The following is a 56284-nucleotide window of genomic DNA, read 5'->3' on the forward strand; positions in this document are numbered from 1 at the left end:
GTAGTCAGGAGAGGCACAGATGATCAGTCGGCCCTCCGTGACCTTACGCGCAACGATATTGGGCTGGTCGGGCTGTTCGGGTTGAAACAGAATATCCAGATCGTCGGTGAAGACATCTAAAGGTTCGTCGGATACGACCAGCTCGACCTGAAGCTCGGGGTAACGCATGGCGAAGCGGGCGATTTCGGGGGCCAGGCTACGTTGTCCCCCTTGAAACATGGCACCGATTCTCAAACGGCCTTTCAGGCGCTGTGCATGGCTGCTGGCCTCGGCTTCAGCGTCCTGGATTTCGGCCAATATGCGTTGAGCCCGAACATAAAACGCTTTCCCGGCTTCGGTCAGTTGGAACCGACGGGCGTGGCGCTCTATGAGGCGCACACCCAAGCGTTTTTCAAGGGCGGTTAAGCGACAGCTCACGGCGGGTGGGGAGCTGTTCAACATGATGGCCGCCCGGGTAATGGCCCCTGCCTGGGCGATGTCTGTAAATAGACGCAAATCATTCACGTTGTCGGCCAATGTTACGCTCCGTCAAAAGGGTTGATTCCGAAAAATGGAATTGAATATTGTATTTTAGGGGGTTATTACCAAGTTTATGCCATTTTAGAATTCATTTACAGGAAGTTTGATGCCGTGCTGGGCTGTATTCGAGCCGTGCACACAACATCTTGTCAGTGCGTTATTGCACTGTCATATCTTCTACGTTGATGAAAGGAAAAATGATGAAAACTAAATTGACCGCAGTAGCTCTGTCTTTGGGCGTTCTGGCTGGCGGCGTTGTGGCACCGGCCTATGCGGATGATGCAAAAGCGGGCTCGATTGCCGAGCAAACCCGACAGGACCTTGCTGATTGGCGCCAGGCTGGCTTTGATGAGGCCAGTGCTTATGCGCTGTCGCAAGATGTATTCAGCGATGCGTACCGCGACCGTATGGCGAAATACCAGGAGTTGCGTCAACAGCGTGGTAAATAAACCGCGTGGGCGCCGAAACCCGAAGGTAGGCTAGCCCTCAGGTTTCGGTGCGGGCCGCGACTAGCCATTCGCCCAGGGCCTCGGCGGGTAGCGGCTTGCTGTACAGATAACCTTGAATTTCGTCGCACCCTTGGGTGCGTAGGTAATCAAGTTGAGCCTGGGTTTCCACACCTTCAGCAATGGTGTGAAAGCCCAGGCTGTTTGCCATTTGAATAATGGCCGAAACAATCGCGCGGTCGTCACCATCGGTGGCAATGTCGCGCACAAAAGACTGGTCTATTTTCAGTTTGTAGATGTTGAATTTTTTAAGGTAACTGAGTGACGAGTATCCAGTGCCGAAGTCGTCGATAGACAGCCTTATCCCGCGCCGGTGCAGGGTTTGCATGATGCGTATGGCGTGGTCGGGGTTAAGCATGGCCGCACTTTCGGTCAGCTCCAGCTCCAGGTATTCGGGGGGCAGCTCTGTTTTTGCCAGAATGTCGTCGACCAGGCCGATAAGGTTGGGGTGGCGAAACTGGATGGCTGACAGGTTGACCGACATGATCATGGGCGCATAACCCTGGGCCAGCCATTGTTTAAGCTGCGCTGTCGCCGTTTTTAGTACCCAGGCGCCAATGGCGATAATTTGGCCGCTGTCTTCGGCAATGGGCATGAATTCGGCAGGCGATACCTTGCCAAACTCAGGGTGATGCCAGCGCAGCAAGGCTTCGACGCCAATTACCTTGCGATCGGAAATCCGTACTTGCGGTTGGTATACCAGTTGCAGTTCGTTGTTGTCGATGGCTGACAGCAGGGCGCTTTCAAGGTTGAGCATGCGCGACGTGCGTTGTTGCATTTCTTTTGCAAAGAAATGAAAGTCGTTGCGCCCTTCCAGTTTGACCAGTTGCATGGCCATGTCGGCGCTTTTCATGAGCGTGTCGAAGTCTGCGCCGTCGTCGGGATACAGGGCGATACCGATTGATGGCGTCAGCGTCAGATGGTGTTCGCCAATTTTGTAGGGTCTCGAGATATTGGTCAGCAATAACCGCGCGAGGCGGGCAGCGTCTTCGGCGTGCGGCAGTGACGCGACAATGGCGAATTCGTCGCCGACAACGCGCGCGACCGTGGCTTCGTCGCCTGCTGTTCTGGTCAGGCGTCGGGCTACATCAACCAGGAGCTGGTCGCCTACTGTGTGACCGAGGCTTTCGTTGATGTTTTTGAAGCGATCAAGGTCTATGTAGACCAGCGCAATAAGGTTGTGACTTTGGCGTGCTGCGGTAATCAGTTGGTTGGCACGGTCTTTGAGCAGTTGGCGGTTGGGCAGGTCGGTTAACGTGTCGTAGTAAATCAGCTTTTCAATGCGTGCTTCGGCTTCGAGCCGGGACGTAATATCAACAATCGAGGCCAGTACAAAAGTGCGCCCGTCGATGGTAAGGGGCGTTAAGCCCACCTCAACCCTGAACAGTTCGCCGTCGTATCGCTTGGCATACAAGAAACGGTCTTTGCCCATGGGCCGATCGGCCGGCGCAGCTAAATAACTGTGGATATGCTTGTGGTGCGTATGTCGCATGCTGTCGGGGATGAGCATGTCGAGCTTTTTTCCAACCAGCTGGCCTGTATTGAAACGGAACATGGCATCGCTGCGGGTATTGCTCAGGACGATGGTTTGCGTATCGTCGACCATGAGCATGGCATTAGGCGCCGCCTCGACGGCTCGCCGAAAGCGGACCTCTTCTTGTTTGAGCGTTAGCTGCGCAATTTCAAGGTCTTTGTAGGGGCGTTCGATGGCTTCGACGACGAAGGCGCGGTAAATCAGTACATAGGCAATGACTTTGTAAATGTGCCCCAGTGCGTTGTAGGCCCCATGCATGGTGCTGTAAAGCGTAAAGAATAGTTCGCTCATGGCCAGCACGCAAACTGCGCCAAATAGTGCGACTACGTGAAACGGCTGGGGCGCCCGCATGCGCTGCCATAAAATTGCGGCAGCCAAAAAATTAAGCGCGATGATCAGGTATTCGGTGTTGATTTTGAGGGCGGTGAGCCCCTGCCCGGCGACAAACCATTGGGGCATGTGGGTTGGGTATTGGATGACCAGCCACTGCCAGCCGATGACCAGGACGAGCATGCCAGCCAGCACGGTGTATTTTTGGCGCTTGTTCAGTGGCGTTTTCCAGGGTCGCAGGGCGATGATCAGTAGCCCAACTGCAGCCAGCAAACGGGCCGTCATCCAGAAGTTAAGGTGTTTGTCGCCCAGGTTGGGTGAAAAATAATCGGGCATGCCTGCATACGACAGCGTATGGGCGAAATCGAGAACGGCGACGGCTAAAAAGATGGCGGCCAGTACGGTAAAGCTGGCCGAGAACCCCTGTATGCGGGTGCTCCAGGCGACGGCAAAAACCATGGCCGATACGATAATGGAGATGACCTCCATGAGCGTATGTAGTTCGAGGTAATGGGGAAGGCCGTTGAAACCGGGGGTTTCGGGCCACATCACCGAGACAAATTGCACCACCGCCAGCAGCAACAGCCAGCCCAATGCTTTGCGCATGGAGTCCTGATAGTCGACATGCAACGTGTTCAGGAAACGTTGAAATACGCCTAGCGGTAAAGGGGTGTCGGGCATCAGGGATAAGCCAGGTAAGGTGTGTTAACGCCGGTGTGTAGCATACCTTGGGTCGGCGATTGGCGTAATGCCAGTGTGTGTACCTGACTTAACCCTGATATTAGCGCGGTTTTGTTTCGTCTGGGGAGACCTCTGCGGCTGAGGGGGCATTGAGGTGCGCTTTTGCACGCGGAATGACGCTTGACAGGATATCGGGCTCGGGGTGACTGGCGACCAGCAAAATGACCAGCTTGGCCAAAAACACTTCGCGCTGCGCCGGGTCGATCTGGTCAATTGATGTGGCCAGTTGTTCGAAGTCGCGTTCGCTGAACGACGTGCCGTGGTGTGGAGTATTCATGGGGCCTCTTGAAATTGGGCTGTGCTTAAGGTGGCGTGGTCTAGTGCAGCAGCCAGCGCTTCGGGGGTAATGTGCCGCCAACGACCTGCGACGCGCTGGTCTGGGCGCAACAAGTAGACGGTGTCGGGTTTGGCGTCGAACAGGTCGGCAATTTGGCATTGTGCAGGGAGGACCTGGAACCGCGCGTCGGTATCAGTGGCGTGCACGGATCTTTCGAGCGCCAGTATTGCCGGATCGTTGGCTGTATCGGAAAACACCAGTACCGTAAAGCAGGGGCCTAACAGGTCGTAAAGCCGATCGCCGTTTTTAGTGGCGATGCCGTCGGGTGGAATGGCACCGACATCGGCCCGCGATGTAAACGCCGGGTCTTTGGCCGGAGAAGCGTTCAGTGTGCTGTCGGTGTATTCGTAAGGCGGCGAGGCGTAGGGGTCAAACAGGTTGTTCAGGAATTTCTCGGTGATGGACAAGGACAAGACCGCGTCGCGCATCAGCGAGATGCCGGGTGACGGCGTGGTAATGAACAAGGTGGTCTTGGTCAGCTCGGCTAACGTGTCCAGGATGGCGCCGCGTCTTTCCTGGGTATAGGTGTCCAGCAGTTGGGGGGCCGATTGTCCCTTTACGACACGGGCCAGTTTCCACGCCAGGTTGTGGGCGTCGGCGTAGCCGTGATTCACGCCGCGCCCCCCAAAAATGGGCACCTGGTGTGCGGCATCGCCGGCAAACAGCACGCGTTGTTTGTTATAGGTGGGCAGGCTAAGTGCGTTGGTGCGATAGATCGACGTAAGGATCAGTTCGTAGTCGATGTTTTCCAGACCCATTAATTCGAAGTGGGCCTTGATTCGGGTATGGACTTTCTCGGGTTGCATTTCTTCGTCGGCGTCCTGGCCATCGAGCAGCTGGAAATCGAGCCGCCACATATTGAAGGGGGCGCCGTGCATGAGCACGGCCTTGCCGGGCAGATAAGGCGGGTTGAAATAAAGCCGACGGCCGGCCGGGATAGGCAATTGGCAAATAATGTCGTTGATCACAAATTGCTGGGTATAAGACGTCCCTTCGTAATCAAGCCCTAGCTGGCGTCGTGTGGTGCCGCGCGGCCCGTCGGCGGCAACCAGGTAGTCGGCCGACAGCGTGTAGTTGCCCGCAGCAGTGTTGACGTCCAGCACCACCTGGGTGTCTTCGGGGGTCAGGGCGGCGACTTCGTGACCGTAACGTACCTCGACCAACGGGGTTTTGGCGATTTGCTCAAGCAGCAACTGCTCCATCCAGCATTGTTGCAGGTTGGTTTGACCATGCTTCTCGTTGGGCGGCGGCGCAATGTTCATGTAGTGCACCATTTCCTTACCGTAGTAGGTCCAACCTTCGCCCCACGGCATGGCGATATCCATAACGGCTTTGCCCACGCCTAATTGGTCAAGAATTTGCAGGCTGCGACGGGTCATGGCCAAGGCCCGGCTGCCCTTTGAAATCGTCGTGCGCCGCTCTAGAACTATGCACGGGACGTTGTGCTGCGATAACCCCAGCGCAATCGCCAGGCCGACCGGGCCTGCGCCGATAACAACTACCGGGCTACGGGTTTTGCCGGTTGCGGCAATTTGTTCAGGCGTGATTAGAGGGAATTCTTCCCAATTGAAATACATGGGGTCTCCTGGGGGGCTAGGTATGGATGTGTGTTGTTCTCACGCGGTAGGCTGTCCAAGAAACGCATCAGTGCCGCGTTGAATGCGTCGGGCTGCTCAAGGTTGCTGATATGGCCGGCACCGATGATCTCGGTGTGCAGGGCGTGAGGTATGCGTTGGCACAATGCTGTCGTAACGCCGGCAGGGTAGACGGTGTCGTGGTCGCTGGTAATGATATGTACCGGGCATGTAATGTCTTCCAGACGGTCGCCTCGATCTTGCAGCGTCGAGGCGCGCAGCGTGCTTAGGTAGTTGGGCACGCGTAGCCGGTCGACCGCCTGAGCCATGACGTTGATGGCCGATAGCGGCGCGCCTGGGGCCATCATGGCCAGTGCCTGTTGGCGCCCGAAGTCTGGGGGCAGGCCGTTTTGTGCCAAAGCGCCCGATCGCGCTTCGATGAAGGCCTCGAGCTGGGTGGCTGTCATGTGGTCGAACCCGGGGCTGGTATTGGCTAGTGTTAAAGAAGCAACCCGGTCGGGAATTTGCAACGCTGCGGTGCGACACACCCGACCTCCCATGGACAAACCCACCAGGTGCGCGCGCGGGACATTGAAGTAATCAATCACCGCCAGCAGGTCGGCGCAGAAATCTGCCTTGAACTGGATGGGCAAGGGCGGATCTTCGCTGTCACCGTAACCGCGAAGGTCGACGCTGACGGCGGTGTATTTGTGCTGCAGCGCTTCGAGTTGGTGGGCCCAGGTGCTGCGATCGCCCCCCAGACCATGTACGAGAATGACAAGCGGCCCTTTGCCCGCAACGGAAATGGCTAACCTGGGCGATGAGGCAATGGTGTGGTGATGTATAGGCATAGGCAGACGCTGACACATGGCTTTGCGGTCATTCTAAGTGCCTTGCTAACTATGGAAACCATGCAAATTCGTTTTATCAGTTAAACGAATTGCGCATAACGGACGCGAGCATTGGCGCGCCTTAGACGTGGGTAAAGGTTTCTGGCAGGTTGCTCAGGTGTTCGAAAATATGTCGTCTTAACCAGGAGTTGCCGGCGTCTTGGTGATAGCGTTCGTGCCAATATTGGCGGATTTCATAGGGCGCAATCTTGAAGGGCAGTTCCAGGGCTTGCACTTTGCCTTGCTGCGCCAGGGTGCGACCCAGGCGGCCCGGTACGATGGCCAGCAGGTCAGTGGCGGTAATAAGGGCCTCAAGGCCCAGGTAAGAGGGGACGCGTAAGGTTACATTGCGCTCAATGCCTTGTTCAAACAGCGTCTTTTCAAGTCGGGTATGACCCGTACCGGGGGCGTCGAGCGCCAGATGCGCCTCTTCCAGATATTGTGACCGCGTCAGCGAGCCGGCGATGCGCGGGTGAGCAGTGCGCACGATGCACACATAGCTTTCGGTAAACAGGCGCTGCTGATAAAACCCGGTTTGCAGGTCGGTGGCGTAGCCGATGGCCAAGTCCAGCTTGCCCGACTCCAGCAGGTTTGCCGTGAGCTCGTCCAGATCTAACGCGTCGATTTTGATTGCGGGGGCAATGTCGCGAAGCGTGCCCATGAGTTCGGGCAGCATGACCAGTTGTCCGATATGACTGAGCCCCAGCCGAAAGCGGCGGGTTGACTCTCCCGGGTCGAAGGAGCGGTATGGGTTGCCTTGGGTGTTCAGCAACAAGATGGCCTGGTCGATATGCGGCAGCAGGCTTTCCAGAAACGGGGTGGGCATCATCCCGCCCGATGTCCTGACAAACAGGGGGTCGCCAAAGTGGCGGCGCAAATGACCCAGGCGTACGCTGATGGCGGGCTGGCTTAGGCCGACCTGGTTGACGGCCGCGCTGATACTGCGTGCGGTAAAAATTTCCTTAAGCAACAACAGGTCGTGCAGGTCGAGTCGCGTCATGATTGATCTATTCGTTATTCGAATAAGTGCTGCTTAACGCCATAGTTTGGCCTGTATTATTTAATACGACAATAGTACTTATTATGGCTGAAATATTGCTTCCGCAATTGTGTTGTCGCACACTGGTTTCATCGCGTCGTCGCTTCCGATGCCGCAACGAACGAAACCGGAGACTTCAATGACAGCAGAAGCCACTTCCCGCGTCTCTAGCGAGCGCGAGCACTATTACAAACAAATCGACCGCGAAAGTATGACCCCGTTGTGGGAAGTGCTGCACAGCGTGGTGACGCCCGAGCCGATCACCCCCTGTGTGCCGCATTTGTGGAAATGGGATGTGTGTCGCCCCTGGCTGGAAAAAGCCGGCGAACTGATTACCGCCAAAGAGGCCGAACGTCGTGTGCTGGTGCTTGAAAATCCGGGTTTGCGTGGTCAGATCCGCATCACGCACAGTCTTTATGCCGGTTTGCAACTGATTTTGCCGGGCGAAGTTGCGCCTGCCCATCGCCACTCGCAGTCGGCCCTGCGGTTTATTTTGAATGGTAGTGGTGCCTATACCGCCGTTGATGGTGAGAAAGTCACCATGAACGTGGGCGACTTTGTCATTACGCCCTCATGGTCGTTCCACGATCACGGGAATCCGTCGTCTGAGCCTATGGTTTGGCTTGACGGTCTTGATGTGCCTATTGTTGAACTGTTCGATGCGCAGTTCATGGAGCGTGGTGCAGAAGACAGCCAGCATACGGGTACTGACGGTACGATTAATCTGGCCGAGTTTGGCAACACCATGAAGCCGGTTGAGTACAAATCGCGCTCAAAAACCTCGCCGCTGTTCTGGTACCCCTACGACCGTACGCGAGAAGCGCTTTACACCATGAAGCGTCAGAGCCCCATGCACGAATGCTGGGCGTTCAAGCTGCAATATACCAACCCGGTCACTGGCGACTGGGCGATGCCCACGATTGGTACCTTTATGCAATTGATGCCGGCAGGCTTCAAGGGCAAGGCTTATCGTTCAACCGATTCGACCGTGTATGCCGTTGTCGAAGGCACCGGTCGTTGTGTTGTGGGCGATCAAACCCTGACCTTTGGCCCGAAAGACGTCTTTGTTGTGCCATCGTGGATGCCTTACCATTTTGAGGTTGATGGCGACGATGCGGTCGTGTTCAGTTTCTCCGACCGTCCGGTGCAGCAGGCGCTTGATTTGTGGCGTGAAAAAATCGGCTAGTTCGGCTGCTATTGCGTCTGACTTTTTGGGTGCGCTCGTCGCGGCGCACTCCAAAGCCCTCTGTCTTGCAGGGGGCTATTTTTTTGGGCTTGCGTCGTCGCAGCTCAAGAACAGTCGGCAGAGGGTGTCAATATCTTCGTCGCGCGCAGTTTGTCCATTCTTAAGGTGGAAGTTGAGTGCATAGCCATCGAAGGCCATGATGAGCAACGTGGTGACAGTTTGGTGGGTTGCGGTTGACGCGGCAGGCAGGCATTGTGTCAGCAGCTTTTTCAAGTTGGCTTCAATGGTGTTGCGTAACCGGGGCGAATACTTGTCTTGTATCGAGCGATCCGAGAGCGCTTCGATCAGCACGCTGCAAAATCCGTTGTCGGCAGCGGGCAATTCTTGCCACATGGCAACAAAAAGGGTTCTGAGTGCAAGCTCGGAGCTTGTGCACTGGTCTATTCGGGCTTTCAGTGCCTCAAGTTGGTTGGCAAACCAAGCGTCATATACCGACAGCAGAATGTCGGCCTTACCGTCGAAATAAACATAGATGTTGGCGGCCGACATGCCGGCTGCTTTCGCAATTTGCGGGATTTTGGTGCCGGCGTATCCGTGCGTTTTGAATAATGTGCGGGCTGCTGCCGTGATGGCTTGTTCTACCTCTGTTTTTTTGACCTGTACCAAAACGCCCCCTTGCTTGAAGGCTAATTTTTAGCATGTTTGAACATAGCGGAGACCGTCTGTGATCGGGCGAGGGTAAACCACGATTTTTATGCGGACAGACTTAACCTTATTATAAAAACGAAAGACGTTCGTTTTTGATGAGGTGCCTGGCGCCGTGTTTTGGCACATTCTCATCTTTCTCCATTTTTCAGGAGCATGTCCATGATTGCTGCCGACATTCGTACCCAAACACTCAATCCGGCCAAACTGCCGGGTTTGTTCAAAAAGCAGTTTGAATTGTGCAAAGTCAGCCCGGGCCAAACCGTGGCTATTGTGAGCGACTTGGGCACGCGTACCGAATATATCGAGGCGGCATTCGCGGCGGCTGACATGCTGGGCGCCGATATTTACGAAATGAAGGTCAATATGATTCCGGGCTGGACCAATGTGGGTGTACCCACGATTGGAAAATGCAAGGGCACGCTGGAGGCACTGAAGGCATGCGACATGATTCTGATTTTTCATGTGCCGCTTTTTGCCGCATGGCTGCGTGAAGTCATGCATGCCGGTGTGCGGGTGCAGATGATTATCGATGCGCCCGACGATTTGTATGCGCTGCAGGCGCCTGCGGGGCTTAAAGACGCGGTGATGCATGCGCATCGCATGTATGAAAAGACCAGGCGCGTGCACGTCACGAGCAAGGCGGGTACAGACCTGACCTACTCGTGTGGCGAGTATCCGGTGATGAGTCAGTACGGCTACGCCGACGAGCCTGGCCGTTTCGACCATTGGGGCGTCGGGCTAATTCATACGTTTCCGAATGAGGGCAGCGCGACCGGACGAGTGGTTGTTCAGCCAGGCGATATTGTGATCTTGCCCTACTGTCGCTATGTTCAGGATCAGATCGTCATCGAAATTGAAGGGGGACATATTCGTTCGATAGAAGGCGGGCTAGATGCCACCTTGATGCGCGAGTGGCTGGCCGACGGCAAAGAACATGAGGCCGATATGGACCCCTACGCTATTTCTCACCTAGGATGGGGGATGAACCCTCAATGCCGTTGGGACGCGTTGGCTTTGTACGGTGACTCTCCAGAACGCAGTCGGGCAGCTGCGCGGTGTTTTCCGGGGAATTTCCTGTTTTCTACCGGGCCCAACACGCAAGGCGGCGGCAAGCGAAAAACGCGAGGCCACTACGATTTGCCGATGCGAGATTGCTCCATCGACCTTGACGGGGTACGCGTTGTAGACGCAGGCCGTTTGGTCGATCCGAAAATGATTGTGCAGCGTGAGGCTCGATAACGATGGACATTGCACTTTACCCGGCCCAGGAGCCCTTGAATGAAAACGCTGCGGCGTATCACGCTTATCTCATCGAGCGTGCTCAGGGGCTTACGCCTCTGGAGTTCAACTATGGGTCCGACCCGTATCAAAGTCTTGCCTTGTTTCCTGCCGAAAAGCCAGATGGGCGTGTGCTGTTGTTTTTTCATGGGGGCGGCTGGACCAACGGCTATAAAGAGTGGATGTCGTTCATGGCACCCGCCCTAAACGCCAAAGGAATTACCTTTGTTACGGCAGGTTATCGTCTAGCGCCCGTACATACTTTTCCGACGGGCTTTAATGATTGTGCCCAGGCGCTAGACTGGCTGTGGTCCAACGTGGACGCATATGGCGGCGACGCCAGCAAAATATTTGTCGGGGGACATTCTGCCGGTGGGCATTACGCCGCCATGCTAGCTGTTAGTGAGGCGACGGCGGCCGGCATCCCCTGTCGTACGCGCATACGTGGTTGTGTACCTGTTTCGGGGGTCTACTACTTTGGTGATAACTCCGGTATGGCTGTTCGGCCGCGGTTCTTGGGGCCGCTTGAGGCCGGTCTGGACCAAAGTGCCTCGCCCCTGCACCTGGTCGATCATGGCTTGCCGCCATTCTTGTTGACGTGGGGGGACAATGACTTTCCGCACTTGAAGCGACAAGCCTTGGAAATGAAAGCAGCGCTTGCGGAACAAGGCAACATTGCGGACATGCTGGAACTGCCTGGCTGCAACCACTTTACGGCAAGTTACGCTGCAGGTGATATTGACGGGATGTGGGTCAACGCTGTCGACGTATGGTCTGGGCGGCTTTTGACATAATCTGTTCCTTTCTTAAGGGGCGTAAGACGAACTCAATTCTGAGTTTGACAAAAAATGCGCATAATAAGGTAAGCTAACCTTACCAAATTATTTCACCGAGGCAGGAGACCATGCGCGATATCGACGAATTCACGATTACGACGGCTGTAAAGCAAATGACGGGCCCCAAGGCAGACCCGCGCTTGCGCGAGATCATGGACTGTCTGGTCAGTCATCTTCACGATTTTGCGCGCGAGGTGAAACTCACTGAGGCCGAGTGGTTTCAAGCGGTGCAGTTCTTGACGCAGGTGGGGCAAATTTGCGATGACAAGCGCCAGGAATTCATCTTGTTGTCGGACACCTTGGGGTTGTCGACGCTAGTCACGGCACAGAACAACCGTAAGCCCAAGGGGTGCACCGAAGCGACGGTATTTGGCCCGTTCTACGTCGAGGGGTCTCCGCTGTATAACCACGGCGACGATATCTCCAACGGGGCAAAAGGCGTACCTTGCTTTGTTTCGGGTACGGTCAAGGGCCTTGATGGTCTACCGATTGCGGGCGCAGAGCTTGCGGTCTGGCAGTCTGATGATGAGGGCTTTTACGATGTGCAGCGGCCCGAGGTGCACGAACACCAGGCCCGTGGCCGCTTGCGTACGCGTGATGACGGCAGCTTCGATTTTCGGTCGATTTTGGCGGTGCCGTATCCTATCCCGCACGACGGCCCGGTTGGAAAAATGCTCGACGCACTCGACCGCCATCCGTGGCGCCCCGCACATTTGCACTTCATGATTACCGCCCCGGGCTATGAACGCCTGATTACGCACATTTTTAACGAAACCAGCGACTACCTCGAGTCGGACGCGGTGTTTGGCGTGCGTTCAACCCTTGTGGTGGATTGGGATCGGCACGAACCCGGTACTGCACCCAATGGTACGACCATGAATGAGCCGTACTACACCGTTTCTTATGACTTTGTCCTGAATCCGCAAGCCTAAGTCGCGTTATACGGTTTTTGCATAAAAAGTATAGTCAGACAGCATTATCCGGATGCCCGCGCGGTTTGTAGACTGCATCGATAAAACTGCGTTATTGTCGTTTGCAGATAATTCGGGCCGTGCAGCGGCTTTAAAACAACAGGAGGATTCATGAGCAATAAACCCAAGATCGTGGTGACGGTCGCCCCTACGGGCGGTATGGCCAGCAAAAAACAAAACCCTGCATTGCCGACAACCCCCGAAGAGATCGCTGCCGACGTCTACGATTGCTATAACGCAGGGGCCAGTGTGGTGGCGGTTCATGCCCGTCGTGCGAGCGATCAGGAAGCCACCTGCGACCCAGCGGTTTATACCGAGATCAATCGCCGCATTCGAGACAAGTGCAACATCATCCTAAACAACTCGACCGGCGGCGGCATTAACGGCGACATGATTCACCAGCTCAATAACGGGCTCTGGGAAATCAAGTTCGAAGAGCGCCTGAAAGGTATGGAAGGTGAGGGCGTGGAAATGTGCACGCTCGACGCGCAAACCATCTGCGCCACGTTTGGCGATAAAGAAATTCTGGTTCCCACCACACCCAAACGGGTTCGCGAACTGGCCGACAAAATGAAGGCGCGCGGCATCAAGCCCGAATGGGAGGTTTTTGCGCTGTCCGACTTGCTGGAAGTTGGCAAAATTCTCAAAGAAGTCGACGAAGAGCCTTACTTTATCAATATGGTGCTGGGCGTAGCGGCGTTCCAGGGCGGCTTGCCCTACACGCCCAAAATCATGCAGTTGCTGGTCGATCACCTGCCCAAAGGTGCTATTTTCAACGTCAGCGCCATCGGCCCGGCGCAGTTGCCGGCCGCCATGCAGTCGCTATTGCTGGGTGGCCATGTGCGGGTTGGCCTTGAAGACAACCTTTATTACGAGCAGGGCAAGCTGGCGACCAACGTGCAATTGGTCGAGCGCATCGTTCGCCTGGTTCGCGAAATGGGTTACGAGCCGGCGACGCCGGACGAGGCCCGCCAGATCATGGGGCTGCCCCGTCGCAAGTAAACGGTCAATCTACTTGTTATGAGCACAGATACTTTCTGCGCCGTTGCTACCGTCCGGCAAGACTTGCCTGACGGTAGTTTTATTTTGCGCAATGCCCACCCTTTGCAGCCCTATGGTCGTTGCATTACCGATGCCTTGCTGCTTTGGGCCGAACGCACGCCCGACGAGACCTTTCTGGCGCAGCGTGCCGGTAATCTTGATGCGCCCGAACCGTGTTGGCAGCGGCAGTCTTATGCGCAAACGCTTATGCGCGCCAGGGCGGTTGGGCAGTATTTAATTAATGCTGGGTGCGGGCCAGACGCTCCATTGGCTGTGGTGGCCGAGAACAGTATCGATACAGCCAATATTTTGCTCGGGGCGCTGTATGCTGGCGTTCCGGTAGCGCCCGTGTCTCCGGCTTATGCTTCAGTCGATGCGGCATTCGACAAATTGCTGGCGTGCTTTTCTGCACTTAAGCCCGCTGTGATTTATACCGATAACCTGTCCCGGTACGGTGTTGCGTTGGTCAAGGCGTGCACCGAAGACGTTATTGTGATTGCTCCCGGGGCGCCTACGGGTGCGGTAGCGCTTGACGAGGTGCTGGCTACGCCGGCAGGCAGTGTTGACGTGCACAACGCAAGCATTGCCCCGGACGATGTCGCCAAAATTTTGTTTACCTCGGGTTCAACCGGTGTGCCAAAAGGGGTCATCAATACACAGCGTATGTTGTGCGCCAACCAGCAGCAGTTGGCGCAGATCTTCCCGTTTGTGCAGCAGCGCAAGCCTGTGCTGGTTGACTGGTTGCCCTGGCATCACACCTTTGGCGGCAACGAAGTGTTTTTTCTGGCTTTGAGCCACGGCGGCACGCTGTATATCGATGCCGGCAAACCAGCCGGTGCGCTGTTCGAGCGTACGGTCAATAATTTGCGCGACGTCTCGCCGACGATTCACTTCAATGTGCCTTTGGCCTTTCATCAACTGGTTAATCGCATGATGCACGACGAGGTGTTATGCCAAAGTTTCTTCAACCGGCTTGACCTGATTTTCTATGCCGGCGCGGGCATGCCGCAAAAAACGTGGTCTGACCTCGAAGACCTGGCTGTCAAGGTGCGTGGTCACCGCGTGCCTTTGGTTACCGCGTGGGGCGCCACTGAAACCGCGCCGCTGGCGACGGGGGTGTTTTTCGATTCCAGGCGTGCCGATAATATTGGTTTGCCGGTGCCGGGTTGCGACATCAAGTTCGCGCGTGTCGATGACCGTTACGAGCTGCGCGTCAAAGGGCCTAATGTGTTTCCAGGTTATCTGGCGCGCCCTGATTTAACGTCATCGGTTTTTGATGATGAAGGCTATTTCCGTTCGGGCGATGCGGCGCGGCTCGTGGACGACGCCGATCCGGCCCAGGGCATTATTTTTGAGGGCCGGATTGCCGAAGACTTCAAGTTGCAAAGCGGTACCTGGGTCTCGGTGGGGCGCTTGCGTGGGTTGTTATTGGGCGAATTACTGCCGGTGGTGGCCGATGTTGTTATTGCCGGGTCGGGTCGCACCGATGTCCGTGCCTTGGTTTTTATCGACCTGGCGGCGGCGCGTCGTTTGGTGGGCGATGCCACTCTAAACTACGAAGCGTTGGCCCAGCATGTCGATGTGGCGTCATTTGTGCAGGCGGGGGTGAGTCGTTACAACCAGCGCAACCCAGGCAGCGCCATGTACATTGCCGCTTATGTGCTGGCTACTCAGCCGCCCTTGGCCCAAGCCCGTGAAATCACAGATAAAGGCTCGCTGAACCAGGCGAATGTACTGGCCAATCGCGCTCAGGCCGTTGAGGCGCTATACGCCGATTAGGCGGGCTGGCAGGCCGCTGCACCCACCTCGAAGTACTGGCTGGGGTGCAAATACGGAAATGGGTTGTCATTGTGTGTGACGACAGTCGTTATATGGTGTTCCTGAATCAGATGTTCCAGCGTGGCCGGCAGCCAGGCCAGGGTGGCCGTTTCAAGCGTGGCGAAGGGTTCGTCAAGTAGCAGCACGCGCGGACGTACTACCAGTGCCCGGGCAATCGACACACGCTGTTGCTGGTCTTGCGTTAGCCGACTTGCCCGCGTGTGCATTACATTTCCTAATTGCATGCGTTGCAGGGCAATGGCGGTATCGACATGCAGTTCATCACGCGATTTATGTCTTCCGTGGGCCCGGTTCACTGCCAAAAAGACATTCTGGTAGGCGGTCAGCCAGGGCAGCAGGGCGGGCCACTGAGGCACGAGTGCCCGTTCTGGTCCAGGGCCTGTCACCTCTTTGCCGTTACAAATCACCCCGCCGCGTCCGGGCTCGATCAGACCTGCGATCAGTAATAAAAAGCCCGACTTGCCTTTGTTGGGTGGTCCATGCACTACGAGGGTAGTGCCTTGTGACACGGTGACGTCGACATTCAGCAGCGACAACCCTGCGGCTTCTGCGCTGTCGGTGCAGACCTGTTCCAGTGAAATGAACTTTGGGTTATGCATAGTGACGTGGTGTAAAGCGTGTTTCGGTTGCCTGGTGGGTGTGGCGGCGCAAGCAATGGGCTCAGCGCCGTCTTATCAGTCGAAAAGGCACGCGCAACCACGCCGGGAAAATGGCATATCGGAAGGTTTGCCATGGGTTCAGGTCAAGCATTTTTGCAGTAAAGCGGTAGTTGTTGTCCATCGGGCACCCTATACATGTCGTGGCCGCGGGCGCGGTATGTAAAGATTATTTAGCAAAAAGCGTGCCATTGTTTAGGGTCAACCCTAGGTACGATGTGCGCCATTGTGGTGCGGTTGCGTTGTGTGCTGCCCCGAAGCGGGGCAGCACGTTAAAATGGCGACTCTTCCCGGAGGTCGATTTCATGCCTATGTCGCTGGCAGAGCATCTGCGTCAGTTTCGCGCTGTACTTGCGGTGTGCAAAACAGGCAGTACGTCACAGGCGGCGACCATTCTCCCGTTGTCGCAGTCGGCCATTGCGCGCGCCATCCGTGAGCTTGAAACCGCCGTGGGCGTGCCTATTTTCGACAGAACCGCGCGTGGCATGTTGCCCACGACCGTCGGCCAATTGCTGTCGCACCGTGCCGAACGCGCTTTTTCGCAATTGCGCCAGGGTGAGCACGAGGCCTTGAGTTTGGCCGAACAAAACCCACCCCACGTCCCGGCCGGCCGGTTTGCCGGTACTTGCGGCTACCGCCATTTGCAAACCTATATTGTGTTTTGCGAGGCGCGCAGTGAGACGGCCACCGCCGGTCGTCTGCAGGTTAGTCAGCCAGCCGTTAATCAAACCTTGCGTCAGCTCGAACACATGCTGGGGGTTCGTCTGTTCCACCGTTCTGCTCGGGGCGTACGGCTAACCGAAAGCGGCGAAGTCGTTTTGCAGCGGGCCAAGCTGGCGCTCGACGAGTTCCGGCAAGCTTCTGAAGACCTGGCTGCGTTTCAGGGACGCATGCGTGGGCGTCTGGTGATCGGCTCGTTGCCGCTGTCGTCGGGGGCGCTGGTGCCGCGTGCCGTTGACCGCGTGTTGGCGCAATACAAAGATTTGAGCGTCAGTATTGTTGATGGCACGTACGACGGCCTGATGTATCAGCTGCGTCATGCTGACATCGATGTGCTGGTGGGGGCGTTACGCCCACAGGCGCCGGGGGCAGATGTTATTCAAACACCTTTGTTCGAAGACACCTTGTCGGTGGTTGTCCGCAAGGGCCACCCACTTGAGGGGCGTACCATCGCGGGCCTTGACCAACTGGTGGGCGAGTCCTGGATCGCGCCGTTGCACGGTACGCCGGCACGCGATGCCTTCGAACGCGCCTTTCACGCGGTTGGCGTCCAGCCGCCATCAACCGTGCTCGAAGTGAACAGCGCCATTGTGCTGCAGGCGTTATTGCAAGACAGCGACCGATTGGCCTTGCTGTCGCGCCGGCAAATGTTTCACGGGATATCTGCCGGCGCGTTCAGTGTCTTGCCCGTTCCGGTCAAAGAAACGACTCGTTATATTGGCTTGACCATGCGCGCCGACGCCGACCCCAATATCACCATGAAGTCGTTTATTCATGAGCTTGGCAGGTTGGCCGCCTCGTTGGTATAGCGGCTGGCGTATAACCAGAACGCCTAGGTAGGGTGCCGATTGGCATTGGTGGCGAAAACCGTGTGGTGCGATGATATTGACCATTCCAAAGTGTTTTGGAAGTCACACATATCTATAACTATATACGGAGATGCGCCATGTATTCTTTTATTGGTAAGCGTTTTAAAGTGGGCGCCGCGGCCTGTGCAGTGGCCGGCAGCCTGCTCGCAGCACCGGTTCTGGCCGACGAAATCAAGGTTGGCTTGCTGAGTCAGTATTCGGGCACTTATTCCTGGTGGGGTCAAGAATACGACCGTGGTGTCGAAATGTTCATGGCCGAAACCGGCGGTAAAGTCGGCAATCACACTATTAGCGTGGTCAAGCGTGACGAAGGCGGTGCAAACCCGCAGCGCGCCCGTCAACTGGCACAAGAGCTTATCGTTCGCGACAAAGTGCAATACCTGACCGGCGGTGTGTTTACGCCTACCGTCATGGGCACCTCCGACATCGTCGACCAAACCAAAACGCCTTACGTTTTTGTTAACGGCGCAACGTCCAGCATGACCAATAAAACGCCCTACTTTGCACGCGTGGGCTATACGTCCTGGACATACGCCGTTCCCCTGATGAAGTGGGCCTACGAACAGGGTGCTCGCGAAGCCGTTACGGTTATTGCCGACTACGCGCCGGGTACAGACATTGCCCAGGCGTTTGATACCAGCTTTACCGAGTTGGGCGGCAAAGTTACCGACCTCATCAAAGTGCCGCTCGGTACCACCGACTTCTCTACCTACCTGCAGCGCATCTCCGATTCGGGTACCAAGCACGTCTTCATGTTCATGCCTGTAGGCCCTATGTCGGCTAGCTTCATCAAGGCCTTCCAAGACCGTGGTTTAGGTAAAGCTGGCGTGCAGTTGTATGCGGGCGCCGAAACGCAAGAGTCCGACTTGCCGGCTATCGGTGATTCGGCTCAGGGTATTGTCACTTCGTTGCACTATTCGCCTTACCTCGACAACCCCGAAAACAAAGCGTTTGTAGAAAAATACAAAGCAAAATTCGGCCCCGATGCAATCCCCAGCCTGGCTTCCATGGGTGCTTACGACGCCATGCAAGTTATTGCGCACATGATCAAGGCGACCGACGGTAAAAAAGACGGTGACGCTGCCATGGCATCCATCAAGGGTTATTCCTGGAAGAGCCCTCGTGGCCCCGTCACCATCGATCCGAACACACGCGAAATTACACAAAACATCTACATTCGCAAAGTTCAGAAAGTTGACGGCGGTTTGCTGGGTAACGTTCCTGTCCACACCTACGAAGCCGTTGCCGAGCCCTGGCACGCGCGCAATCCCAAGTAAAGCCAAAATTACGTAGTACACGGCGCGGCTCCAATATCACCGGGGCCGCGCCTATCAAAATAGCCGCTGGTTTCAGGTGGCAAATCTTTCCTCAAGGGGGACATCATGGGTGTACGTTTTGCCGCGCGTATGGCGCGGGGTGCTGTGTCGTTCGCGGCGTTTTCAATGTTGGCGGTTGGTGCAGCTCAAGCAGCAGAAATCAAGGTTGGTTTGCTTAGCCAGTATTCGGGTACGTACGCTTGGTGGGGGCAAGAATTTGACCGCGGCGTTGAGCTATTTCTGTCTGAAACGGGCGGTAAAGTAGGCGATCACACGATTACTGTCGTCAAGCGTGACGAGGGCGGCACCAGCGCCCAACGTGCCCGGCAGCTTGCACAAGAGCTGGTTATCCGTGACAAGGTTCAGTATCTTTTGGGTGGGGCATTTACGCCCACCATCATGGGTACCGCAGATATCGTCAACCAGACCAAGACGCCTTATGTCATGGGTAATACAGGCACATCCAGCGTTACTGATAAATCGCCGTATTTTGTTCGCGCAGGCTTTACCCAGTGGCAGTTGAATATGCCGTTGACAAAGTGGGCGTACGAACAAGGCGCCCGTAAGGTTGTAACGATCGGCGCCGATTTTGCGCCCGGGCACGATGCGCTTGAAGCATATGCGGTTGGCTTTAAAGATATGGGGGGCGAGGTTGTTGAAGAAATTCGTGTCCCATTGGGTACGACCGACTTTTCTACCTATTTGCAACGCATTCAAGATGCCGGCGTTAAACACGTATTTATGTTCATGCCCGTTGGCCCTATGTCGGCAGGCTTTATCAAGGCATTTTATGAACGTGGCTTGAACAAGCAGGGCATTGCGCTGATGGCGACCAACGAAACCATGGAATCTGATTTGCCGGCAATTGGTGATGTTGCGATTGGCATGGTGACCGCCCAGCATTACACGCCTTATCTTGATAATGCAGCAAACAAGGCGTTTGTTCAAAAGTACAAAGCCAAGTTTGGCGCCGACGCAATACCTAGTTTGGGGTCGTTGGCTGTTTACGATGGTATGCATTTGATCGCCCAAATGATTAAAGCGACAAATGGAGAGAAAGATGGTGATAAGGCCGTGGCTGCAATTAAAGGCTATGCGTGGGAAAGTCCGCGCGGGCCAGTAAAGATCGACGCAGATACGCGTGAAATAGTGCAAAACGTCTATATGCGCCGTATCGAAAAGGTCGATGGCGTTTTGGGTAATGTGCCTTTTCAAACCTTCGAGGCTGTCGTAGAGCCTTGGCACGCCAGAAAGGCCAAGTAATTCCTGTTGTCAAAGGGGCGGCTCGTCTAGTCGCCCCACGTTTATACGAGTTGTCCCATGCCAAATGCGCTATCTACATTTCTTACCCTGACCATCGACGGGGTGTCCTACGGGATGATGCTGTTTCTCATCTCGGTCGGCCTCACGATTACGCTTGGGGTGATGCGGGTCGTTAACCTTACGCACTCCGCGTTCGCCATGATTGGCGGGTTTATTACCTTGTGGCTGATGCGCTCAGCTGACATGAATTTTTTTGTGGCGCTGCCGGTCGGCGTTCTCGCCACCATGGCACTGAGTCTGATCCTCGAGCGTACCTTGTACCAGTGGGTGTACAAGTGCGATCCGCTCGGACAGTTGCTCATGACTATTGGTATGACCTTCGTCATTACGGCGCTGGTCAAAAACCTTGCCGGCCCGCAAATTCAAAGCATTGCGCTGCCTGACGTCTTGTTGGGGCAGTGGTCGTTGGGCTCGCTCAATATTTCGGTGTATCGCTTGTTCGTGCTGGGCTTAAGTGTGGCGGTGGCTGGTGCGCTTTGGCTGTGCCTTGAATACACCACGTTCGGTGCGCGTTTGCGTGCGGCGGTCGATAACCCGCGCATGGCGCGTTGCGTGGGCATTAATGTGCCGCTGGTGTTCTCGGTAACGTTTGCGATCGGCTGCGGCTTGGCGGCGCTGGGTGGTGCTGTTGGCACACAAATGCTCCCGCTCGAGCCCTACTACGGCCTGAAATACCTGGTGTTGGTCCTGATCGTGGTTGCCGTTGGCGGCTTGGGCAGCCTGAAGGGGTCGCTGTATTCGGCGCTGTTGCTTGGCCTGATCGATACGATGGGTCGTTATTACATCCCTGCGTTGGGCGGTTTCATTATTTACCTTGCTGTATTGGCTATTTTGTTGGCCCGCCCGCAGGGTCTGGTTGGTCGTGCAGGCTAAGGGGGGCACATCATGAACAAACAATCTGATGCAAATCTGGTCGTTGGGGCATTTCGTCGGCAACGCTATAACTTGGCCGACGCCGCGCTGGTGGTGGCCGCTGCATTAACGCTGTTATTTGGCGAGTACTACCTGGCGCTGGCAGCGTTCGTGGTCATTATGGCCATCTTTGCGCTGTCGTTAGACCTGGCGCAGGGGTACGGTGGGGTCGAGTCCCTAGGGCACGCGGCCTTCTTTGGCGTGGGCGCTTACGCTGCGGGCTTGTATTCATTGCATTTCTCACCCGAACCCATCAGCGGGTTGTTGGTGGCCGCCATTGCAGCCGGTGTCGTGGGTTTGTTGTCGGGTTTTGCCGTGCTGCGTACGCAGGGCCTTACCCAGTTGATGCTTACCCTGGCCGTGGCGACCTTGCTGTACGAGCTGGCCAACGTTGCCAAAGGCATTACCAATGGCGACGATGGCCTGACGGGTTACGATGTCGCCCCGTTGCTGGGCATGTTCCAGTTCGATATTTATGGCTACACCGGTTTTGTATATGCCTTTGTTGTGCTGGTGCTGGTGTATGCGCTGCTTAAAAAACTGGTGAATTCATCCATTGGTCAAACCGCCCAAGGTATTCGCGAAAACCAGACCCGTATGCGCATGTTGGGCGTGTCCGTCGAAAAGCGCTTGTGGGTGCTGTACACCATTTCGGCAGCGGTCGCAGGTATTGCGGGCGGCTTGTCGGCACAAATCAATCGCATCGTCGGTCTCGATTCCCTGGCGTTTACGTTGTCGGCCAACGTCGTCGTGATGTTGGCGTTGGGCGGTACTGGTCGTCTTTATGGTGCGTTGTTCGGCGCCTTATTGTTTGTGGTGTTGTCCGATCGCGCAGCCGCCATCGACCCCACCAACTGGCTGGCGGTGCTGGGCGTTGTCCTGATTCTTATCGTACGTTATGCCCCCGATGGCCTGGCCGGCTTTGTGGCGCGCATGGTCGCCAAAAGGAGTGAAAAATGACAGCAGCACTTGAACTTCAAGGGCTGAGCAAGCAGTTCGGTCAACTTAAAGTTACGCAAGACGTTAGTCTCAAGCTTGAAAAAGGGGTGCGTCATGCACTCATCGGCCCTAACGGTGCGGGCAAAAGTACGCTGGTGCACCAAATTACCGGCTTGCTTCAACCGTCGAAGGGTCGGGTATTGCTTAACGGCACCGACATCACCGGCATGTCACCCGAAAAACGTGTGAAGCTGGGTCTGGCGCGTACGTTTCAAATCAATTCGTTGTTCAATCGCCTGACGGTTGCCGAGAACATCGGCTTGGCGTTGTCGGCCCGCGAGGGGCGCGATGGCCGTCTGTTCAGCAGTATCACGCAATCGCCCGAACTGATGGATGAAGCGGCTGCGCTGCTGCATTCGCTCGGTCTGCTCGAGCTGGCCGGCAAGAGCATTTCCGATCTGGCCTATGGGCAGCGCCGGCTCATCGAAATCGCGTTGGCTCTGGCGCTCAAGCCGTCCGTGCTTCTGCTCGACGAGCCCGTAGCCGGGGTGCCGTCAACTGAAGGGGCGCGTTTGTTCGATTTGCTTGAGCGTCTGCCTGACGATGTGGCTGTGCTGGTCATCGAGCATGATATGGATCTGGTCTTCCGTTTTGCCCAGCGTATTACCGTGCTGGTCGAGGGGGCGGTACTGGTCGAAGGAACTGTTAAAGAAGTGCGTAGCGACCCACGTGTACGCGCGGTATACCTGGGGGAGCGTCATCATGGCTGAACTGTTGAAAATTGATAACCTGTTTGCCGGCTATGGTGAAACCGTGGTTATCGAAGGGCTGTCGCTTGCTCTTTCCGAGGGCGAGGCTATTAGTGTGCTGGGTCGCAACGGTGTGGGTAAATCCACCTTGCTCAATACGGTGCTTGGCTTAACAACGCAGCATTCGGGCAGTTTGCAGTATTTGGGTAAAGATATTGCCAAGGTGCCCAGTCACGAGCGTGCCATTGCGGGCCTTGGCCTGGTGCCCCAGGAACGCGAAATTTTCCCTTCGCTGACCGTGCACGAAAACCTTCGGGTCGCGCAGCAACCCGGCGAATGGGATCTTGACCGCATCTACGAGCTATTCCCGCGCTTGGCCGAGCGTCGGCGCAATATGGGCAATCAGTTGTCGGGCGGTGAGCAGCAAATGCTGGCCATCGGGCGTGCACTGATCGGCAACCCGCGTGTTCTGTTGCTCGACGAGCCCTTCGAGGGCTTGGCGCCGATCATCGTCGATATGTTGGTTGATGCTTTCCAGAAGCTGCATCAGGGCTCGCGCATGGGTATTGTGCTGGTAGAACAGCATGCCGAATTGGCGCTTGAACTGACCGAACGCGCGATTGTGCTCGACCGGGGCAAGGCGCGTTGGGAAGGGGAAAGCCATGTGTTGCTTAACGATCCCGACCAGTTGGCACAGCTGATTGGCCTGGGTGCCGAAGAAGAATGATTTTTTATTTATAGCAATATAAGTAAATTGCGCCGGTGTGCGCCTTATCTCACTGGTCGTTTCCGGAGGGTTTGGGCACACTAGCCCAGATACTCAAGTTCAGGTTTGAAGGGGATTCCTAATGACAACATCTAAAGACTCCACACCACTGGCTGGCCTGGTGGTCAGCGCGCATTCGGCCGACTTTGTCTGGCGTGCGGGCGGTGCTATTGCCGCTCACGTCGAACAAGGCTATCGCATGAAAATCGTTTGCTTGTCGTTTGGCGAGCGCGGCGAATCGGCCAAATTGTGGCGCAAGGGCGAAATGACCCTTGAAAAAGTTAAAGCGGCGCGTCGTGAAGAAGCGCAGAAGGCTGCCGATATTCTTGGCGCCGAAATCGAGTTCTTCGATCTGGGTGATTACCCGTTGCGCGTCAGCGACGAGGCCCTGATGCGTTTGGTTGATATCTATCGCGAACTTCAACCCGCCTTTGTGCTCAGTCACTCGGCCAAAGACCCCTACAACTTCGACCACCCGCTGGCCATGCACGTGGCACAAGAAGCGCGTGTCATTGCCCAGGCCGAAGGCCACAACCCAGGGCAGAAAGTAGTGGGCGCACCGCCGGTTTATGCATTCGAGCCGCATCAAACAGAGCAATGCGAATGGGTGCCCAACACCTTCCTCGATATCACCCATGTATGGGACAAAAAGCGCCAGGCGATCGAGTGCATGGCAGGCCAGGAACACCTGTGGGCTTATTACACGCGCGTTGCACAGCAGCGTGGCGTACAGGCCAAGCGCAACATTGGTATTACCGCGGCACGAAACATTGAATATGCCGAAGGTTATATGCGTCTTACCCCCAGCGTCGTCGGAGACTTGTCATGAATCGTGGTGTTGTCGTTCGTAAAGTAACGCGTGCAGCGCAAGCCGATATTGACATGCTACGTGAGGCCGGATCGGCCACTGTGCACGAGGCCCAGGCTCGCCTGGGCTTGCTGGCGCCGTATATGCGCCCTATCTGGTCGGGGGCGCAAATTGCCGGTTCGGCCATTACCGTACTGGCCCCACCCGCAGACAATTGGATGATCCACGTCGCGATGGAGCAATGCCAGGCTGGCGATATTCTGGTTGTGGCCACCACTTCCGAGTGTACCGACGGCTATTTCGGTGATCTGCTTGCGACGTCGGCCATGGCGCGAGGCGTGTTGGGTCTGGTTATCGACGCCGGGTGCCGTGACGTTGCAGTGCTTAAAGAAATGGGCTTTCCTGTCTGGTCTAAAGCTATCTCGGCGGCCGGTACCGTTAAAGAAACCCTCGGGTCGGTGAATATTCCGGTTGTTTGCGCTCAGCAAGTGGTCAACCCAGGTGATGTCATTGTTGCCGATGACGATGGAATCGTTGTGGTTCCGGTTGCACAAGCCGCCAAGGTGGCCCAGGCCGCGCGTCAACGCACCGAAAAAGAAAACGCTACGCGCGATGTGCTGGCGACCGGAAAGCTGGGGCTTGACCACTACGGCATGCGCGAACGCTTGGCCGAAAAAGGTCTGCGCTACGTCGACTCACTCGACGAAATCTAAGCACGCCAGGGCAACGTATGCAAACCAGGATTCCATGCGTGCAGATGCGAGGGGGTACGTCCAAGGGGGCGTACTTCCTGGCGACCGATTTGCCAGCTGATACGGCCCTTCGAGATCGCGTTTTGCTTGCCGTCATGGGTTCGCCCGATGCGCGGCAAATCGACGGTATCGGCGGGGCCGACCCGCTGACCAGCAAGGTGGCCATTCTCGGGCCTGCTTCGCGCCCCGATGCCGATATCGACTACTTGTTTGCCCAGGTGGTCGTCAATGAAGCCCGCGTCGACCTTGGCCAGAATTGCGGCAATATTCTGGCGGGTGTTGGCCCCTACGCTATCGAAGCCGGCATGGTCAAAGCTGTGCATGGGGTGACACGCGTGGCCATCCATATGGTCAACACGGGGCAAATTGCTGTTGCGTCGGTACCCACGCCTAATGGCGTGGTCCAGTACGACGGCGACCAGGCTATCGACGGCGTGCCGGGTACGGCTGCGCCTATTCCCATCGAGTTTCGCGACACGGCAGGCTCGACCTGCGGCGCGCTGTTGCCGACAGGTAATGTCAGCGACATCATCGATGGCGTTCAGGTGACGTGTATCGATAACGGTATGCCGATGGTGCTGCTGCGTGCGGCCGATATGGGCCGCACGGGGCGCGAATCGCGCGCCGACCTCGACGCAGATGTCCAGCTCAAGCAGCGTATCGAAGCCATCCGCCTTAAGGCGGGGCCTATGATGAATCTGGGCGATGTCGCTCAGCGTACTGTACCCAAAATGTGCTTGGTCTCCGAGCCTGCCCAGGGCGGCGCTATCAATACGCGTTGTTTTATTCCTCATCGCTGTCATGCCTCTATTGGCGTCTTGGCGGCGGTTAGTGTCGCTACCGCAGTGGCTTTGCCCGGGTCAGTTTGTCAGGGTGTGGGGCAGATGCCCTTGGGTTCGAATCCGTGCCTCGACATCGAACACCCCACGGGGCATTTAAGTGTCGAGCTGACGCTGCAAGGCGAAGGCAGCCAGGTTAGCGTTGTCAGCGCCGCGCTTATTCGCACGGCACGTTGGCTTTTCGACGGGCGTGTACATATTCCGTCGCGTATCTGGTCGGGCCCCGGCCAGTAAATTTATACAGGTTCACCATGAGCAAACAAGCACTACTGCTATTGCCAGGTCTGTTGTGTGATGAGGCCGTCTGGACACATCAGCAGCGGGCTTTGTCGGCCATTGCCGATTCCTTTGTGCCCGACTACAAGTCGTTGGACTCCATTACCGCCATGGCCGAAAAGGTCTTGCGCGATGCGCCCACCCAGGTATTCGCGCTTGCAGGACACTCTATGGGCGGGCGTGTGGCCCTCGAGGTGGTGCGTATGGCGCCCCAGCGCGTCTCGCGTCTGGCTTTGCTCGATACTGGGTTCGAGCCGATCGCTGCAGGCGAGGCTGGCGAGCAGGAACGCGCCAAGCGCATGCGCTTGCTCGACATTGCCAAGGCCGAGGGTATGCGTGCCATGGGTAAACAGTGGGCGCCGGGCATGGTTCACCCCGACCGCGTCAACTCGCCGCTTTTCGACGATATCCTCGACATGATCGAGCGCCGTACTCCGGGCGAGTTCGAAGCGCAAATTAATGCGCTATTGGGTCGCCCCGATGCCGGCCCGGTACTGGCGTCGCTGTCGTGCCCCACTAGCCTGATTTGTGGCCGTCAAGACGCCTGGAGTCCCTATGCGAGACACGAAGTCATGCAGGGCATGATTCCTGCATCGCTGGCTACCTTAAGTGCCGTCGAAGACAGCGGGCATATGTCGACCATGGAGCGGCCGGATGCGGTCAGTGCCTTGCTGGCACAATGGTTGTTGCGTTAACTGATATCTGAGGTATACATGAGCTCATCTGTTGAAGACGTCCTGGCGATTCAGGCGGTATGTAAAGACTTGGCCGCCCGCACGGCCTATTACTCCGACTTGCAAGACTACGAATCGTTTGCGCAGTTGTTTACCGAGGATGCGCAACTGACACGGCCCGGTGGCACGCCGTTAGTGGGTCGTCAGGCCATTCTCGATTCATATCGCGCAAAGCCGGCCGACCGCATTACCCGTCATTTTGTGACCAATTCTGTGGTGTACGACATTACGCCCGGCAGTGCGTCCATGAGCAGCTATGTTTTGCTCTGGAGCAGCTCTACCAACGAGCCGGTCGAAGCCTTTGGCCGCAAAGCCAATGCGCGCCAGGTTGCAGGCGAATTCATCGACAAGGTTGTACTGACCGACGAGGGCTGGAAAATTGCCGAGCGCAGCGCAATTTTTCATATGTACACCGACTGACTTCATTGATCATCGTCTTGCCGGAGGATGCTATGGCGAATGACAAAAGCGCGCCCGAGATTCGCAAGATCGGGCTGATTGGTTTTGGCGAGGCCGGCAGCTTGTTGGGCGAAGGCCTGGTCAAGGCGGGCCTGTGGGTTACGGCCTACGACATCAAGTGTCACGACGCGAACGCGTTGTCATCGCTCGAGCAGCGTGCCGAAGCTGCAGGCGTTTTACTCGCTGCATCGCTTGAGCAGGCCGTTTCCTCGGTTGATCTGGTGGTGTCGGCGGTAACGGCCAGTTCGGCGGCGCAGGTGGCTGAACAAGCCGGCCCCCTTATGCGGGCCGGCCAGTATTTTCTGGATATCAACTCGGTGTCGCCCTCGACCAAGGCGCACGACCGTAATGCCATAGAAAGCGCCGGCGCGGCCTATGTCGAAGCTGCAGTCATGGCGCCCGTGCCGCCCTACGGTTTGCATGTGCCTATGCTGCTAGGGGGCTCGCAAGCACAAGCGGTATCGACGGCGTTGAATGCCCTGGGCATGCGTACCCGGGCGGTGTCGGCCGACGTTGGCGTGGCGTCGGCGATCAAAATGTGTCGCAGCGTCATGATCAAGGGCATTGAGGCCTTGACGGTCGAATGCCTGACGGCGGCCCGTCGTTACGGTGCCGAGCACGAAGTGCTGGCTTCGCTCGCCGAAACCTTTCCGGGCATGGGCTGGACGGAAAAGCAGCCTCATTATTTAATCAGCCGCGTGGCGGAGCATGGCCGTCGACGTGCGGCCGAGATGCGTGAGGTGGCAGAAACCTTGTCCGACGCGCAGGTCGACCCAGTTATGGCTTTGGCGACGGCAACGCTGCAAGACGCCTTTGTTGATTTGATGGCGGCCAAAGGCGTGGCTTACCCGAAAGATCAAGCCTTTGACTGGCCGTCGTTTATTGATCAGCTGCGCAACTGAAAGACAGGCCACCGTTGTGTCCATCTCGAGACCGTCGGTATAAAAACAGCCCCGGCTTTGTGAACCAAAGTCGGGGCTGTTTTCATGCCGCGGCATAACGCTGCGGCATTGGGTTGAGGCGCTTAAGCAGCCCGAAGGTGTTTAAGCTGGTTGTGTGGGTCGATGACGAATTTCTTGGGTGCGCCGTGATCGAAGGCTTCGTAACCGCGCGGTGCATCGTCTAGCGAAATCACCTGCACACCGACGATTTCTGCGATGTTGATGCGGTCCCACAAGATGGCTTGCATCAGGGCACGGTTGTACTTCATGACGGGCGTTTGGCCTGTGAAGAAGCTGTGCGATTTGGCCCAGCCCAGCCCGAAGCGAACACTCAGTGAACCGTGTTTGGCGGCATCGTCGACGGCGCCGGGGTCTTCAGTGACGTAGAGGCCGGGAATACCGATTTTGCCGGCGGCACGGGTGATGTTCATGAGCGAGTTCAGGACCGTGGCGGGCGCTTCGACCTGCGAGCCGCTGTGGCCGTGGCCGCGCGCCTCGAAGCCAACGGCGTCGATGGCGCAGTCTACTTCGGGGGTACCCAGGATGGCGGCAATTTGTTCGCCCAGCGGGGTGTCGAGCGAGACGTCGACGGTTTCAAAGCCGACGGCACGGGCATGTGCCAGACGTTCGGCGTTCAGGTCGCCCACAATAACGACAGCAGCGCCCAGTAAGCGTGCCGATGCGGCGGCCGATAACCCGACCGGGCCAGCGCCGGCCACATACACCGTACTGCCTGGGCCTACCCCTGCCGTTACCGCGCCGTGAAAGCCGGTGGGCAAAATATCAGACAAGCAGGTCAGGTCGCGAATTTTTTCCATGGCCTGATCGCGATCGGGGAACTTGAGCAAGTTGAAGTCGGCATACGGCACCATGACGTACTCGGCTTGGCCGCCGATCCAGCCGCCCATGTCGACGTAACCGTAGGCGCCGCCCGCGCGTGACGGGTTGACAGACAAGCACACGCCGGTGTCTTGTTCTTTGCACGTACGGCAACGGCCGCAGGCTACGTTAAAAGGTACCGAAACGATATCGCCCTTTTTCATGGTTTCGACGTCACGGCCGACTTCGAGCACTTCGCCGGTGATTTCGTGGCCCAGAATAAGGCCGGTGGGGGCGGTGGTACGGCCGCGCACCATGTGCTGGTCTGAGCCGCAGATATTGGTGGACAGTACTTTAAGAATGACCCCGTGTTCGGCTTTTTTGCCGTTGGGGGCGACGAGTTCGGGGAACGGGATGGATTGAACTTCTACCTTGCCTGGGCCGACGTAGGCAACGCCTCGATTAGATGACATGTCTCTTGCTCCTTTGTGGTTGGGGTAAAGCTTTGGGTCTTGTTATGTACGGTTTCCTGATAATAGCAACTCCGCACGGTTATGACGTCTTGCGTTGCAATATTTCGGGTCGCCCCCAATCGGGGTCGCCGCGCCAGGCGGGTTCGATCGTGACACTGCCGCCGGCAATGCGTGAAACGCAAGTACACATTTTGTGCTGTTCGGCTTGTTGGGCCGGGCTGTAAAAAACGTCGCGATGGTCGATGGCGCCATCGGCAGCAATGATGTCGACACTGCACAAGCCGCATTCGCCGCGACGGCAATTTGACAGTGTGGTGACACCGGCGGCATTCAGTGCGTCTAGCATGGTTTGCCCAGTGCCCACGCTTACGTCAATGCCCAAGCGCGGTACATGTACGGTAAACGTTTGTGTGGGGTGGTGTCCGCTGGCGCCAAAAGTTTCGTATCGAAGATTGGCGCTGGGCCGTCCTTGTTGAGCCCAAATGCTGCGTACCGCTTCCATCAGGCCGATCGGGCCGCACATGGCCAGTTGGCCGTCGGGTGGCAGCGCGCCGATCAAGGCATTTAGGTCGGGTGCAGGGTGGGTGTCTGCGACGTGAATATCAAGGGCATCGCCCAGCAGGGTACGTAAGGTGTCGGCATAGGCCTGCTCTTGCGCGTTACGCACCAGGTAAGTCATGTGTACGGGCCGTTGGCGCTGAACCAGTGCGCGGGCGTGACTGACCAGTGGCGTAACGCCGATTCCGCCGGCCAGCAGCAATACGTCGGGCGCAGTCCAGGAAGGCTCGAACAGCGAAACGGGTTCGCTGGCGCGCAAACGTGTGCCGGATTTGAGCGACCACATGTATTGCGAGCCGCCCCGACTGACATCGACGGCTTTGACCGCAATGATGACTTGCCCGTTGGTATGGCTATCGACAATGGAGTAAGAGCGGGTTTCGGGCAGGTTGCCCACTATGACCTGGACGTTGATATGCGCGCCTGCGGCTGCGGTTACCGCTTGGGGGAATTGCAGCGCAAATTCGCGGACGGTGGGCGTCAGGTCGCGTACCTGCACAACCTGCGTGTCGAACCATGTCAAACCGTTCACGCCCGCACCTCTTTTAGTGCAATGACTTTGCCTGCATGTGCGTCGTTGGTTTCTTTGTCGATCATCTGGTCAATCAGGCGGCGCGCCCACAGCGAACCGGCGTCGATGCTGAGGTTGTAGAACTCGCGGTCAGGCAGGCGATTCATGGCTTGTTGCTGGGCTTCGATAATGGTTTCGTCTTCGTGCAGTATGCCGCCGGCCGCTTGCAGAACTTCGCGTGTTACGCGTTGCTCGTTGATGCGGTAATTACGCATGTGACACCAGAAGTAATAGGTGTGTTGTTCGGTAGACGGGGTGGGAATGTGAATGACCCACATACCGACGCCTTGAGAGCGATCACCTTCGGGCGCACCACTGCCCGCCGGGGCGACACCAACGTCAAGCGCAATGGTGCTGGGGGCTTTGAAATGAATGATTTGCCAGCGGTCGACCGGGCCGGGCTTGCCCAATTGAGCCGCCCAAAAGGCCGGAGCCTCTTCGTTTAGTACCCAGCGGCGTACCGTGGCAGTGGTTTCGCCGTGTACGGCATCGAATGGCGCTTCGGCCAAGGCTTCGTTGCCGATACTAGAGGCGTGTACGTAAGTTTCGTGGGTGAGGTCCATCAGGTTGTCGAGCACAAGGCGGTAGTCGGCCTTGACTTCCACCATGTTGCCATCGCCCGCCCATTGCGCGTCGGTCATCCATTTCAGGTCGGGGATGAGTGCCGGGTCGGCCAGTGCCGGGTCGCCGGGCCATACCCAGATAAAGCGATGCCGCTCGACGATGGGGTAAGACCGTACACAGGCTGACGGATTGATGGTTTCCTGGCTGGGCATGTGTGTGCAGCGGCCTTCGGCATTGAATTGCAGACCGTGGTAACCGCAGCGGACTTCGTCGCCCACCAGCGTACCCAATGAAAGCGGTACCAGGCGATGCCAGCAGGCGTCGGCCAGGGCTACGGCTTTGCCGTTGGTTTGGCGGTACAGCACCATGGGCTCGTTGCAGATGGTGCGCGACAGCAGTTTGCGGCCGACTTCGGCGTCCCAGGCGGCCACATACCAGGCGTTCATGGGAAAGGTGGGGCGTGCCGACATGGTTGTCTCCGGCAAGATAATTGTTTTAGTAGAGGGCGGCCCCGGCGGGCGCCGGGGCTTTGGCGTGCGACGACTAGCGTGCGTCGGGTACGCGGCGGGTTTTCATGAAGTCTTCGAACGATTCGCCGCGCATGATCGCGTAGACCTCGAGGTTGGATTTGCGTGCAACGCGGGCGAACTTTTCGAGGACGAAAAAGTTGACCCCGTGCTGCACCAGACCCAGCCAGTCTTGCTTGCGAACCAGGTCTTTTTCGGTGTCGTTCAGCCCGGCTTCGGTCATGACCCCTTCGGGGTCTTTCAGGTAGCGTTCACGCCACTCGGCCTTGATCATGTTCCAGAAAAACCGGTTGACGTTCAGGGTGCGATTGCAGGTACGGATGTCGAAGGCATAGGTGCCTTCGATGTTTTCAATGCCTTCAAGTTGTGGATTCATGTCAAGCCCCTTAAGCGTTGGCAGCGGCAGCGGTTGCCTGGTCGGCACTGGCGCTGACTTCGTCGCCTTCAAACAAAACGACAGTCATGGCGGTGGTGGTGGCCAGGTAGTAGTTTTGATGGATTTTGTTGATTTTTTCGGGCATGGCACCGCGCATGGCCAGCCACATGATTTGTTCGACGCTTTCGGCGCCGCCCAGTCGGACATAGTCGGCGTGGGTCATGTCGAGCAGTTTTTTCGGGTTGTGTTGCAGCAGCTCAAGGAATTCGAGATCCCATTCTTCGTTGTTGAAGCCGGTGCGTTCGCCATGAATCTGGTGCGACAGGCCGCCGGTGCCCACAATGACGACATTCAAGTCTTTGGGGTAGGACTCGATGGCGCGACGAATGGCTTGACCCAGTTTGTAGCAACGGCGGGGCGTAGGCAGGGGATACTGCAATACGTTGACCGCAATAGGGACAATTGCACCGGGCCAGTCGGGCTCGTGTTTCCAGAGCAGCGGTAGTGGCGAAGCGCAACCATGGTCGATGGGCTTGTTCTGGAAGATGGTCAGGTCGAACTCGTCGTTGACGAGGGACTCGGCAATATGCGCCTGAAGATCGACGTCGCCCTTGATTTGCGGCAGGTTGCGCAGGCCAGCGCCTTCGTCGGCAATGGGGAAGCGTTCGCCGACGCCCAAGGCAAATGTCGGGTACATGTCGAAGAAGAATGTGGTGGCGTGGTCGTTATAAATGAAGACCAGAACATCCGCTTTTTTGTCTTCGAGCCATTGGGCGACGGGTTTGTAGCCGTCAAACAGCGGCTTCCAGGCGGGATCTTCTTGACGACCGCGGTCGTAGGCCAGGGCGATGGTGGGGACGTGGGAGGTGCCGATGCAGCCAATGATTTTAGCCATGATGGTTCCTGGTAACGATTAAAGTGACACGTATCCGGCTTCTTCGGCCGCCAGCTTGTACAACACGCTGCGCATCATCAGGCCGGGTTTGTCGGGAGCAAAGTTAAGGTCGAATTGAGGTTCGATATCAGTTTGGACTACCTTGAGTATGGCTTCAAGGGCGTCGACATCTTCGAGGTAGGCCTTTGTCGAGGCGTCGTACATGAACTGGTTGATTTCGGCGTCATCGTGGGCGAAGTCGCGCGAGTTGAACCACCAGTAGTGAATACGACCGTTGGACTCAGGCGTGATCAGGTGGGTGATGTTGAAACGGTACACCGACGGTTTACCCTCGTCGGGTGCATGATCGATGATCTGGGCAAATGCCGTATGAACGGCCGGTGACGCAAAGCGTGCTTCGGACAGTCGGTCGACATCTTTGTGCATAATTTTTGCCGGAATGCCGTAAATGCCCGGGGGCGGCGAATTCTTAAGCGATCGGTCGATGATGACGACATTGCCGTCCTGGCGCACCTTGAGTTTGGACCGGGCGTAAGCCGCAGTGCCGACGGTACCTGGATGCAAAAACGGGAAGTGGGTTTGATCGAGCAAGTTTTCGTGCATCGATACATAGTCGCAGTCCATGGCAAACGAACCGCCCACGCTGGCCCAGGCTGGGTCATTTAGCCAGGAGGTGTCAGGGATAAGGCTTTCGTCGGCCAGATCGGGGTTGCCCATCCAGATCCAGACCAGGGGGCCGCGCTCGGCCAGCGGAAACGAGCGGACATTAGCGTTGGCCGGCACGATTGGCATGGACGGCATGTTGGTGCAACGGCCCGATGGGTCGAATGCCATGCCATGGTAGCCACAGACCAGGGTGTCGCCTTCGAGGCGACCTTTGGCCAGCGGGAATGAGCGGTGCGGGCAACGGTTGCGCACGGCGATGGGTTCGCCGGCCAGGGTGCGATACAACGCGACGTCGACACCCAGAAAGCGGCGCGCGATGATATCGCGGGAGATTTCTTTGGCTAGCCCGGCGACATACCAGGCGTTGCGTACCAAGGGTGTGTTGTGGTCGGCATAGGCGCCGCGTTCGAATGTAAAGGCTATGTCGTCGGTGTAAGTCATGAGGTGTCTCCTAGGCGTCGAGGACCAGGCGCGCGCCGGTTGTGCGGGAAACGCAAATACAAAGCGTCTCGCCGGATTGTTTTTCGTCTTGATCGAGATAGCGGTCGCGGTGGACCAGCTCGCCATCGGTGTCGAGGACGGGCAAGGGGCACAGGCCGCATTCGCCGCGTCGGCAGTCGGACAGTACGCTGACTCCGGCTTGAGTAAGAGCATCAAGGATGCTGACGTCGCGACCGACGTGAACAACCCGGCCCGACGCGCGTAATTCGACATCGAAGGCGACGTCGTTAACCGTAGGGCCGGATGAGAACAGTTCACTGCGCACCCGACCGGTGGGCCAGCCCAGAGCGTCGGCCGCGGCCTGAACCGCGTGCACCATGGGTGCGGGGCCGCATACGTAAACGTTGGTGTGGGCGGGCTGCGCGGCTAGCACGCTACGAAAATCGAGCGGATTTTGGTTGGATTCGCCACTGATATGAATGCGGGCCTGGGCCCCACCCAAACGCTGGACATCTTGCCGGTAAGCCATGTCGGCGGCGTTGCGCCCGGCATAAATCATTTCGAAGGGCTTGTTGCGACGTACCACGCTGCGCAGCATGGAAAGAATGGGCGTGATGCCGATGCCGCCCGCAATAAGCAGGGTTTTGCCGTCGCGCCGATCGAGCGGGAAATGATTTTTTGGAGGCGAAATGTGAAGGGGGGTGCCGACAGCAAAGTGGTCGTGGATATAGGCCGACCCGCGTTGCCGGTCTTCGCGCTGGATGGCAATGCGGTAGATGTCGGGGGTGTCGTCCCAGGTGCCTGTACCGCCAATCAGCGAATAGTGTCGAACGATTGGGCCGCTGACGGGCGATTGCGTGTGCAGCTCGATGTGAGCGCCCGGTTCGAAGCGGGGCAGCGGCGCACCCGAGGGCGCACGCAGCAGGTATTCGCGGATGCGAGGGGTGAGCTGGCGTATGCCTGCGACCACGACGGGGATATTGCTTTGGGGCACGGCTTGTCTCCGGGGAACGTATAAACGTCGTTCACGAATATTGGATTCAAATTTTACTATTTGGGATCCAAAAAAAGCAAATAATTTTATTTTTAATGAAAAATAATGTTTTTTTGGATCCCGAATTGGATTCAATATGGCCCGTGAAACAGGATTGATGTGCTGTTAACGCATCAATGACGTGTGCATCCCTGTACCTAGCGTTTATCATCGCACTCATTCCGGCCGGTGATTAATCTTTGTGTATCTGCTTATGACTCAGCAAACTTCAGTAATCGTTCGTCTTCGGGAAATGATTTTGCACGGCGATATCAAGCCGGGCGAACGCATGCCGGAAGCCGAGCTGGCCACGCGGCTGGGGGTGTCTCGCACGCCCGTGCGTCAGGCGTTGCCAGCATTGGCCCAGGAAGGCTTGCTGGTGCCTGCCGGCAAGCGTGGCTATTCGGTCCGCGCCTTTACTGCCCAGCACAGTATCGAGGCCCTGCGCTTGCGCGCCGTACTTGAAGGGTTTGCCGCCCGCCAGGTGGCCGACAGGGGGGCATCGCCCGCTTTGTTGGCCGCTCTGAAGGCGTGTCTGGCCGAAGGCGATGCCATTTTTGCAAATCGTCAGCTTCAGGAAGACGATGAATTGCGCTATGCCGAAATGAATGCGCGGTTTCATGGCCTGATCATGCAGGCGGCCCAAATGCCGTTGCTTGAAAGTCTGACGGAGCGGTGCAATGTGGTGCCGTTTACTGCGCCGCTTAGCATCGCGTTTTCCAGCACCAGCAAAGAGCGGATGTTCGACTTTTTGTTTTACGCCCACCGGCAGCATCATTCAATAGTGCAAGCCATCGAAGCTCGCCAGGGTGACCGTGCCGAGTTCCTGTTTCGCGAACATGCTTACACGCAAGAGCAAAGCCAGACCCTGAATCCTGAGCTTGGCGCCGTGATGTCGGTTCGCTCCGACGCCGTCTAAGTAATCGGCAATCGTAGCCGCGGTGCGCAAGTTGCGGCCTAACTCCCTGTTGATATTGTTATGTTATAACATTGCAATTTTAAAGGGGAGCTTATGAAAAAAATCATCAAACCTGTGCCAACCAAGCTGAGGGCCATTTTGTTGGCCGGCATGTTCATTCCACCCGGACTGGTTTGTGCGCAAGCGCTGCAAACCGCGCCGGTGGCGGCTGACCCGGCGCCTGCGCGCACCTTGGCGCCGGTTGTGATCACGGCCAACCCGCTGCGCCCGGATGCCGACACTGCGGCCGTACCCGTCGAGATCATCGAAGGTCGTCATTTGCTGATGGCGGATCAGACCAGCTTGGGTGTGGCACTGGAAAGCTTGCCCGGGGTCCACGCCGATACGTTTGGTTCGGGTGCCAGTCGGCCGGTTATTCGTGGGCAAACCCTGCCGCGTGTGCAGGTATTGACCGATGGGGGGGCCGTTTTTGATGCGTCCGGAGTATCGCCGGACCACGCCGTCATGGCCGACCCCATGCTTTCCGAGCGGATCGAAGTCATACGCGGGCCCGGTGCGTTGCTGTACAGCGGCGGAGCCATTGGCGGGGTCGTCAACGTCATCGACGGCAAAGTACCGAGGGCCGTTCCGGAAAATGGCGTGGAAGGGCATGTTGATGTGCGTGGCGCGACAGGGCTGAATGAACGGGCTGGCGCATTTTCTGTCACCGGCGGGGATGGCCCAATCGCTGTGCACGTCGAGGGCATGAAGCGTCGTACCGGTGATTATCGTGTTCCGGACTGGAAGACCAACCGTCTGGCGGGCTCGGATCAGGATACGTCGGCCGGCAGCGTCGGCTTGTCGTGGATTCACGATCGCGGCTACACCGGGATTGCCGTCAGTCGCACGCGAAGCCGTTATGGCATCCCTGGACACAGTCATGGCTATGACGACTGCCATCCGCACGGCGATCATTTGCATTGTGGCGGCCATGGCGGTCATGACGATCATGACGACCATGACCATGACCATGGCCACGAGGAAGCAGAAGCACCGCCCCGCGTCGATCTCAAGTCGCAGCGCATTGACTTGCGAGGAGAGTATGCCCAGCCCTTCACCGGAATTGAGCGTATTAGCTGGCGTGCCGGGTTCGCCGATTACCGGCACGACGAGCTTGAGCACGACGAGGTTGCTGCCACGTACAAGAATCGTGGCCGCGACCTGAGGCTTGAGGTTGCACATGCGCCGATTGGTGGGTGGGAAGGGGTGGTGGCCGTCCAGGCCGGGCAGTCCGACTTTCGGACCTCAGGCGAAGAGCGCTTCATGCCGTCGGCCTTGACCCGAACGCAAGGGCTGGCGTTGCTTGAAGCCTATGAGACCGGCAATTGGCGTTTTGAGTTGGGGGCGCGATACGATCGTCAGCGGATTCGACCCGACAACACTGCCCCAGCTTACGGCGCGTCTGGCGCGTCGTTCTCGGCGGCTGCTACGTGGCAGTTTGCACCACAGTACGCGTTGTCGGTGTCGCTCACACGCGCCCAGCGCATGCCATCGGCACAAGAGCTGTACGCCGATGGGGTCCATTTGGCCAGCAACACCTACGAGCGCGGCGATACCAACCTCGATAAAGAAACGGCGCATGGGATTGACATTGGATTGCGCAAAACCGACGGCGACCTCACATTCAATGTAAACGTCTTTCACAATGAAGTCCGCGACTACATTTATGCCCGAACGCTCGATCGCTACGAAGACTTTCGTTTGATTCAATATACCCAGCGCGATGCGCGTTTTACCGGGCTTGAGGCCGGTATTGATTATCGCGTCAGTCATCGTTTGACTATGGGTGTGTTTGGTGATCTGGTGCATGGCCGTGTGCGCGGCGACGGTAACTTGCCGCGTATGCCGGGAGCGCGTCTGGGCTGGCGAGGCCAGGCGAACTGGGGGCCAGTTACAGCTGATGCGACGTTTTATCGGGTATTCAGCCAGCATCGTATTGGCGCGGGCGAGTCTGAGACACCGGGCTACAACATGCTGAATCTGGGTTTGTCGTACGATACGCGCTTGGGCCAGTCTGATCTGACCCTTTATGTGCGCGCACGAAACTTGCTGAATGTGCAGGCTTTCAATCACGCGTCGTATTTGGCGCAAGCCGCCCCGTTGCCGGGTCGCAGCATTATGGCGGGGGTGCGCCTTGATTACTAACTACCCTGTGCCATGTCGCCGCCGCGTCGTATCGCCCATCTCGATATGGATGCATTTTATGCATCTGTAGAACTGCTGCGTTACCCCGATCTGCGGGGTCAGCCCGTCGTGATCGGGGGGCGCAGTACGCCTGCGCCTCGAACGCTGGCCGACGGGCGCCGCGAGTACGGCAGATTGCGTCAGTATGCGGGTCGGGGCGTGGTGACAACGTCGACCTACGAGGCACGTGCACTGGGTGTGTTCTCGGCCATGGGGATGATGAAGGCGGCTCAGTTGGCCCCCGAAGCTATTTTGCTGCCTGCCGATTTCCAGGCCTATCGGCATTACTCTCGTCTGTTCAAGCAAGCTGTCGCTGAAATTGCGCCGCGTATCGAAGACCGTGGCATTGATGAAATTTATATCGATTTGACGGACGTGCCGGGCGAGGCTGCGCAGTTGGGCCGGCAATTGAAAACGGCGGTGTACGAGGCCACGGGCTTGAGCTGTTCTATTGCCATTTCGCCGAACAAATTGCTATCGAAAATCGGTTCTGAGCTGGACAAGCCCGACGGCCTGACGATTTTGACCCACGATGACCTTGACCGGCGTATCTGGCCATTACCCGTGTCGAAAATTAATGGCATTGGCCCCAAGGCCAACGAAAAGCTGGCGGGTCTGGGTATAGCAACGATTGCCCAGCTAGCCGGCGCAGACCCGGCCCTGCTGCAGGCGCACTTTGGCCTGACGTATGCGCGATGGCTGGTTGAGGTGGCGCATGGCCGCGACGATCGCCCGGTGGTGACCTTCAGCCGGCCAAAATCCATCAGCCGCGAAACCACATTTGATCGCGATTTGCATGTGGTACGCGACCGGGCAACCTTGTCTGAAGTGTTTCGTCGGCTCTGCGAGCAAGTCGCCAATGACCTGATGCGTAAACAGTGCCGCGGGCGCACCGTGGGCATCAAGTTGCGGTTCGACGATTTTCGCACTGTAACGCGAGATATCACCCTGCCGCACGATACGGCCGACCCGACTGAAATTCATGTCGCGGCTCGTCAATGCCTTCGTCGTGTCACGTTTGACGGGCGCTTGCGCTTGCTGGGCGTACGCATCAGCAGCCTGGTTGACGATTCGCCTGCGTCTTTGGCCGGCTCAGGCCCGGCGCGACAGCTGACGCTATACTGAAAAGGTTTGCTCCAGAAAATGGATCAGTGCAGCGCATGCCTGCCTGTGGCGGTTTTGCATTAAAAACCGTATGCCAGGTGTGGGAATTGAAATTGCTCTGTATACTGACAAAAGAGACATCAACACCCAATTGCCATGAAAAAAATACGCGAGCCCGCACAGCCCAAAAACCCGCTATCGCACAAAGAAGACCTGCCCGACGACATTACCCCCGAAGTCTTCAGCAGCCACGGACTGTGGTCGCGCCCGGGCTTTTTGGTGCGCCGATTAAACCAGATTCATTACGCCATGTTCTTCGAAGAGTGCACCGAAGGCAGTATTACGCCGGTGCAATACGGCATCCTGACGGTACTCTCGCAAAACCCCTGGCTGGATCAGACCACGATTGGTTACGAACTGGGGCTCGACCGCACCACCTCGGCCGATGTGATCAAGCGCCTCGAAGACAAAGGTTTGCTCGAGCGACGCGTCAACCCCCAAGACAAGCGCTCGCGTCAGGCCAATATTACGTCTGCAGGGCTCGAGCTGATGGTATCGCTGAAAGACAGCATGGCGCGCGCGCAGCAGCGCCTTATCGAGCCGTTGTCGCCTTCGAACCGCAAATTGTTTTTGTCTTTGCTGACCGAACTGGTCGAGGCCAATAACCAGTACGGGCGCGCCGCGCTTAAAGCCGTTTAACGTTCACCACGCGGGCTCTAAGGGTTTACGCCATGTTAACTTTGGCGTAATTGTCAGTATACTGACTAGAGGACTTTTAGAGGAGATCCGCTGTGAGCCGTATTCGTAAAATTGCGCTGGAAGAGCACTTTTCCGGGGTGGGCTTTGGAGACTATTCCAAAGCATTTGTAAGTTTGATTGATCCCCAGGTTGCCGCCGATCTGACCCGACGCCTGACGGATTTCGACGATGTTCGTTTAAAAGAAATGGACGCCGCCGGTATTGATTACGTGATCTTGTCGCAAACCGGCCCGGGTGTTCAGGTCGAGCAAGATGTGCAACTGGCGATCAAGCGCGCCAAAGAGAACAACGACTTTCTGGCCCAGCAAATTGCCCGTCACCCCACGCGGTTTGGCGGCTTTGCCCATTTGCCCATGCAAGACCCGCTCGCCGCCGCCAACGAACTTGAGCGCGCGGTCAACGAGCTGGGCATGAAAGGCTCGCTGGTCAATGGCCATACCAACGGCGTGTACTACGACGACCCGGCCTACGACGTGTTCTGGGAACGCATGCAGGCGCTGGATGTACCCATGTACTTGCACCCGTTCAACATGTTCGATTCGCCGCATATGTTCAGCCGCCACCCCGAACTGACCGGCGCAACCTGGGGTTGGGGCGTCGAGACGGGCACCCATGCACTGCGTTTGCTGTTTGGTGGCGTGTTCGACCGCTTCCCTAACCTTAAGCTGATTATCGGCCATATGGGCGAGGGCTTGCCGTTTTTGCGCTGGCGTTTCGATAGCCGCTTTGCCGTTTACCCGCAGGGCGTCACCCTTAAGCGCAAGCCGTCGGAATACTTCGGCTCCAATATCATTATCACGACCTCGGGCGTATGTTCGCACCCCGCCCTGATGGGTGCCATCGGTGAAATGGGGCCTGAAGGCGTGCTATTCTCGGTTGATTATCCCTACGAAGATACCGCCACGGCCGCGACGTTTATTGAAACCGCCCCGATGGATGAAAAAACGCGGGCGCTGGTTTGCCATGGCAATGCCGAGCGTCTGTTTAAACTGAACGGAGACAAATAAATGACGACCTTCCTGTATGGCGCCAATGTGCACGCCAACGGTATTCGTCAGCACTACTTGCGCTACGGCGGCACCGATGGTGCCCGTGCCCAGCGCGATGCTGTCATTATTGTGCCGGGTATTACCAGCCCGGCCATTACCTGGGGTTTTGTGGGCGAGCGTTTTGGCCGTCATTTCGACACCTACGTCCTTGACGTACGCGGCCGTGGTTTGTCCGAGGCCTCTGATACGCTCGATTACAGCCTTGATGCGCAAGCTGCAGACGTATTGGCGTTTGCCCAAGCGTTGGGCCTGAAGCGCTACAGTATTGTCGGGCATTCGATGGGCGGGCGTATTGGCGTGCGCGCCGCACGCACCAAGCCAGCTGGTCTAACGCGCCTGGTCATGGTCGACCCGCCTGTATCGGGCCCCGGACGTCGCGAATACCCTTCAAAACTGCCCTGGTATGTCGACTCTATGGCGCTGGCTCGCAAAGGCTGCGACCTTGAAGCCATGCGTGCCTTCTGCCCCACCTGGACAGACGAGCAGTTGCGTTTGCGCGCCGAATGGCTGCATACCTGCGACGAGCGCGCCATTATTAGCAGCTTCAATGCATTTCATACCGATGACGTTCACGTCGATATGCCGGCCGTTGACGTGCCCTGCATGCTCATGGTTGCCGAGCGCGGCGACGTGATTCGTGAAGACGACATTGCCGAGATCAAGACACTCATCGCCGATGTTCAGGTGACGCATGTGCGTGATGCCGGTCATATGATTCCCTGGGATAACGAAGAGGGCTTTTATCAGGCCTTCGGCGATTTCCTGGGTGCGTCTTTAACTTAACGCGCTACTTGCGCATCGCATCATCCAGGAGCTCAACATGCCTGTCAGTGATTATCAGCTTATTTCGGCGTGGCAGCAGGTGCTGAAGCTGTCCAACCTCGAAGCCGGCCAGACCGTTACCATTCTGACCAGTTCGGCCACCAATCGGCAAACGCTGTTGGCGGCTACCGTTGCCTCGCAGTCGATGGGCGCGGTGGTTAACCGTTTAGATTTGCCGCCGGTCAACGCCGAAAAGGCCCTCAGCCGCGACCCGCTGGCGTACTTGGGGACAACGCCCCTTACCGGCAACAAAGCGGCCATTGCCGCACTCAAAGAAAGCGACCTTGTCCTCGACTTGATGACCTTGCTGTTTTCGCCCGAACAAATCGACATCTTGAAGGGCGGCACTAAAATTTTGCTGGCCGTCGAGCCGCCCGAAATTCTGGTCCGCACGGTGCCCACCGAAGCCGATCGTACCCGCGTTAAAGCGGCAGCGGCCCGCATTGCCGCCGCGCGCGAAATGACGGTTGTTTCCGAAGCCGGGACCGATCTGCGTTGCCCCCTGGGTGAGTTCCACCCCATCAGCGAGTACGGCTTTGTCGACGAACCCGGCCGTTGGGATCACTGGCCGAGCGGTTTTGCGTTGACCTTCCCCAATGAAGGGCAAGCGAGTGGTCGTATCGTGATCGACAAGGGCGACATTTTGCTGCCGCAAAAAATGTATTGCAGCAGCCAGATTGTGCTGACCGTTGAAAACGGTTATGCCACAAAGATCGAAGGCGGCATTGACGCTGATCTGCTTAACGAGTACATGGCGTCGTTCAACGACCCCGAGGGCTATGCCATTTCGCACATTGGCTGGGGCTTGCAGCCGCGCTGCCACTGGTCAACCCTGGGTCTGTACGATCGCGAGCAAACCATTGGTATGGACGCCCGTGCATTCGAAGGTAACTTCCTGTTCTCTTTGGGGCCCAACAACGAAGCCGGCGGCAAGCGTACAACGGCCTGCCATATCGATATCCCGCTGCGTCATTGCACGGTAAGGCTCGATGGCGAAGACATGGTTCGCAATGGCAAGGTGCTTGACGGGGGCGTCAAATGAGCCAGTCTGACGCGCAAACCTATGCCAAACAGGGGTTTGGCAACAGTTTCGAACTGAAAGCGCCGGTGGGCCTGCTGATCATTGACTTCGTCAATGGCTTTGCCGACCCAGCCGTGTTTGGCGGCGGCAATATCAAAGAGGCCATCAACAATACGGTGCCTTTGCTTGCCGAGGCGCGCAAGCGCGGTTGGTCGGTAGCGCACAGCCGTATCGTGTTTGCTGACGATGGTGCCGACCACAATATTTTTACGTTAAAAGTGCCCAGCATGCTTGGCCTTAAAGAGCACGATCACAACAGTGCCATCGTGCCTGAACTAACGCCGGTTGACGGTGAGTTGGTGGTGCGCAAAACGGTGCCTTCGGCGTTTTTTGGCACGTCGTTGGCTGCTTGGCTGGCCATGCGCGGGGTGCAAACCCTGGTGGTGGCGGGCGCCGTTACCAGCGGTTGTGTGCGGGCTAGCGTCGTCGATGCAATGCAGTGGGGTTTTCGTCCGTTGGTGTTGTCCGATTGCGTGGGCGACCGCGCGTTGGCGCCTCATGAGGCCAATTTGTTCGACATGAAGCAGAAGTACGCCGCAGTCATGACTCGCGACGAAGCTTTAGCGGCTTTATCGGCTTGACGCGTTTGCCCCCGGCGTAGGTGGCCGGGGTATGTTTAGAAAAAAAGGGAGGCATTTAAAAATGCCTCCCTTTTTTTTACGATCTGCAGCGTTATTTTGCCAGCGACGTCCGGTCGTGCATCATGACGCTCGGGTGTGACGGGTACCTATGCCCGCCGCACCCGTCTGCAGGTTAAACCGGGTACACCAGATCGGTGGCCAGAATTTCCGTGTCGTGAATGACCTGGCGCTCTTTAAGTAGAAGGCGGTCGCCGTCGCGTACGAAACGATCATAGTACTTGCCGGCCAGATGCACGGTCGAGGGGCCTTCGATCAGAGTTTGCACCAGAAGGAAGTTGGCCTCGGCTTCGATGACGCCGTTTGCCTCGTCGACGATCCGGATGTTGGACACCAGGTGCAGTGTGTGGCGCGGTGCAAACATCTGGGTGCGACCGATGGCAACAGCACGGTCGTGCATCATGTTGCGGCCTTCGGCGTACACCAGGCCCACCACCAGGCCCAGGTCTGCGTTCTCGCGCGAGGTAATGCGGTATAGGCCGTCTTCAGTAAAGAAGTTGGGCCAGAGTTCGACATTGTTAGTGTCGAGCACGGCGCAGTACTCGTTATGAAACGCTTCGACCTCGGCGCGCAGTTGCTGGGCCCGCGCTGCGTCGATGCGTGCAGGTTGAAACGAATAATCAGTCTTCATGGTCGAAAGCATCTTACAACTCCATTACGCCGCGATAGTATTGGTACATGGCACGGATGGCCGCTTCGGAAATCAGGGTGTTCGACGTTCCGATGGTGCCGGTGTCGAGTTTGATGATGTTCACGTCGGTGCTGGAGCGGCGCACGCCTTCTTGCACAAAACGCATGGCTTCGTTGTCTTCCAGGCCTAAAAAGCCAGACGGGCCCATCAGGTTGCCCTGGCGTAAACGATGGCGCAGCATTTCTTCGGTATCGTCTTCGTAGCCAAACATGGTCCACTGCATGATCATGCTGTTCGGGCCGTTGGGGATAATCTGACGCACGCCCAAGGTATTCATCTCGCGCTGAACCACCAGGTTGGGCCAGATGGTGGTCATGGTGACCGACCAGGGCGAGTTGAACTCTTTAACGAAGTCCAGGAAGCGTTCGTCGCGCAGACGCAACTCGTCGCTGAACGAGCGCATTTCTTTCTTGGTCTCTTCGCTGACGCTGGCGTAGATTTCGTCTTTCTTTGCTGAACCCATAATGCCGTGGCGCCCGTGTTTGCTGTCGGCAAACATCATGGACTTGTTGCCGGCAACCAGCAGCCCGAACACCACCAGGAAGGAGTGCAGCAGCGTGGCGTGATAGGGGTCTTTCAGGTTCTCGTGGTACATCTTCCAGTTGCAGGGCAGCTCGTTACGGTAGTAGCCCAGCAATTTAAGTTTTTTACCTGGGAACACCACCTTGAAATCTTCAAGAATTTCGGGTGTCAGGTACTCTTCGATGGGTTCGACCTTGTCGGAATACGATGCGAAGATCACGCCATTGAGTGCTGTAACGTTAAGTTTGCGCAGGCCGTGGTCCTCGTTGCGAAAATCGCGAGGCATACCGCCTTCTTTGTTAACGCCGCGCTTGAACGGAACGCCTTGCAAGTCGCCCTTAAGGGTGTACGACCACTGGTGGTAGGGGCAGACGAACTCTTTGGCATTACCCTGGCTTGAACGGCAAAACTCTGCGCCACGGTGCGCGCAGCGGTTTTCGAATACGCTGACGGTGCCGTCTTCGGCGCGGGCAACCACCACAGGAATGGCGCCGACGTATGAGCGCTTGTAATCGCCCGCATTGGGGATTTCGCACTCAAGTGCAACGTAGTTCCAGGTGTCGCCCTGGAAAATTCTTTCCATTTCGCGGTCGTAAACGGCCTGGCTGGTGTAAACCCAGTCGGGGATGGCGTCCAGGCCTTGTTCGGGCCAGACGCACTGATCGAGTGCCGGGTCTTTTGACGCCACGGTTTGCCCGATGACGGTTTGTGACTGATACATGAAGATCTCCTTGGAAATCGGGGCTAAGCCGGTGACACCGACGTGGCTTGGGCCAAGACTTGTTTGGCAAAAGCACGTACGGTGACCAAAGTGTCGGTAAATTGGGAAGGGTCGATGGCCAGGCGCGATTCGAAAACTGGTCGCAGGGCGCGCAGGTCGCCACCGGCATTCACGGCAATCGCGTGTACCGGAATGTTGTCGAGCAAGCCGACCATAATGAATTTTGCCGGCGTGGCGCCCCCCGAGGTGTCGCCCCGGGTGACATAGCGCAGACCTGCTTGCGGTAAACCCAGCATCTGGATATTGTGGCCAAACTGGTCAGTCCAGAACCAAGGGTAGGCCGCAGGCTCGGCGGTTTCGCCCAGCATCGCTGCTGCGGCAATGCGCGCCTGTTCGTTGGCGTTTTGCCAGGACTCCAGACGCATGCCGGCGCCCGAGGCGTCCCGAATCTGGCTGGTGCAGTCGCCGGCGGCAAAGATATCGCCATGGCTGGTGCGGCATTGTGAATCAACGACAATACCGCCATTTTGGGTATCGACGCTCAGGCTGGCGTCGCGCGCAAGCGCGGTGTTTGCGGTCAGGCCAACAGCCACGACTACCAGGTCGGCCGAAAGCACGGTACCGTTATTGAGTGTGAGCTGCCAGGCGCCCTGCGAAGCCGCGGGAGCGACGACCTCGCGGGCCGCCTGCCCTAAATGCAGCGTCGCGCCGGCCCGGGCGGCTTGTGCCTCGAGCCAACCAGAAAATTCGGGTGGAACCACTCGCGCCAGGGCGCGCGGGGCGTATTCGATAACCGATGCTGTCAGCCCTTTGCCCAGCGCTGTCGATGCAATTTCAAGCCCTAAAAACCCGGCGCCGATAATGACGACATGCTTGCCGGGCTGCATGGCGGCACGCAGGTGCCGTGCGTCGTCGAGTGTGCGCAAATAGAAAACATTGGGCGCTGTTTCCGGGAAGTCGGGCAGGGTGCGCGCCAGACCACCGGTTGCCAGCAGACATTTGTCGAAACCGACGGTGCTACCGTCAGACAGGGCGGCGACTTTACCGTTAGTGTCCAGGTGCGTCACGCTCAGGCCGAGTTTCAGGTCGACCTGACTTTCTTCGTAGAACCCGGCGGGCTTCACGCTGATGGCCGGTTCAGTATCGGGCGAGGCGGCGACCAGCAGATCTTTGGAGAGCGGCGGGCGCTCGTAGGGCGGGTGGGCTTCGTCGCCCACCAAACTGATGCGACCGCTATAACCGTGGCCGCGCAGGGCGGCAACGGCAACGGCTGCCGCCTGCCCCGCGCCGACAATCAGAATAGATGATGGTGAGCTCATGCGTTGGCCTTGCCGGTTCAGAAGCGCACGAAAATTTCGTTGCCTTCAGTTTTGACTTCGTAGACTTTCATGTCTTCGGTAGCCGGTGCACACATGGCTTTGCCCGTACGCAGGTCGAATTTGGCCTGGTGCAAGGGGCATTCAATACAGCCGTCTTCCAGAAAGCCGTCGGACAGCAGTGCGTACTGATGCGTACAGATATTGTCCGAAACAAAGAATTCGCCTTCGGTGTGATGCACGGCCAATTGATGACCATTGACGTCGACAGCCAGGGACTCGTCTTCGGCGACTTGATCGACGGTAGCGATTTTTATCCAGTTCATAGTGTTTTCTTTGATTTTAGTGGCAATATAGTCAGTATGCTGTATATTTATTCTTGCCTATATAGGGGTTTACACCAAGTAATTAGGGATTGCCCGAAAATGGCATGAATAAAGGCTTTCTCGGTGTTTACCCTCGTTGACACCTTTGCAGATTGATCAGCATACTAACAAATAACCTGCTCTGGTGCGCCAATTTTTAACCGTATTCGGCGTCTCGCATTCAGTCATCGGGTGGGTTGGCGAACTTTACGTTTTGTCCCCTTTTCGGCCCATGCGGGCCACAGCAGTTGTCTGTTCTATTCATAACAAATCACAAGGAGCTGTACATGCAACGACGTCGCTTTCTAACACAGGCAGTCGCCGCGACCGGCGCAGGTTTGGCCGCTGTCGGGATGCCCGCAGTCGCTCAAGGGACGCCCAGCGTGCGCTGGCGTATGTCGACCGGCTGGCCCAAAAGTCTTGACGCGATTTACGGTTCGGCCGAAGATCTGTGCCGTCGCGTCAGCCAATTGACGCAAGGCAAATTTGAAATTCGCGCGTTTCCGGGCGGCGAAATTGTGCCTTACGCACAAAACATGGAAGCGGTCAGCAACGGGACCGTCGAATGTAACCACGTGTTGGCTACGGCGCACATTGGTACCAATACCGCCATCGCTTTCGACACCGGTATGTCGTTTGGCCTGAACGCCCGTCAGCACAACGCCTGGCTGAACTACGGCGGCGGTATGGATTTGTTGCGCGGCATGTACAAGCAATACGGCATTACCAACTTTGTGACCGGTAACGTCGGTGTACAAATGGGTGGCTGGTACCGCCGTGAAATCAAGTCCCTGAAAGACATCGAAGGCCTGAAAATGCGTGTGGGCGGCATTGGCGGCATGGTGCTGAGCAAGCTTGGCGCCATTCCACAGCAGATTCCCCCCAGCGATATCTACCCTTCGCTTGAAAAGGGCACCATCGACGCGGCTGAATGGATCGGCCCCTACGATGATGAAAAACTCGGCCTGAACAAAGTGGCACCTTACTACTACTCGCCAGGTTGGTGGGAAGGCAGTGCGTCGATTACCAGCATGGTCAACACCAAGGCCTGGGAAGCGCTTCCACCCGAGTACAAGGCTGCGTTCGAGGCGGCGGCGGCCGAGCAAACGGTTCGCATGCTGGCCAAGTACGACGCCCTGAACCCCGGCGCGTTGCGCTCGCTTATCGCCAACGGCGCCAAGCTCAGCTTCTTCCCGAAAGACGTTATGGACGCAGCGTACAAGGCGTCGCAAGAGCTGTGGACAGAGCTGTCTGCCAAGAACCCTGACTTCGCCAAAATCTATCCCCAGTGGAAGAAGTTCCAGGAATCGGAAGCCAGCTGGTTCCGCGTCACTGAAAACGCGCTCGATAACTTTACGTTCAACGAAGTACTGAAGAAATCGTAATCCGGTCTCTTCAAAAGGCGCGCCCGGTTAGCGGGCGCGCCTTGTGGTACCCCGAATTAAGCAGGCAACAGATGCATTACAGGCAGGTTCAGGCATGACAGACTCACATCACTCAACATTCACCGCAAAGCCGCAGGGCGTTGGCGCGCGAATTCCTCGTAAAGAAGACGCGCGTCACCTGCATGGCAAGGGCAACTTCATTGGCAACATGAGCATGCCGGGTCTCAGCGAGGTCGCTTTCTTGCGCAGTCCGCTGGCGCACGCGCGTATCACTGGGGTCAAAGTGTCGCCCGAGGCCGAGGGCCATGTGTTTCTGCGGTCGTCCATGCCCGACGCCAAAGATATTGTTGCCAACTCGACGTTACCGACTTACCAGGCCTCTGGGCAGCCGCCATTGGCGCACGATAAAGTGCGTTTTGTGGGCGAGCCCGTCGCGATGACGTTCGCGCCAACGCGTGCCGAAGCCGAAGACCTGGCGGAGCTGGTTGACGTAGATTATGACGAGCTGCCGGTTTATGTTGATATTGAAAGCGCCGAAGCAGCCACTGAAAATTTTGTACACGATCACTGGAAAGACAATGTGTTCGTGACGTTGAATGCCAATACCAATTTTGATGAACTGTCGGCAAAGGCCGAGGTCGTCGTCAAGCGTGATATCGACCTTTCCCGCCAGTGCATGCTGCCGATGGAGGGCATCGCGGTATTGGCCTACTGGGATAACCAGGTCAACCAGTTGGTGATTTACACCGCGACTCAGGTGCCACACCTGATCCGTACCGGTTTGTCCGAATTCCTCGACCTGCCTCAAGAGCAAATCCGGGTTATTTCGCCCGACGTGGGTGGCGGGTTTGGATACAAATGTATTTTGCAGCAAGAAGAGCTGTGTGTTGCCTGGCTGGCCAAAACTTACAAGCGTCCGTTTCGTTACCTCGAAGACCGCCGCGAGCACTTGATTGCGGGTGCCAATACGCGCGAACATCATTACGAAATGACGGCGTACGCCGATAAACAGGGCAAATTGCTTGCGCTCGATGCCAAAGTCACCATCAATGGCGGCGCGTATTCGGTCTGGCCGTTTACCGTAGGCCTGGAAACAGGCCAGGCTTTGGGTAACCTGCCTGGGCCTTACGCGTTTCGCGGTTACCGTTGCCAGACACGTTGCGTGGCGACCAACAAACCGGGCTTTCTGCCGTATCGTGGTGTAGCGCGTACAGGCGTGTGCTTTGCTATCGAGCTATTGCTCGACGCCGTGGCGCGTGAAGTGGGCCGCGAAGCTTGGGAAGTGCGTCTGGACAACCTGGTGCAGGCCGAGCAAATGCCTTATGTCAACGTGACCAACAAGCATCTGGACAGTGGCGACTACCCGGCCAGCCTACGACGCGCACTGGAAATGATTGATGTCAACGCCGTGCGTGAACGCCAGCAGCGCGGCGAACCCGATGGTCGTCTGATTGGTCTGGGCGTAGCTACTTACACCGAGCAATCCGCGCACGGTACGTCGGTTTTTGCCGCCTGGGGCACGCCTGTAATTCCAGGTTTTGATCAGGCTGCAGTCAAGTTGACGCCCGACGGCGGCGCCGAGTTGCGTGTGGGCGTTCACTCGCATGGTCAGGGCATGGAAACCACCTTCGCCCAGATTGCCAACGAGATTTTGGGAATCGACGTCAATCGTATTCGTCTTGTGCACGGCGACACCGGGCAGACTCCGTATTCATCCGGTACCTACGCGTCGCGGTCCTTGGTCATGTCAGGCGGTGCCGTGTCAACGGCATGCAAGCAGTTGGTGCCGCGCATCAAAAAAATCGGCGCTCATTTGTTAGGGGCATCGGTCGACGATGTGGTGCTTGAAGACGGCTGCGTAAAAGCAGGCGATCGTCAGGTGCCCATGTCGCAAATTTGTAATGCGTGGTACGTCAACCCCCAGCATTTGCCGCCCGATGTCGACCCTGCCGGTCTGGAAATCAGTGTGGGTTATCGCCCCAAAGTAGATACCGGCAGTTTCACTTATTGCAGTCAGGCCGCTGTTGTCGCTGTAGATCCGAACACTGGTGCCATCGAAATTCTGGATTATGTCGTGGTCGAAGACTGTGGCCGCATGATTAATCCCCTGGTGGTTGAAGGGCAGACCATTGGCGGTATTGCGCAGGGCATTGGCACCGCGTTGTACGAAGAAATGCCCTACGACGATCAAGGTCAGCCCTTGGCGTCAACGCTGGCTGACTACATCATGCCTGGCGCCACCGAAGTACCCAATATCCGTATCGACCATTTCGAAACCCTGTCGCCGCACACCGAGTTCGGTGCAAAGGGTATGGGCGAAGGCGGGGCCATTGCACCGCCCGCCGTTATTTTTGGCGCCGTCAACGACGCCTTGAAGGATTACGGCGTCGAATTTACCCGCACACCGCTGTCGCCGCATCGCGTGCTCGATGCGCTGGCCGATGCGGGCCGCTCAACCGAATCACGTCCCAACGCAACAACAGGGGCTACCGTATGAAAGCTGCAAAATTTGAATATCAACGTGCCGTAACGGCCAAAGAAGCACTCGCTGTCTTAAAAAACACCGATGGGTCGGTCAAAGCCATGGGCGGCAGCCAGTCGCTGGGCCCCATGCTGAATCTGCGTCTGGCGCGTCCGGCCAAGGTCATTGACGTTTCCGGCGTCGATGAGTGGCGACAGGTCGCTGCCGAGGGTCTCAAGATTCGTATCGGGGCGGCTGTCACACATACCGACATCGAAGACGGTGTGTTCCCCGAACTGCGTGGCCATATGCTGCAAGAAGTGGCCGGCCGCATTGCTTACCGTGCCGTGCGTAACCGCGGCACCATAGGCGGCAGCATTGCGCACGCCGACCCGGCGGCCGACTGGGTGCTGGCTACCAGCGCCCAGTCGGCCGAGCTCGAATTGTCGTCTGCCGCCGGTACGCGACGCGTGCGCATGCCCGAGTTCATGCTGGGTGCTTATGCCGTCGATCTGCAACCCGAAGAATTGATCACGGCCGTCATTGTGCCCGCGCGTACGGCCCAAACCCGTTGGGGTTACTACAAGTTTTGCCGTAAAACGGGCGAGTTTGCCGAAGCCAGCTGTGCGGCGTATTTCGAGCCGTCTACCCAAACTGCCCGCATTGTGGTGGGGGCGCTTGGGGGCGCACCGCAGTTATTGGCCGAATTGTCTGCCCAAGTGGCTAAAGGCGGCCTTGCCGCAGCTGACGAGCAGGCCATCGGGCAGGCTCTCGCCGCCGTCGCACCCGAAAAAACCGCCGCCGACCGACGGTTGTACATCACGGTCATCCAGCGTTGCCTGCAACAGGCATTGGGTGAGTAAAGGAAAGTAGCTATGTCCGAGTTGAATATTGAAGTTAATGGTCGCCGTTTCACGCGCGATGTTGTTGATCGCACGCATTTGGGCGATTTTTTGCGCGAAGACTTGCGCCTGACCGGTACCAATTTAAGTTGTGAGCACGGGGTCTGCGGGGCATGTACCGTGCTGGTCGATGGTAAGCCTGTGCGTTCGTGCATTACGTTTGCCAGCGCCTGCGAGGGGCGCCAGGTCACCACCATCGAAGGTTACGACAATGACCCCGTCATGCTTCGCCTGCGCGAAGCCTTCAATACCCACCACGCGTTGCAATGTGGTTTTTGTACGCCGGGGATGTTGACGACGTCACGTGACATTATCTTGCGCTTGCCCGATGCTGACGAAGCGCGTGTGCGAATCGAGTTGTCGGGCAATATTTGCCGTTGCACCGGCTATCAGGGTATTACGGCCGCCGTTATGTCGGTGCTCGAAGCGCTGCGTATGCAGCCCGATCCTGCTGTCGAGGCGTTGCGTGAAGCCGCCATGCAAGGCAAGGCCGCCTTGCCGCCCGCTGCCGATGCGCCCAAGCCGTTTACCGGCTTTGACGCGGCAGTGCCGTCGACCAGCACCAAAGCGCCAGCGGCGCCTGCCGCGACGCCTTCGGCGTCTACCGGTGCGTCTGCTCCCGCCGCAGCAGGCAAGGGTACAAATATCCAGGGCGGTTTCGAGGTCCCGTTTTCTGCGGATCAGGTGTGGGCTTTTATGGCCGATTTGCGTGCGGTGGCCGGCTGCCTGCCGGGCGCAGTCATCGAGTCGCAGGAAGGCGACGAGGTCAAGGGGAAAATTGCCATCAAGTTCGGGCCGATGGCTGCAGCCTTCAATGGTGCGGCAACGCTCGAGCGTGACGATGCTGCCAAGTCTGCGGTGCTGCGCGGCTCGGGGCAAGACTCGCTTAGCCAGTCTCGCGCTAAAGGCGATGTCAGCTATCGGGTCACGTCGTTGTCCGCCGACAAAGCGCGTGTCGACGTTGATCTGCTTTATTCCCTGCAAGGGCCGCTGGCGCAATTTTCTCGGTCGGGTCTGGTGCAGGACTTTGTTAAACGCATGATTGCCGACTTTGGCCGCAACGTGGCATTGCGCATGGCGCAACCCGCCGGTTCGACCGAGCCCCTGCCGCAGGCTGAGTTCAGCCCGTTCAAGATGTTCATGAGCGTGCTTTGGGCCCGCCTGAAGCGGATGCTTGGCGGTCAATAAAGGCGCACCGTTCCAGATTTTCTTTTCCACCAAAACCACAAGAGGTTTGCCATGAAGAAATTGCTGACGAAGTCCTGGGCGCGCGTACTGACCGGTACCGTGGCCTGTCTGGTTGCCGGCACGGCCGCGGCACAGTCATTAACGCCTTTAAAAGTACGGCTTGATTGGACGCCCTGGGGCATACATGGCGCGTTTCATTTAGCCATGCAAAAGGGCTGGTACAAAGATGCGGGCCTGGACATCAACTTCGAAGATGGCAATGGGTCGGTGACCACGGTTCAGATCGTGGGATCGAGCGACAATTTTGATGTGGGTCATGCGGCTTTGGCACCTATGATCATTGCGCGCGACAAGGGGTTGCCCGTCAAGGCAGTGGCCCCGTTTGCGCGTCGTAATGACATTGGCGTGCTGGTGCCCAAAGACTCTAATATCAAAGGGCCGGCTGATCTGAAAGGTAAAAAACTGGTGTACACGGCGGGCTCGCTTGAGGCCCCGTTTGTAGATGCGTTTTTGGCGGCTGGGGGCGTAAAGCGCACCGACCTTGAATTGCTTAATGTTGAAGCGGCAGCCAAGGCTACAACATACGCTGTTGGTCGGGCCGATGCCGTCGTATCGACCATCCCGTTCATCATTGCATCGGTTTCAAAGACCCGGCCTTCAGTGGCCATTCCTTTTGCCGATTATGGTCTGAATATCCCCAGCTTTGGCATTTTTGCTAACGAAGGCAAATTGGCTAGCCACGGCGAGGCCATTTCGAAGTTTGCTAGTGTGACCGCCCGTACCTGGGAATACATTTGGGCGGGCAACGAAGATGAAGCCGTCAAAGCGATTATTGCCGCGCGCCCCCAAGCCCGTCTGGATGCCGAGTCGCTTCGTGGGCAGCTTGATGCTTTGAAGCCTTATTTCGGCAAGCCCGTCGAGGGCTACCGCATGGGGATGCCGATACCCGCCGAATGGGATGATGCAGTCAAGACCATGACCAAGCTTGAGTTGATCAAGGGCGGCTTGCCAGCCACTGACTTTTACGTCACCGGTATGGTCAAGCCCGAGGCTTATGACGGGATGATTGGCAAATGAGTGTACCGGCTGTTAGCGCAAGGCGTGTTCAAAAACAGTATCCAGGTGCCCGAGGCGTATTGGCTCTGGATGGAATCAACATTGATATCCCTGAGGGGCAGTTTGTCAGCATTCTGGGCCCCAGCGGCTGTGGCAAAAGTACATTCTTGCGCTGTGTGGCCGGGCTCGAAAACATCACTTCGGGCGACCTCGAAGTTGGCGGTCGCCCGGTATCGGGCCCGCCCGACGGCATCGGTATGGTGTTTCAGCGCGACGCCCTGCTTGAATGGCGCACGATTCGAAAGAACTTGTTGTTGCCTGTTGAGTTTGCAAAGAAGCCTGTAGCCAATTACCAGGCCAAAGTCGATCATCTGCTTGACCTGACCGGGTTGCGCGATTTTGAGCAAAGCTATCCGCGTGAGCTGTCGGGGGGTATGCGTCAGCGTGCGGCAATTTGCCGTGCGCTGGTCGATGACCCTTCGCTGTTGCTGATGGATGAGCCTTTTGGTGCGCTGGATGCATTTACGCGTGACCAGATGAACTTTGAGTTGCAGCGTATCTGGATGGAGACCCGCAATACGGTGTTGTTCGTGACGCACGGGATTTCCGAGGCGGTATTTTTGGGTGACATCGTCATGGTGTTGTCGCCGCGCCCCGGCCGGTTGGTTGAAATCATAGAGGTTGATTTGCCGCGCCCTCGGCCGCTGTCGGTGCGAGAAACGCCAGAGTTCGGCAAGTATGTCTCTCATATCCGTGGCCTGTTCGACAACATGGACACAGGGTCAGAAAAGAGGAAAGCCTGATGACAATGAATCATTTGAAAACGGGTGCTGCCGGTACGTTCTCGCTGGTCGTGGTGTTGCTGGTCTGGGAGTTTGTGTGCCGGGTATTCGAGATTCGCTCGATCATGTTGCCTCTTCCGTCGGCAATTTTGACCGAGTTGAGCAACGAAGCCTCGTGGTATGTAGAGCAAAGTCTGTACACCCTGTTTATTACGTTGGGTGGTTTCGTGCTGGCCGTAGTGGGGGGTGTGCTGATCGCAGTGGCACTGGTCAGCTCACGTATTTTCGAGCGGTTTCTGTATCCGCTGATTATCGGTTTTAACAGCGTACCCAAGGTAGCGCTGGCGCCGCTGTTTGTGGTCTGGATGGGCACTGGTGCCGAGCCCAAGGTGGCGATTGCGTTCCTGATAGCGGTGTTCGCCATTATCGTCGATACGGTTCATGGGTTGCGGTCGGTGCCGTCCGACATTACCGATTTAGGCAAGGTACTGAAGGGGTCGGCTTGGGACTTCTTCTTTAAGGTCAAGCTGCCTTGTGCGCTGCCTTCGGTGGTGGCGGGCATGAAGGTCGCCATGTCGCTGGCGCTGGTCGGCGCCATTGTCGGCGAGTTTGTCTCGTCGCAAAAAGGGTTGGGTTACGTGATCATGAGTGCGCAGGGCACATTCGATACGGTTCGGGTGTTTGCGGCGCTGTTCATTCTTGGGGTCATGGGTGTTGTGCTTTACGGTGCGCTGGCCTGGATCGAGCGCCACGCAACGCCTTGGCGTCAAGGACACGAAGAATAAATTGTTGGTCTGGTGGTTTCAAAGGAGCTGTTATGGGTGGTTTGCTGGCGTTGTCCCGGTTGATCGATGCGATCAATGTCAGGGTGGGCAAAGCGGTGTCGTGGGTAATTTTGGTGGTTGTGGTGGTCAGTTCGTTTAACGCTGCGTTTCGCAAGGCTTTCGACATGAGCTCGAATGCCTGGCTGGAAGTGCAGTGGTACATGT

At 57.2% G+C, this 56284-nt stretch carries 55 protein-coding genes (2 of these 55 running past the window's edge); 36 read left to right on the top strand and 19 right to left on the bottom strand.

Annotation, left to right across the window (positions count from 1 at the left end):
- Positions 1-516 carry the 5' portion of a LysR family transcriptional regulator gene (locus PuT2_RS13660; RefSeq protein ID WP_093971548.1) on the bottom strand. 375 nt of this gene lie to the left of the window's left edge, so only the first 516 of its 891 coding nucleotides appear in the window; it begins with the start codon at positions 514-516; the stop codon falls past the left edge of the window.
- 200 nt (positions 517-716) lie between these two features.
- Here PuT2_RS13660 and PuT2_RS13665 point away from each other — a divergent pair, with 200 nt between their 5' ends.
- Positions 717-968 (top strand): DUF4148 domain-containing protein, encoded by a 252-nt coding sequence (locus PuT2_RS13665; RefSeq protein WP_143516184.1) that lies wholly within the window; start codon positions 717-719, stop codon positions 966-968.
- 37 nt (positions 969-1005) lie between these two features.
- On the opposite strand, the gene PuT2_RS13670 is transcribed toward PuT2_RS13665, so the two are convergent.
- From PuT2_RS13670 to PuT2_RS13690, 5 genes are all read right to left on the bottom strand, one after another.
- Positions 1006-3570 carry an EAL domain-containing protein gene (locus PuT2_RS13670; RefSeq protein WP_093971550.1) on the bottom strand — a complete coding sequence of 855 codons (2565 nt, stop codon included), beginning with the start codon at positions 3568-3570 and terminating at the stop codon, positions 1006-1008.
- A gap of 100 nt (positions 3571-3670) precedes the next feature.
- Positions 3671-3907, bottom strand: coding sequence for a hypothetical protein (locus PuT2_RS13675; protein ID WP_093971551.1), 237 nt, complete (start codon positions 3905-3907; stop codon positions 3671-3673).
- Positions 3904-5544, bottom strand: coding sequence for an FAD-dependent monooxygenase (locus PuT2_RS13680; protein ID WP_093971552.1), 1641 nt, complete (start codon positions 5542-5544; stop codon positions 3904-3906). Before PuT2_RS13680 ends, PuT2_RS13675 begins: the two co-directional genes overlap by 4 nt.
- Positions 5514-6392 carry an alpha/beta fold hydrolase gene (locus tag PuT2_RS13685; protein ID WP_158214053.1) on the bottom strand — a complete coding sequence of 293 codons (879 nt, stop codon included), beginning with the start codon at positions 6390-6392 and terminating at the stop codon, positions 5514-5516. The genes PuT2_RS13680 and PuT2_RS13685 overlap by 31 nt, the downstream gene beginning before the upstream one ends.
- Positions 6393-6513: 121 nt before the next feature.
- Entirely contained in the window at positions 6514-7431 is a 918-nt protein-coding gene (locus PuT2_RS13690) for a LysR family transcriptional regulator (RefSeq protein WP_093971554.1), read from the bottom strand.
- Positions 7432-7609: 178 nt separating this feature from the next.
- On the opposite strand from PuT2_RS13690, the gene gtdA reads away from it, so the two are divergent.
- Positions 7610-8656 carry a gentisate 1,2-dioxygenase gene (gene gtdA, locus PuT2_RS13695; RefSeq protein ID WP_093971555.1) on the top strand — a complete coding sequence of 349 codons (1047 nt, stop codon included), beginning with the start codon at positions 7610-7612 and terminating at the stop codon, positions 8654-8656.
- Between the two features lie 75 nt (positions 8657-8731).
- On the opposite strand, the gene PuT2_RS13700 is transcribed toward gtdA, so the two are convergent.
- Entirely contained in the window at positions 8732-9322 is a 591-nt protein-coding gene (locus tag PuT2_RS13700; protein WP_093971556.1) for a TetR/AcrR family transcriptional regulator, read from the bottom strand.
- 201 nt (positions 9323-9523) lie between these two features.
- On the opposite strand from PuT2_RS13700, the gene PuT2_RS13705 reads away from it, so the two are divergent.
- The 5 genes from PuT2_RS13705 to PuT2_RS13725 all read left to right on the top strand — a co-directional run bounded on the left by PuT2_RS13705 (position 9524) and on the right by PuT2_RS13725 (position 15269).
- Entirely contained in the window at positions 9524-10603 is a 1080-nt protein-coding gene (locus PuT2_RS13705) for a hypothetical protein (RefSeq protein WP_093971557.1), read from the top strand.
- 2 nt (positions 10604-10605) lie between these two features.
- The gene (locus PuT2_RS13710; RefSeq protein ID WP_093971558.1) at positions 10606-11436 is read left to right on the top strand and encodes an alpha/beta hydrolase; all 831 of its coding nucleotides are present in this window, start codon (positions 10606-10608) and stop codon (positions 11434-11436) included.
- Between the two features lie 110 nt (positions 11437-11546).
- Positions 11547-12410 (top strand): intradiol ring-cleavage dioxygenase, encoded by an 864-nt coding sequence (locus tag PuT2_RS13715; protein ID WP_093971559.1) that lies wholly within the window; start codon positions 11547-11549, stop codon positions 12408-12410.
- 150 nt (positions 12411-12560) lie between these two features.
- On the top strand, positions 12561-13451 hold the full coding sequence (locus tag PuT2_RS13720) for a 3-keto-5-aminohexanoate cleavage protein (protein WP_093971560.1): 891 nt from the start codon (positions 12561-12563) through the stop codon (positions 13449-13451).
- Between the two features lie 18 nt (positions 13452-13469).
- Positions 13470-15269 (top strand): feruloyl-CoA synthase, encoded by a 1800-nt coding sequence (locus PuT2_RS13725; RefSeq protein WP_093971561.1) that lies wholly within the window; start codon positions 13470-13472, stop codon positions 15267-15269.
- Here PuT2_RS13725 and PuT2_RS13730 read toward each other — a convergent pair.
- Positions 15266-15928 carry an ATP-binding cassette domain-containing protein gene (locus PuT2_RS13730; RefSeq protein ID WP_093971562.1) on the bottom strand — a complete coding sequence of 221 codons (663 nt, stop codon included), beginning with the start codon at positions 15926-15928 and terminating at the stop codon, positions 15266-15268. The two genes, PuT2_RS13725 and PuT2_RS13730, sit on opposite strands and share 4 nt — an antisense overlap.
- Before the next feature lie 362 nt (positions 15929-16290).
- Between PuT2_RS13730 and PuT2_RS13735 the strand changes: the two genes are divergently transcribed.
- The 13 genes from PuT2_RS13735 to PuT2_RS13795 all read left to right on the top strand — a co-directional run bounded on the left by PuT2_RS13735 (position 16291) and on the right by PuT2_RS13795 (position 28349).
- Positions 16291-17514, top strand: coding sequence for a LysR family transcriptional regulator (locus tag PuT2_RS13735; RefSeq protein ID WP_093971563.1), 1224 nt, complete (start codon positions 16291-16293; stop codon positions 17512-17514).
- Positions 17515-17651: 137 nt separating this feature from the next.
- The gene (locus tag PuT2_RS13740; protein WP_093971564.1) at positions 17652-18851 is read left to right on the top strand and encodes an ABC transporter substrate-binding protein; all 1200 of its coding nucleotides are present in this window, start codon (positions 17652-17654) and stop codon (positions 18849-18851) included.
- Positions 18852-18956: 105 nt separating this feature from the next.
- Positions 18957-20153 carry an ABC transporter substrate-binding protein gene (locus PuT2_RS13745; RefSeq protein WP_233574882.1) on the top strand — a complete coding sequence of 399 codons (1197 nt, stop codon included), beginning with the start codon at positions 18957-18959 and terminating at the stop codon, positions 20151-20153.
- Positions 20154-20210: 57 nt separating this feature from the next.
- Positions 20211-21086: a branched-chain amino acid ABC transporter permease gene (locus PuT2_RS13750; protein WP_093971565.1), complete on the top strand. Its 876-nt coding sequence runs from the start codon at positions 20211-20213 to the stop codon at positions 21084-21086.
- A 12-nt stretch (positions 21087-21098) separates the two neighbouring features.
- Positions 21099-22085, top strand: a complete 987-nt coding sequence (locus tag PuT2_RS13755) for a branched-chain amino acid ABC transporter permease (protein ID WP_093971566.1) — start codon at positions 21099-21101, stop codon at positions 22083-22085.
- Positions 22082-22834 carry an ABC transporter ATP-binding protein gene (locus PuT2_RS13760; RefSeq protein WP_093971567.1) on the top strand — a complete coding sequence of 251 codons (753 nt, stop codon included), beginning with the start codon at positions 22082-22084 and terminating at the stop codon, positions 22832-22834. Before PuT2_RS13755 ends, PuT2_RS13760 begins: the two co-directional genes overlap by 4 nt.
- Complete coding sequence (locus PuT2_RS13765; RefSeq protein ID WP_093971568.1) at positions 22827-23540, top strand: ABC transporter ATP-binding protein; 714 nt, start codon at positions 22827-22829, stop codon at positions 23538-23540. Before PuT2_RS13760 ends, PuT2_RS13765 begins: the two co-directional genes overlap by 8 nt.
- A gap of 121 nt (positions 23541-23661) precedes the next feature.
- Positions 23662-24408 (top strand): PIG-L deacetylase family protein, encoded by a 747-nt coding sequence (locus tag PuT2_RS13770; protein ID WP_093971569.1) that lies wholly within the window; start codon positions 23662-23664, stop codon positions 24406-24408.
- Positions 24405-25100 carry a 4-carboxy-4-hydroxy-2-oxoadipate aldolase/oxaloacetate decarboxylase gene (locus PuT2_RS13775; RefSeq protein ID WP_093971570.1) on the top strand — a complete coding sequence of 232 codons (696 nt, stop codon included), beginning with the start codon at positions 24405-24407 and terminating at the stop codon, positions 25098-25100. The genes PuT2_RS13770 and PuT2_RS13775 overlap by 4 nt, the downstream gene beginning before the upstream one ends.
- Positions 25101-25117: 17 nt before the next feature.
- A complete protein-coding gene (locus tag PuT2_RS13780; RefSeq protein WP_093971571.1) occupies positions 25118-26212 on the top strand; it encodes a 4-oxalomesaconate tautomerase in 1095 nt (364 codons plus the stop codon).
- A gap of 17 nt (positions 26213-26229) precedes the next feature.
- Positions 26230-26949, top strand: a complete 720-nt coding sequence (locus PuT2_RS13785; RefSeq protein WP_093971572.1) for an alpha/beta fold hydrolase — start codon at positions 26230-26232, stop codon at positions 26947-26949.
- A gap of 18 nt (positions 26950-26967) precedes the next feature.
- Complete coding sequence (locus tag PuT2_RS13790) at positions 26968-27408, top strand: nuclear transport factor 2 family protein (RefSeq protein WP_093971573.1); 441 nt, start codon at positions 26968-26970, stop codon at positions 27406-27408.
- 32 nt (positions 27409-27440) lie between these two features.
- Complete coding sequence (locus PuT2_RS13795; protein WP_093971574.1) at positions 27441-28349, top strand: NAD(P)-dependent oxidoreductase; 909 nt, start codon at positions 27441-27443, stop codon at positions 28347-28349.
- 122 nt (positions 28350-28471) lie between these two features.
- On the opposite strand, the gene fdhA is transcribed toward PuT2_RS13795, so the two are convergent.
- From fdhA to PuT2_RS13830, 7 genes are all read right to left on the bottom strand, one after another.
- Positions 28472-29680 (bottom strand): formaldehyde dehydrogenase, glutathione-independent, encoded by a 1209-nt coding sequence (fdhA, locus tag PuT2_RS13800; protein ID WP_093971575.1) that lies wholly within the window; start codon positions 29678-29680, stop codon positions 28472-28474.
- A 79-nt stretch (positions 29681-29759) separates the two neighbouring features.
- Entirely contained in the window at positions 29760-30770 is a 1011-nt protein-coding gene (locus tag PuT2_RS13805; protein WP_093971576.1) for a PDR/VanB family oxidoreductase, read from the bottom strand.
- Positions 30767-31843 (bottom strand): Rieske 2Fe-2S domain-containing protein, encoded by a 1077-nt coding sequence (locus PuT2_RS13810; protein WP_093971577.1) that lies wholly within the window; start codon positions 31841-31843, stop codon positions 30767-30769. Before PuT2_RS13810 ends, PuT2_RS13805 begins: the two co-directional genes overlap by 4 nt.
- 73 nt (positions 31844-31916) lie before the next feature.
- On the bottom strand, positions 31917-32276 hold the full coding sequence (locus PuT2_RS13815; RefSeq protein WP_093971578.1) for a protocatechuate 3,4-dioxygenase: 360 nt from the start codon (positions 32274-32276) through the stop codon (positions 31917-31919).
- Between the two features lie 10 nt (positions 32277-32286).
- Positions 32287-33171 carry a gallate dioxygenase gene (locus PuT2_RS13820; protein WP_093971579.1) on the bottom strand — a complete coding sequence of 295 codons (885 nt, stop codon included), beginning with the start codon at positions 33169-33171 and terminating at the stop codon, positions 32287-32289.
- An 18-nt stretch (positions 33172-33189) separates the two neighbouring features.
- On the bottom strand, positions 33190-34278 hold the full coding sequence (locus PuT2_RS13825) for an aromatic ring-hydroxylating dioxygenase subunit alpha (protein WP_093971580.1): 1089 nt from the start codon (positions 34276-34278) through the stop codon (positions 33190-33192).
- A gap of 10 nt (positions 34279-34288) precedes the next feature.
- Positions 34289-35272 (bottom strand): PDR/VanB family oxidoreductase, encoded by a 984-nt coding sequence (locus PuT2_RS13830; RefSeq protein WP_093971581.1) that lies wholly within the window; start codon positions 35270-35272, stop codon positions 34289-34291.
- Between the two features lie 253 nt (positions 35273-35525).
- On the opposite strand from PuT2_RS13830, the gene PuT2_RS13835 reads away from it, so the two are divergent.
- The 8 genes from PuT2_RS13835 (at position 35526) to PuT2_RS13870 (ending at position 43849) form a co-directional block, all read left to right on the top strand.
- Positions 35526-36230 (top strand): GntR family transcriptional regulator, encoded by a 705-nt coding sequence (locus PuT2_RS13835; protein ID WP_093971582.1) that lies wholly within the window; start codon positions 35526-35528, stop codon positions 36228-36230.
- A gap of 93 nt (positions 36231-36323) precedes the next feature.
- Positions 36324-38414: a TonB-dependent receptor domain-containing protein gene (locus PuT2_RS13840; protein ID WP_143516186.1), complete on the top strand. Its 2091-nt coding sequence runs from the start codon at positions 36324-36326 to the stop codon at positions 38412-38414.
- 12 nt (positions 38415-38426) lie between these two features.
- Complete coding sequence (dinB, locus tag PuT2_RS13845; RefSeq protein WP_093971583.1) at positions 38427-39578, top strand: DNA polymerase IV; 1152 nt, start codon at positions 38427-38429, stop codon at positions 39576-39578.
- Positions 39579-39713: 135 nt separating this feature from the next.
- Positions 39714-40256 (top strand): MarR family winged helix-turn-helix transcriptional regulator, encoded by a 543-nt coding sequence (locus PuT2_RS13850; RefSeq protein ID WP_093971584.1) that lies wholly within the window; start codon positions 39714-39716, stop codon positions 40254-40256.
- 92 nt (positions 40257-40348) lie between these two features.
- A complete protein-coding gene (locus PuT2_RS13855) occupies positions 40349-41323 on the top strand; it encodes an amidohydrolase family protein (RefSeq protein ID WP_093971585.1) in 975 nt (324 codons plus the stop codon).
- On the top strand, positions 41324-42148 hold the full coding sequence (locus PuT2_RS13860) for an alpha/beta fold hydrolase (protein ID WP_093971586.1): 825 nt from the start codon (positions 41324-41326) through the stop codon (positions 42146-42148).
- A 37-nt stretch (positions 42149-42185) separates the two neighbouring features.
- Positions 42186-43229, top strand: coding sequence for a 2,5-dihydroxypyridine 5,6-dioxygenase (locus PuT2_RS13865; RefSeq protein WP_093971587.1), 1044 nt, complete (start codon positions 42186-42188; stop codon positions 43227-43229).
- The gene (locus tag PuT2_RS13870; RefSeq protein ID WP_093971588.1) at positions 43226-43849 is read left to right on the top strand and encodes an N-carbamoylsarcosine amidohydrolase; all 624 of its coding nucleotides are present in this window, start codon (positions 43226-43228) and stop codon (positions 43847-43849) included. The genes PuT2_RS13865 and PuT2_RS13870 overlap by 4 nt, the downstream gene beginning before the upstream one ends.
- Before the next feature lie 172 nt (positions 43850-44021).
- On the opposite strand, the gene PuT2_RS13875 is transcribed toward PuT2_RS13870, so the two are convergent.
- Genes PuT2_RS13875 through PuT2_RS13890 form a run of 4 tightly spaced genes read right to left on the bottom strand, consistent with a single transcriptional unit; the run spans position 44022 to position 47482 of the window.
- The gene (locus PuT2_RS13875) at positions 44022-44537 is read right to left on the bottom strand and encodes a nuclear transport factor 2 family protein (protein ID WP_093971608.1); all 516 of its coding nucleotides are present in this window, start codon (positions 44535-44537) and stop codon (positions 44022-44024) included.
- Between the two features lie 13 nt (positions 44538-44550).
- Entirely contained in the window at positions 44551-45840 is a 1290-nt protein-coding gene (locus PuT2_RS13880; protein ID WP_093971589.1) for an aromatic ring-hydroxylating dioxygenase subunit alpha, read from the bottom strand.
- A gap of 23 nt (positions 45841-45863) precedes the next feature.
- Entirely contained in the window at positions 45864-47159 is a 1296-nt protein-coding gene (locus PuT2_RS13885) for an NAD(P)/FAD-dependent oxidoreductase (protein ID WP_093971590.1), read from the bottom strand.
- Between the two features lie 17 nt (positions 47160-47176).
- Positions 47177-47482 (bottom strand): non-heme iron oxygenase ferredoxin subunit, encoded by a 306-nt coding sequence (locus PuT2_RS13890; protein ID WP_093971591.1) that lies wholly within the window; start codon positions 47480-47482, stop codon positions 47177-47179.
- Positions 47483-47808: 326 nt separating this feature from the next.
- Between PuT2_RS13890 and PuT2_RS13895 the strand changes: the two genes are divergently transcribed.
- The 8 genes from PuT2_RS13895 to PuT2_RS13930 form a co-directional block, all read left to right on the top strand.
- On the top strand, positions 47809-48906 hold the full coding sequence (locus PuT2_RS13895) for a TRAP transporter substrate-binding protein (protein WP_093971592.1): 1098 nt from the start codon (positions 47809-47811) through the stop codon (positions 48904-48906).
- A 94-nt stretch (positions 48907-49000) separates the two neighbouring features.
- Positions 49001-51403, top strand: a complete 2403-nt coding sequence (locus PuT2_RS13900) for a xanthine dehydrogenase family protein molybdopterin-binding subunit (RefSeq protein ID WP_093971593.1) — start codon at positions 49001-49003, stop codon at positions 51401-51403.
- On the top strand, positions 51400-52230 hold the full coding sequence (locus tag PuT2_RS13905; protein WP_093971594.1) for a xanthine dehydrogenase family protein subunit M: 831 nt from the start codon (positions 51400-51402) through the stop codon (positions 52228-52230). Before PuT2_RS13900 ends, PuT2_RS13905 begins: the two co-directional genes overlap by 4 nt.
- Positions 52231-52242: 12 nt before the next feature.
- Complete coding sequence (locus tag PuT2_RS13910; protein WP_093971595.1) at positions 52243-53457, top strand: 2Fe-2S iron-sulfur cluster-binding protein; 1215 nt, start codon at positions 52243-52245, stop codon at positions 53455-53457.
- 51 nt (positions 53458-53508) lie between these two features.
- Entirely contained in the window at positions 53509-54534 is a 1026-nt protein-coding gene (locus PuT2_RS13915; protein ID WP_093971596.1) for an ABC transporter substrate-binding protein, read from the top strand.
- Positions 54531-55316 (top strand): ABC transporter ATP-binding protein, encoded by a 786-nt coding sequence (locus PuT2_RS13920; protein WP_093971597.1) that lies wholly within the window; start codon positions 54531-54533, stop codon positions 55314-55316. The genes PuT2_RS13915 and PuT2_RS13920 overlap by 4 nt, the downstream gene beginning before the upstream one ends.
- A 5-nt stretch (positions 55317-55321) precedes the next feature.
- Positions 55322-56080 carry an ABC transporter permease gene (locus tag PuT2_RS13925; protein WP_093971609.1) on the top strand — a complete coding sequence of 253 codons (759 nt, stop codon included), beginning with the start codon at positions 55322-55324 and terminating at the stop codon, positions 56078-56080.
- A gap of 32 nt (positions 56081-56112) precedes the next feature.
- Positions 56113-56284, top strand: the beginning of a protein-coding gene (locus tag PuT2_RS13930) for a TRAP transporter small permease subunit (RefSeq protein WP_093971598.1). The gene runs 416 nt beyond the window's last position; 172 of the gene's 588 nt are visible here — the first part of the coding sequence; the start codon lies at positions 56113-56115; its stop codon lies off the right edge, out of view.

Origin of the sequence: Pusillimonas sp. T2 (genome assembly GCF_002236805.1) — a bacterium.
Lineage (GTDB): Bacteria > Pseudomonadota > Gammaproteobacteria > Burkholderiales > Burkholderiaceae_B > Neopusillimonas.

Excerpts from the sequence above, each read along its gene's own strand:
- PuT2_RS13665 (WP_143516184.1), top strand. The coding sequence starts at position 717 with ATGATGAAAACTAAATTGACCGCAGTAGCTCTGTCTTTGGGCGTTCTG.
- PuT2_RS13670 (WP_093971550.1), bottom strand. The coding sequence starts at position 3,570 with ATGCCCGACACCCCTTTACCGCTAGGCGTATTTCAACGTTTCCTGAAC.
- PuT2_RS13675 (WP_093971551.1), bottom strand. The coding sequence starts at position 3,907 with ATGAATACTCCACACCACGGCACGTCGTTCAGCGAACGCGACTTCGAA.
- PuT2_RS13680 (WP_093971552.1), bottom strand. The coding sequence starts at position 5,544 with ATGTATTTCAATTGGGAAGAATTCCCTCTAATCACGCCTGAACAAATT.
- PuT2_RS13685 (WP_158214053.1), bottom strand. The coding sequence starts at position 6,392 with ATGCCTATACATCACCACACCATTGCCTCATCGCCCAGGTTAGCCATT.
- PuT2_RS13690 (WP_093971554.1), bottom strand. The coding sequence starts at position 7,431 with ATGACGCGACTCGACCTGCACGACCTGTTGTTGCTTAAGGAAATTTTT.
- gtdA (WP_093971555.1), top strand. The coding sequence starts at position 7,610 with ATGACAGCAGAAGCCACTTCCCGCGTCTCTAGCGAGCGCGAGCACTAT.
- PuT2_RS13705 (WP_093971557.1), top strand. The coding sequence starts at position 9,524 with ATGATTGCTGCCGACATTCGTACCCAAACACTCAATCCGGCCAAACTG.
- PuT2_RS13710 (WP_093971558.1), top strand. The coding sequence starts at position 10,606 with ATGGACATTGCACTTTACCCGGCCCAGGAGCCCTTGAATGAAAACGCT.
- PuT2_RS13715 (WP_093971559.1), top strand. The coding sequence starts at position 11,547 with ATGCGCGATATCGACGAATTCACGATTACGACGGCTGTAAAGCAAATG.
- PuT2_RS13720 (WP_093971560.1), top strand. The coding sequence starts at position 12,561 with ATGAGCAATAAACCCAAGATCGTGGTGACGGTCGCCCCTACGGGCGGT.
- PuT2_RS13725 (WP_093971561.1), top strand. The coding sequence starts at position 13,470 with ATGAGCACAGATACTTTCTGCGCCGTTGCTACCGTCCGGCAAGACTTG.
- PuT2_RS13730 (WP_093971562.1), bottom strand. The coding sequence starts at position 15,928 with ATGCATAACCCAAAGTTCATTTCACTGGAACAGGTCTGCACCGACAGC.
- PuT2_RS13735 (WP_093971563.1), top strand. The coding sequence starts at position 16,291 with ATGCCTATGTCGCTGGCAGAGCATCTGCGTCAGTTTCGCGCTGTACTT.
- PuT2_RS13740 (WP_093971564.1), top strand. The coding sequence starts at position 17,652 with ATGTATTCTTTTATTGGTAAGCGTTTTAAAGTGGGCGCCGCGGCCTGT.
- PuT2_RS13745 (WP_233574882.1), top strand. The coding sequence starts at position 18,957 with ATGGGTGTACGTTTTGCCGCGCGTATGGCGCGGGGTGCTGTGTCGTTC.
- PuT2_RS13750 (WP_093971565.1), top strand. The coding sequence starts at position 20,211 with ATGCCAAATGCGCTATCTACATTTCTTACCCTGACCATCGACGGGGTG.
- PuT2_RS13755 (WP_093971566.1), top strand. The coding sequence starts at position 21,099 with ATGAACAAACAATCTGATGCAAATCTGGTCGTTGGGGCATTTCGTCGG.
- PuT2_RS13760 (WP_093971567.1), top strand. The coding sequence starts at position 22,082 with ATGACAGCAGCACTTGAACTTCAAGGGCTGAGCAAGCAGTTCGGTCAA.
- PuT2_RS13765 (WP_093971568.1), top strand. The coding sequence starts at position 22,827 with ATGGCTGAACTGTTGAAAATTGATAACCTGTTTGCCGGCTATGGTGAA.
- PuT2_RS13770 (WP_093971569.1), top strand. The coding sequence starts at position 23,662 with ATGACAACATCTAAAGACTCCACACCACTGGCTGGCCTGGTGGTCAGC.
- PuT2_RS13775 (WP_093971570.1), top strand. The coding sequence starts at position 24,405 with ATGAATCGTGGTGTTGTCGTTCGTAAAGTAACGCGTGCAGCGCAAGCC.
- PuT2_RS13780 (WP_093971571.1), top strand. The coding sequence starts at position 25,118 with ATGCAAACCAGGATTCCATGCGTGCAGATGCGAGGGGGTACGTCCAAG.
- PuT2_RS13785 (WP_093971572.1), top strand. The coding sequence starts at position 26,230 with ATGAGCAAACAAGCACTACTGCTATTGCCAGGTCTGTTGTGTGATGAG.
- PuT2_RS13790 (WP_093971573.1), top strand. The coding sequence starts at position 26,968 with ATGAGCTCATCTGTTGAAGACGTCCTGGCGATTCAGGCGGTATGTAAA.
- PuT2_RS13795 (WP_093971574.1), top strand. The coding sequence starts at position 27,441 with ATGGCGAATGACAAAAGCGCGCCCGAGATTCGCAAGATCGGGCTGATT.
- fdhA (WP_093971575.1), bottom strand. The coding sequence starts at position 29,680 with ATGTCATCTAATCGAGGCGTTGCCTACGTCGGCCCAGGCAAGGTAGAA.
- PuT2_RS13810 (WP_093971577.1), bottom strand. The coding sequence starts at position 31,843 with ATGTCGGCACGCCCCACCTTTCCCATGAACGCCTGGTATGTGGCCGCC.
- PuT2_RS13815 (WP_093971578.1), bottom strand. The coding sequence starts at position 32,276 with ATGAATCCACAACTTGAAGGCATTGAAAACATCGAAGGCACCTATGCC.
- PuT2_RS13820 (WP_093971579.1), bottom strand. The coding sequence starts at position 33,171 with ATGGCTAAAATCATTGGCTGCATCGGCACCTCCCACGTCCCCACCATC.
- PuT2_RS13825 (WP_093971580.1), bottom strand. The coding sequence starts at position 34,278 with ATGACTTACACCGACGACATAGCCTTTACATTCGAACGCGGCGCCTAT.
- PuT2_RS13835 (WP_093971582.1), top strand. The coding sequence starts at position 35,526 with ATGACTCAGCAAACTTCAGTAATCGTTCGTCTTCGGGAAATGATTTTG.
- PuT2_RS13840 (WP_143516186.1), top strand. The coding sequence starts at position 36,324 with ATGAAAAAAATCATCAAACCTGTGCCAACCAAGCTGAGGGCCATTTTG.
- dinB (WP_093971583.1), top strand. The coding sequence starts at position 38,427 with ATGTCGCCGCCGCGTCGTATCGCCCATCTCGATATGGATGCATTTTAT.
- PuT2_RS13850 (WP_093971584.1), top strand. The coding sequence starts at position 39,714 with ATGAAAAAAATACGCGAGCCCGCACAGCCCAAAAACCCGCTATCGCAC.
- PuT2_RS13860 (WP_093971586.1), top strand. The coding sequence starts at position 41,324 with ATGACGACCTTCCTGTATGGCGCCAATGTGCACGCCAACGGTATTCGT.
- PuT2_RS13865 (WP_093971587.1), top strand. The coding sequence starts at position 42,186 with ATGCCTGTCAGTGATTATCAGCTTATTTCGGCGTGGCAGCAGGTGCTG.
- PuT2_RS13870 (WP_093971588.1), top strand. The coding sequence starts at position 43,226 with ATGAGCCAGTCTGACGCGCAAACCTATGCCAAACAGGGGTTTGGCAAC.
- PuT2_RS13875 (WP_093971608.1), bottom strand. The coding sequence starts at position 44,537 with ATGAAGACTGATTATTCGTTTCAACCTGCACGCATCGACGCAGCGCGG.
- PuT2_RS13880 (WP_093971589.1), bottom strand. The coding sequence starts at position 45,840 with ATGTATCAGTCACAAACCGTCATCGGGCAAACCGTGGCGTCAAAAGAC.
- PuT2_RS13885 (WP_093971590.1), bottom strand. The coding sequence starts at position 47,159 with ATGAGCTCACCATCATCTATTCTGATTGTCGGCGCGGGGCAGGCGGCA.
- PuT2_RS13890 (WP_093971591.1), bottom strand. The coding sequence starts at position 47,482 with ATGAACTGGATAAAAATCGCTACCGTCGATCAAGTCGCCGAAGACGAG.
- PuT2_RS13895 (WP_093971592.1), top strand. The coding sequence starts at position 47,809 with ATGCAACGACGTCGCTTTCTAACACAGGCAGTCGCCGCGACCGGCGCA.
- PuT2_RS13900 (WP_093971593.1), top strand. The coding sequence starts at position 49,001 with ATGACAGACTCACATCACTCAACATTCACCGCAAAGCCGCAGGGCGTT.
- PuT2_RS13905 (WP_093971594.1), top strand. The coding sequence starts at position 51,400 with ATGAAAGCTGCAAAATTTGAATATCAACGTGCCGTAACGGCCAAAGAA.
- PuT2_RS13910 (WP_093971595.1), top strand. The coding sequence starts at position 52,243 with ATGTCCGAGTTGAATATTGAAGTTAATGGTCGCCGTTTCACGCGCGAT.
- PuT2_RS13915 (WP_093971596.1), top strand. The coding sequence starts at position 53,509 with ATGAAGAAATTGCTGACGAAGTCCTGGGCGCGCGTACTGACCGGTACC.
- PuT2_RS13920 (WP_093971597.1), top strand. The coding sequence starts at position 54,531 with ATGAGTGTACCGGCTGTTAGCGCAAGGCGTGTTCAAAAACAGTATCCA.
- PuT2_RS13925 (WP_093971609.1), top strand. The coding sequence starts at position 55,322 with ATGAATCATTTGAAAACGGGTGCTGCCGGTACGTTCTCGCTGGTCGTG.